Consider the following 48568-nt stretch of genomic DNA (forward strand, 5'->3'; position numbering starts at 1 on the left):
TGCAGTTGCTGAACGTGGCATCCATCGACCCAGGCAACACCCCCAAGGCGTCGAGCAACACGCCGATCACCACCGCCAATGCCGACGCGTTCCGTACCGCCGTGGTGCTTGTCGTGGACACCACCGTGTCGATGCAGCCCTACATCGACCAGGTGCGCGACGTGGTCCACGAACTGCAAACCCGCATCGCCGAGCGCGGCGAGTTGGATAGTGTCAGCTTCGGCATGGTGGGTTTCCGCAGCAGCATCAAGAAGACTCCAGGCCTGGAATACGTCGCCAAGACCTTGATCACCCTAGAGCAGGGGCGCGACCCGCAACGCTTCATGGAGCTGGCGCGTCAGGTCAAGGCATCGACGGTGTCGAGCCATTCGTTCAACGAAGATGCGTTTGCCGGGGTCATGGAAGCCGTCGAAGGCATGGACTGGTCCGGTTACGGCGGGCGTTTGATCCTGTTGGTCACCGACGCCGGGGCCCTGCGCAAGAACGATCCATTTGCCGCCACGCAAATGAACGAGGCCGAAGTGCGCCAGGCCGCACTGGGCAAGCAGATCAAGATCTACGCCTTGCACCTGCTCAGCGACGCCGGCAAGAAAACCCATGCCGGCGCCCAGAGCCAGTACCGCACCCTGACCGCCGACGCCAACCCGCAGATCGGTGACCTGTACATTCCGGTGCCGGGCGCCGACGTGCGCAAGTTCGGCGAGCGCGTCGACGAGATCGGTTCGGTGTTTGCCGACCTGGTGCATCAGGTGCGCAGCAACAAGGCGCAAAGCGTGCCGCTGTTGAGCGCCGCGCCGAGCCTGGCCGACAAGTCGGCCGCGGTCGGCTACGCGATGCACATGGACTTTTTGGGGCATAAATCCGCCAGCCAGGCGCCGCAACTGGTCAGCGCCTGGACCGCCGACCGCGACCTGACCAACCCGGCACTGCCGGCGTTCCAGGTCTGCGTGATGCTGACCAAGCTGCAACTCAACGACCTGCAGCAGTCGCTGAAGCTGATCGTCGACGCGGCCCGCAAGACCCAGAGTTCGCCCAAGGATTTCTTCCAGGAAATCGCCAGCGCCAGTGCCTACATGAGCCGCGACCCGTCGGCCCTGCGCAAGGGCGGCAACCTGGCCGACGGCGGGATTCTCGGCGAGTACCTCGAAGGGCTGCCGTACCGCAGCAAGTCGCTGAACATGACCCAGGATCTGTGGCTGTCCTTGAGCGTGGCCGAGCAGGAAGATTTCATCGACGAGCTGGATTCGAAAATCCGCCTCTACGAAACCTTCCACAACGACCTCGCCAACTGGGTGCGCTTCGGCGATGCCGAGCCGGGTGACGCCTTGTACCGCGTTCCATTGTCGACGCTGCCGTGATGCTGACCCTGAACGCAGTGCATAAAAGCCGGGGCGCCGGCAGCCAGCGCTACAGCCTGGTGATTCCACGGCTGCATTTGCGCGGCGGTGAACAACTGGCGGTGGTCGGCCCCAGCGGCTGCGGCAAGAGCACCTTGCTGGACTTGCTGGCGCTGGTGTTGGCGCCGGATCAGGCCGGCCAGTTCGACTTCACGCCGGCCGACAAGCCGCTGGACATCGCCAAATTGTGGCGTGCGTCGCAACAGGGCACCTTGGCTGAGCTGCGCAGTCGTTACCTGGGTTATGTTCTGCAAACCGGCGGCCTGTTGGGCTTCCTGGATGTGCGCGGCAACATCGCGTTGTCGCGAAAATTGCTGGGCTTGAAGGATGACGCAAGCGTGACGCGCCTGGCTGGGCAGTTGGACATTGCCGATCAACTGGACAAGAAACCGGCGGATTTGTCCGTCGGACAACGTCAGCGGGTCAGCTGTGCCCGGGCGTTGGCCCATGGGCCGCGCCTGCTGCTGGCCGATGAACCGACCGCCGCCCTCGACCCGCTGAACGCCGAGCGCGTCATGCAGTTGCTGGTGGCCCAGGCGCGCGAGCACGGCGTCTGCTGTGTGGTCGCGACCCACGATGAAGCGCTGGCCCGCGCCAGCGGTTTGCAGGTGCGGCGCATCAGTTGCCGTCGCGATGTCGACGGCGGTGTCACCGCCACCCTCGGGGAGGCTTGCTGATGCGTGGCGCGCTGGTGGCTTCCCTGGCCTGGCAGGATTACCGCAACGATGCCTGGCTATCGGCCTGCTCGGTGTTGGCTTTGGTGGCCGTGGTGGCGCCGTTGCTGGTGCTGTTCGGCCTGAAGTTCGGCCTGGTCAGCAGCCTCACCGAACGCTTGCAGAACGACCCGGCCACCCGGGAAATCATCCCCTTGGGCGGCGGTCGCTTCAGTGCCGAGTTCGTCGAACAATTGAGCCAGCGCAGCGACGTGGCCTTTGCTTTGCCGCGCACCCGGCAGATCGCCGCTACGGCGGATTTGAGCGGCGATGCGTCGGTCGTCACGGTCGAGATGATTCCGACCGCGGCCAGCGATCCCTTGTTCGATCATTTGCCGGTGCCGCAAGGCCTGGATCAAGTGGTGCTCAGCCAGACCGCCGCTGAAAAGCTCGGCGCCAAGGCCGGCGATTGGTTGCAGGCCAGTTTCGGCCGGCAGGTGGCCGGTCGCAGCGAGGCGCAGCGCACCCGCGTGCAGGTGCTGCACGTGCTGCCATTGGAAGCCTTCGCCCGCGACGGCTTGTTTGCGCCGCTGGCGTTGCTGGAGGCGGCGGAGGATTACCGTGACGGCCGTGCCGTGCCCGCGTTCGGCTGGCCGGGGGATGTCGCGGGCGTAGCCGGGCAACGGGTCTACCCGGCGTTTCGTTTGTATGCCCGCAGCCTCGGCGATGTCGAGCCGCTGCGGCAGTATTTCGCCGGGCAAAACCTGTTGGTATCGACCCAGGCCCAGACCATCGCACAAGTGCAATCGCTGAGCCGCAATCTGTCGATCGTGTTCTGGATCATCGCCGGGTTGGCCTTGGCCGGCGCGTTCGCGGCGATCTTTGCCGGTGCCCTGGCGGCGGTCGAGCGTAAGCGCCGGGAGCTGTCGGTGTTGCGCCTGCTGGGGGTTTCCACCGCGGCGCTGTTGCTGTTCGTGGTGTTGCAGGCGCTCTACAGCGCCACCTTTGCGGCCCTGTTGAGTGCCGGCCTGTATGGCCTCGCGCAGTCGGGCCTGAATTATTTATTTGCGCAGATGCCCGGTGAATACGCCAGTCATCTGTTGGTGCGTCACTACACCTTGGCCCTGGTGGCCGTGCTCGGCGTCAGTGCCGTCGCGGCGGCTTGTGGTGGCTGGCGGGTGGCGCGCATCCAGGCGTGTGAAGGAATTCGCGATGTATAAGTTATTGGGCGCCGCCGTGGCGCTGAGCCTCGCCGGTTTGGTCTGGGCAGATGAAGGCACGGACAAGCTGGACAACCCCAAGCCGTTGCCCGACGACGTCAGCCTGCCGCTGCCGTGCGAAGGCCAGATGGTGTTTCGCTACGTCTACATCCTCGCCCAGGGCACCCTGGACGACCGCGAGATCAGCCTCGGTTACCCGTTCAGCGAAGACGAGGCGGGCTATCAGCAGTCGTTCATTTCCGGCTACCGGCGCGACTTCATCAACGGTCAGTTCACACTCAAGGACCTGCCCAAGGACTGGAACAAGACCATCACGCCGTTGATGCCCAAGACCGACGCCAAGACGCCACTCAAACCGATGCTGTACTTCATCGGCAAGTATGAGGTCACGGCCCGGCAATACGCCCAGGTCATGGCCCAGGCGCAGTCACTGGCCAGCGGCGAAGCGGCGCCGGCCTGCGAAACCTTGCAAGCCGATTTGCCCCAAGGCGTGGCCGGGCGTTTGCCCAAGGTGAAACTGTCGAAGTTCGAGGCTGAGCGCTTCTCGGCGGTGTACAGCGCCTGGCTGATGAAATACCACAAGGATCTTCTGCCGGTGAGCGGTCGCGGTACTTCCGCCGAAGACGGCGGGCTGGGTTTTGTGCGCTTGCCGACGGAAGTCGAGTGGGAATTCGCCGCTCGTGGTGGGCAAGCCGTGAGCCGTCAGGACCTGGAAGGGCGCCTGTTCCCAAGGCGCCTGGAAGGCAGTGAAAGCGACGGGCCGTTGGCCGATTGGGCGGTGTTCAACCAGGTCGCTGGTGGTACCGGCCAGGCGGCGCGGCTGATGCCCATCGGCACCAAACTGCCGAACCCGATTGGCCTGTTCGACGTGGTCGGCAACGCCGCCGAGATGGTCCAGGAATCCTTCCAGTTGGTGCACGCCGGTCGCCGTCAGGGCGCCTATGGCGGCTTCGTGGTCAAGGGCGGCAACTACCTGGAAGGCGAGGGCACGCTGTTCACCGGCATGCGCCGCGAATACCCGTTGTTCGCCGCCGACGGCACCGAGCAAAGCAACGAAACCACCGGTTTTCGCGTGGCCGTCGGTGCGTTGTCGGCGCCGCGTTCGCGCTACAAGGAATTGTTTGCCCAATGGCAGAAAGAAGGGCGGCTGGCGTCGCTGACTGATGCCATCGACGATGCCGACGACCCGACCAAGCGCCTGGACAGCATCATCGCCGCCAGCGTCGACCCGCGTCTGCAAGCCGAATTGGGGCTGGTCAACGAAGAGCTAAAGCGCAACGTCTCGCTCATCGCCCAGCAGCGCGAGGAAGCGGCGGGCAACCTGATTCAGTCGTCGGCCTTGGTGGCCGAGACCGTCAACAACTACAACATTCGCCTGACCAATCTGCAGAACAGCCGGCAAGCCGCCCTGGATGCCAAGGACGAGGCCAGCGCCACGCTGTTCGCCACGGCCATCGACAACGGCCGCAGCGCGCTGGATGGCGCGGTGGCGATTTATATCGACAACCTGGCCACCGGCACGCGTTACACCGATGCCGTGATCCAGGCGCAGTTTCAGCGCATCAAGGAAGAATTGGAGCGCAAACCGGTACTGGGCAAGAGCCTGGTGGCGCGTGCAACGTTATTCGTTCGTCATGTCGGGGATTATCGTCAGCAAAAACGAGCCGACCCGGCGGCGATATTGAAGGAATTGCTCGCATCGAACGCTCAGCGGTCTTGAGTGTTCGTTGTCAGCGAGCTTGGAAGGGACTCAGGCGGCGATAGCGCCGCGCTGAGCTGGTCAACACTTAAACGAGAACACAACTATGCTTTTCTCCCGTAAACCATTTGCTTCGGTTTCCAAGCGTCACTTGCTGATGGTCGCTGTCGGCTTCAGCACTGTACTGACCGGCTGCGCCACGTCGCCGACTTCCAAAGTCGCCTCGAGCACCAAGGTCGAGTACTACCCGAACTGCTACGAGCCGGTGCAGCACTTGCGCTCCACCGAAGGCAACATGACCAAGTCCGTGGTCACCGGCGCTGCCGTCGGCGCGGTTGGTGGTGCACTGCTGGGTGCCCTGACCGCGGATAAGGAAGACCGTGGCCGCAACGCCGCCATCGGTGCCGCGGGCGGCGCCCTGGCCGGTGGTGCAGCTGGTTACTACACCGAGCGCCAGAAGCAGATCGCCGATGACAACCAGCGCATCGCGTCCTACGCCGCCGACGTCAACAAAAGCGTCTCCGACATCGACCGCAGCACCGCCTACGCCAAGACTTCGCAGCAGTGCTACCAGAACGCGTTCAGCAAACTGGTTGCCGACCGCAAGGCCAAGACCGTCAACGACACTGAAGGCCGCAAGCGCCTGGCAGAAATCGTCGCCGGCCTGAAAGAGTCGAACGACCTGATTGTCGCGGTCAACGGCAAGGCTTCCGAAGATCTGAACAACTACACCCAGGCTTACGAGAAAGACCTGCAGCAAGTGGGTGTGCAGCGTACTGACGTGGTGACCGTGGCTACCGCCGATACCACGCCGGTCGTGGCGCAGACCAGCACCAAGACCAAGAAGAAAGTGACGCCGGCGAAGAAGAAAGAACTGCCAGTCGTGCCGAAAGAAGCGGTGACCACCGAGAAAACCCTGCAGACCGCCAAGGCCAAGCAGGATGAAAGCAAGCAGGTCGCTAGCGCCGGTACCACTCAGGTCAACAGCATGTGCAAAAACCCGGACCTGGGCGACTGGGCACCGGTTCCTTGCCCGAATGTTTGATTGAGTGATGGCGGCTGCTCGCTGATCAGCAGCTAAAACCTGTGGGAGCGAGCTTGCTCGCGATGGCGTCGGTTCAGTTGGCATTAATGTCGACTGACCCGCCGCCATCGCGAGCAAGCTCGCTCCCACTGTTGTTTTTGGGGGCATATCCGTTGTTGCGGTAACGGCGGCTTAGGGTTCCGCCCTTACGGCGGGTCACTTTCGAAAAGCCCGGAAGCCGGCCCAGTCGAAAGTAACCAAAGCGCTTTATGCCCCACCACTTGGTGCCTCGCTTAGGCTCGGCATGCCTGAACGAAGGTATTGCTCCGTGGGCCCGCCGCGAAGGGCCATCCATGGCCCAGCGCGGCTATCCCGGCATCCATGCCGGGATGCCCACTGCGCAATGCCTGCGTTCGGCCATCGTGGTTAACGGGGCGCCGAGATCAACGTCCACCGCGAGGCGGCCTAACAGCCGACCTGGCTCTCCCGGTCGTACACCCGTCAGATCTGTTCCAGCAGGATCTGTGGGAGCAAAGCTTGCTCGCGAGGCGGCCTTATAGCCGACCTGGCTCTCCGGCCATACCCCCGATCCAACTGTGGGAGCGAGCTTGCTCGCGAAGGCGTCAGCTCAGTCGGTATCAATGTTGTCTGACACTCCGCTATCGCGAGCAAGCTCGCTCCCACAGTTGTTTTGAGTTGACTGTGGTATCCGCGACAACCCAACTCCCCCCTGTGGGAGCGAGCTTGCTCGCGATGGCGTCGGCCCAGTCTGCATCAATACGAACGCTACCCCTTGGCCCCAGGCGTCGCCATCTCCTTGGTTTCCAGATGATCCAACGCCCGCTCAACCAATAGCTGAACCCCATCGGCCATGCGGCTGATCGCCAGGGCCACGCAGCGGCGTGAGTCATCCACGTCGTCAGCCAGGTCGGCGGCGATGGTGCTGATGGAGAGCAGGTCTTCGGAGGCGTTGGCCAGCAGGGTTTCGGTGTCGATGTGGGGGGACACAATGAAGAGTTGGTTTTTGTCGGGTTCGGGCGGTGAGTCGGGCTTGGGGTTGAGGTAGTAGTCGAGGGCGCGGGTGGCGGCGTCATCTAGCTTTTTTTCTTCCTGCGCTTGGACGCGGGATTTGTGGCCGCTTTGCGGCGGATTTGGAGTGACCTTGAACATAAATGCATTACCCGATATGTAATTGAATGAAGGCTGCCACCTTTCGTTGCACCGAAAGAGGTGGCAGCTACGCGCGGGTGTGCAAGACCGGGCATATCGGACCCCGGCAGACCTCGAGAGTCTCCCGCGCGCAGCCGCCATAAACACACCAATACGGGCATGAGCCGTTTGGTGTAGCAGTTGCGCGCCGATATGTACCGGACTTGCACGTCCGTGTCACCGTTTTTTGCGATGACGAACAGAGGTTAGCGGCGCTCGTAAGCGCTGCCTAGTTCATGAACAGCCCGGCGTTTTGAAGGAAATGTCCGAGGAACAGGAGGGCAAAAAGATCAAAAGATCGCAGCCTTCGGCAGCTCCTACGGAAATCGATGTAGGAGCTGCCGAAGGCTGCGATCTTTTGATTTTTGGTTTCGTGACTTGGCAGTCATCTTTCGCGAAAACCAGCTTATCTTCCGCCAAAGCGATCCGATGATGGCGTTACGCCGAAGAATCGCTAAACTGCCAGCCATTCATCTTTCATCACGAGGCTGTGCCCATGAAATTTCGTTTTCTGCTGTGGATGCTGGGGTTGTTGATGGGCAAGGCCAGTCGGACCAATCCGGCGTTCCAGCAGCAGTTGGGCGACAAGGAATTGGTGTTTCAGCTGCAAACCCTGGACGGCAAGGTCGCCCGGCATTTCACCGTGAAAAACCAGCGCATCACCAGCCAGTCCGGCACCTACCCGGAGCCTGCGTTCGCCATCGCCTTCAAGGACGCCGCCTATGGCTTTGCCACGATGCAGGCCAAGAACAAGCAACTGGCGTTCATGACGGGGATTCAGGACAAGTCGATCCAGATCAAGGGCAACCCGGCGCTGGTGATCTGGTTCCAGGGGCTGACCAAATACCTGAAGCCGAAGAAGTCTAAGAAGACTTAAATCGAGCGGACCATGTTTGATCGTTCCCACGCTCCTGCGTGGGAATGTCGCCAGGGACGCTCCGCGTTCCGCTTCTGAGATGTGACGCAGAGCGTCACGGGATGCATTCCCACGCAGAGCGTGGGAAAGATCAAATGACCGGGCGAGCCTATTCAGCCGTGGCTGAACTGCGAGGCCAGTTCGCGCAGCAGCACTTCCGCCTCGAGCACTTTGCTGACTACGTCGTTGACCTTGTCCCGAGACAGGCCTACGCGCTCGAGCAATGCATCGGGAATTTCCTCGTCCGGGCCGGAGCCGATCCCTCGCGAGCGCAGCAGGCGTACGGCCAGGCATACCAGGTTCGGGTAGGCGGCGTATTCGCCGTCGTAGTGCGGGTCGTGCTGGAAGCGCAGGGCGGTGGCCAGTTCGTCGGGCATGTCCCAGTAGCGCATCAACCAGGCGCCGATCTGCTCGCGACTGATGCCCAGCAGGTGCTGTTCCACGTAGCTGTGGCACAGGTGCGGGTTGACCTCCAGGTGCCGGCAGATCAACGAGAAGTGCGGCGGGAATACGTGGGCCAGCAGCAGATAACCGAAGTTGTGCAGCAGGCCGGACAGGTATGTCAGGCCACCTTCGGGACGCTGGGCACGCGGCATGGCGCGGGTCAGGCCTTCGATGACGGCGGCGGTGTAGATCGACTGGTGCCAGTACGGCGTGGTGTGTTGCGGGTGGTCCTTGGGCAGGCTCAGGGTCTTGCCCAAGGCCAGGCCCAGCGCCAGGTTGATCACCAGGTCGAAGCCCAGTACCCGCACGATGGCATCTTCCACCGAACGAATCTTGCCGGGTGATGCGTAGTAGGGCGATGCCGCCCAGCTCACCACTTGCGCGGCCAGGGCCGGGTCGGTTTCCACCACGCCGGTGATGTCATCGATGGTCGCGTCCGGGTCGACCCGCAGCTTGATGATTTTCTGTGCGGTTTCAGCCAGCGGCGGAATCTCGATGGTTTCTTCCAGCCGTTGCTGGATACGCCGGGCGGTGAACGCCTGCACAGCCTGGGTGATTTCCGCGCGGTCGTCGTGCGGGCGGTCGAGGTTGGGGGTGATGTTGCTCACGGCTTCGCCGAACGTCGCGGCGCTGGCCTTGGTGAGCATGGTCTTGAACGCTTCGCTGGTGACTTCCAGCAACAGCCCCGGCTCACCGGAGTTGATCAGCAACTTCGGTTCGCGCAGCAGGCTTTCTTCGTACAGGCAGGGCGAGCTGGTGAGCGCCGGCAGGCCGGGCAGCAGGCTCAGGCTGTGCTTGCCGAGCATGCGCTCCAGACGTTCGGTCGGCACTGCCGTGAGTTTGCGACCAGTGAGTTCGGCCAGGCGGTTGAGGTCCAGCAGCTGGCTTTGCGGAAACAGCACCATGAGCGCGCCAACGGCATCGTGCAGCAACACCGCCTGCACTTTGCGGGCTGGGTTCAGGCCGGGGCGTTCGAGCACTTCGTCAAAGCCGACGCCCAATTTCTCGAGCAACAGCCGAATAACAGACGGAGCGTGCGGGGATTCGGGGACGAGGGCAGCTTCTGTCATGGTCTGTATCCGTTTTCCTACAAGTTGGTCAGTATAACCAGCTTGTCCGGTACGCGCGTCCGGAAAACTGAGCGCGTGCTCACACTTGGCCGTATTGCTGCCCGTGACGCAGCCAGCGATCCAGCAGCGGGCTGACGTGGTCGGGCCAGCGTTCCAGCAGCGCCTGGGCGGCATCGCGTACGGCGGGAAGCAGGTCGGCGTCGCGCATCAGGTCGGCCACCTTGAATTGAAGCAGACCGGTCTGGCGCGTGCCGAGCATTTCACCGGGGCCGCGCAATTCGAGGTCTTTTTCGGCAATAACGAAACCGTCGTTGGTTTCGCGCATGATCCCCAGACGCTGGCGCCCGATCTGCGACAGCGGCGGGTGGTACAGCAGGACGCAATGGCTGGCGGCACTGCCCCGGCCGACGCGGCCGCGCAGTTGGTGCAGCTGCGCCAGGCCCAGCCGTTCGGGGTTTTCGATGATCATCAGGCTGGCATTGGGCACGTCGACGCCCACCTCGATCACCGTGGTCGCGACCAATAGCTGCAGGGCGCCGGCCTTGAACTCAGCCATGACGGCGGCTTTTTCGGCGGGTTTCATGCGGCCGTGGATCAGCCCGACCTTCAACTCGCCGAGTGCGGCAGTGAGGTCTTCATAGGTGGTTTCGGCCGCCTGGCAGGTCAATTCTTCCGACTCCTCGATCAAGGTGCACACCCAATAAGCCTGCCGCCCTTCGGCGCAGGCGCTGCGCACGCGCTCGATCACTTCCACCCGTCGGGTGTCGGTGACCAGCACGGTATTGACCGGCGTACGGCCAGGGGGCAGTTCGTCGAGGATCGAGGTGTCGAGGTCGGCGTAGGCGCTCATCGCCAGGGTCCGCGGGATCGGCGTCGCGGTCATGATCAGTTGATGAGGGCACATCCGTCCGCCCACGCCTTTCTGCCGCAGGGCCAGGCGCTGTTGCACGCCGAAGCGGTGCTGTTCGTCGATGATCACCAGGGCCAGGTTCTTGAACTGCACTTCGTCCTGGAACAGCGCATGGGTGCCGACCACCATCGGCGCGCCTTCGGCGATCTGTGCCAGGGCGGTTGTGCGGTTCTTGCCCTTGAGCTTGCCGGCCAGCCAGGCGACTTCGATGCCCAACGGTTCGAGCCAGCGCTGGAAGGTGATGAAATGTTGTTCGGCCAGGATCTCGGTGGGCGCCATCAGCGCCACCTGATAACCGGCCTCCAAGGCCTGCAGCGCTGCCAGGGCTGCGACCACGGTCTTGCCAGCGCCGACATCGCCCTGGATCAGCCGCAGCATCGGCTCGGGCTGGCTCAGGTCGTAGGCGATTTCGTTGCCGACCCGTTGCTGGGCGCCCGTGGGGGTGAAACCGAGGTTGGCCAGGTAGCGGGCCGGCAGATCCCTGGCCTTGGGCATGGCCGGGGCGCGCAGGGAACGCAGGCTTTCGCGCAGGCGTTGCTGGGACAGTTGATGAGTCAGCAGTTCTTCGAACGCCAGGCGGTGCTGGGCCCAGTGATGGCCGAGGGCGAGTTCGTCGACGTCGGCATCGGCGGGCGGATGGTGCAGGTAGCGGATCGCATCGGCCAGGGGCGCCAGGTGGTAATCCCGGGCCAGTTCCGTGGGCAGCCAGTCGGGCAGGCTGCTGGGGCCGAGCAGGGTCAGGGTTTGCTGGCAGAGCTGGCGCAAGCGCTGTTGGGTCAGGCCTTCGGTGAGCGGATAGACCGGGGTCAGGGTTTCATCCACGGGCGGCGGTTCGCCGCCGGTGATGGCGCGGTATTCCGGGTGATAGATCTCCAACCCCGAAGCCCCGGGTCGCGCCTCGCCGTAGCAGCGCACGCGGGTGCCACGCTTGAGGCCTTCCTTTTGTGCATTGCTGAAATGGTAGAAGCGCAGGCTGAGCCCGCCGGTGCCGTCCTGCAAGCGCACCACCAGGCTGCGTCGACGGCCCATGACCACGTCGGCGCCGCTGACGGTGCCTTCGATCACCGCATCCTGCCCCGGGCGCAAATGGCCGATGGGCACCACGCGAGTGCGGTCCTGGTAACGCAGCGGCAGGTGGAACAGCACGTCCTGGAGGTTTTCCAGGCCTACCTTGGCCAGTTTCTCGGCCATGGCTTCACCGACACCCTTGAGTGTCGTGACCGGCACTTTCGACAGCTCAGTCATGGCCGTGGCTTACTTGCCAGCGGGCGGCTTGGCCACGGAGCACAGACGGATCGAGTCGGCGAGGATCTCGATGGCCTTGGGCCGCGGGAAACTGGCGCGCCAGGCGATGGCAACGGTGCGGAACGGCACGGGCGGCGTCAGTGGGCGGACTTCGATCACGCCGGGGGCGTAATGATGGCTGTCCACCGCCGACAGCGGCAGGATCGAAATGCCCAGGCCTGAGGCGACCATGTGGCGGATGGTTTCCAGGGAGCTGGACTCCACAGTGGTGTGCTTGGCCCCTTCGCTGCCCTTGGTCAGGGTCGGGCAGGCTTCGAGCACCTGGTCGCGGAAGCAGTGGCCTTCGCCAAGCAACAGCAGGCTCTTGTCGTTGAGCAGGGCGGCGTCGATGGTTTTTTTCTGGGTCCAGGGGTGCTGGGCCGGCATCAGGACGTAGAACGGTTCGTCGTAGAGCGGCAGGGTCAGGACGTCGGCTTCGTTGAACGGCAGGGCGATGATGATCGCGTCCAGCTCGCCGTTGCGCAGCTTGTCGCGCAGCACATGGGTGAAGTTTTCTTCGATGTACAACGGCATCTGCGGGGCGACCCGGTGCAGTTGCGGAATCAGGTGCGGGAACAGGTACGGGCCAACGGTGTAGATCGCGCCGACTTTCAGCGGGGCGGTCAGCTGGTTCTTGCCGGCCTGGGCCAGTTCGCGAATGCCCTGAGCCTGCTCCAGGACCTTTTGCGCCTGGGCCACGATGCCTTCGCCTACGGGAGTCAGGCGCACGGCGCTTTTGCTGCGCTCGAAAATCAGCACACCGAGTTCGTCTTCAAGCTTTTTCACGCCCACCGAGAGCGTCGGCTGGCTGACGTGGCAACGCTCGGCCGCATGGCCGAAATGCTGCTCTTGGGCGAGGGTCACGATGTAGCGTAATTCTGTGAGGGTCATGGCGAGCGTCCGTGAAGTTGCGAGCCAAGCATACCGGCTGCAATCGATAGACGCACGTTATCAGACTGGGGGTGCGGTGTGACACTGTCCAATGTTTCTGTGGCGAGGGGATAAATCCCATCACCACAGAAACAAGAAGCCCCTGTTACAGGGGCTTGCAAAGTTGGGATCAACGCCGGCGCTTGTCGATGGAGTACACAAACGGTGCCGTCAGTTCGATGGTGCCGTTGGTCAGCAGCTCCGCCGGCGGCTTGGGCAGCGGTTGGGCTTTGCGGATCATTTCCAGGGTGGCCCGGTCCAGGGAGTCCGTGCCGGAGCTGCCCACCAGTTCGAACGACAACACGTTACCTTCGGCATCTACCACGAAGCGCAGGCGGTTGGTGCCTTCCTTGTTCATCTGCCGGGCCCTGAGCGGGTACTCCTTGTACTTGCCCAGGTGCGCCAACAGCGTGCCCTGCCAATTGGCCTTGGCAGCCGATTGCGCAGGCGACGGGCCAGGCGCCGGTTGCGCGGACTTCTCGGCGACTGACTGGGTTGGCGGGGTGTCGCTGGGCTTCTGCTCCGACGGCTGTTCCTTCGGCGGCTCGGGCTTTTTCTCCACCGGTTTGGGCTTGGGCGGTTGCGGCTTTGGCTTGGGCTTGACCGGCTTGGGCACGGAAATCTCCGGCTTCGGCGCTTCGGCAAGCTTGGGCAGCGGCAGTTCTTCGACCGGCTCGGGAGGTTGCGGCGGTGTGACGACTTTGGGCGGTGCCGGTGGCGGTGGGGCGGGTACCGGCGCCAGCTCGACCATCATTGCCTGGGGAGGCAATTCGATGGGCGCGCGTGATGTCCAGTTCAGCGCCAGGGCGATGGCGAGCGCATGCACGCCCAGCACCACTGCCAGGCTACCGCTGTAACGCGTCAGCTTTTGGCGCGTCGTGATCATTTCTTGGGCGCCGTCTCGAGTCCGACCAGACCGACCTTCAGGTAGCCGGCGCCTCGCAGTGCGTCCATCACGCTCATCAGGTCGCCATAGTCCACGCCTTTGTCGGCCTGGAAGAAGATCGTCGTGTCTTTCTTGCCTTGGGTCTTGGCGTCGAGGGTCGCGCCGAGGGTTTCGGCCTTGACCTCGTCTTCACCCAGGAACAGGCGCTGGTCGGCCTTGACGCTGAGGAACACCGGTTTCTCCGGCCGTGGCGAGGGCTTGGCCGTCGACGCCGGCAGGTCAACCTTGATGTCCACGGTGGCGAGCGGGGCGGCCACCATGAAGATGATCAACAGCACCAGCATCACGTCGATGAACGGCGTGACGTTGATTTCGTGGTTCTCGGCCAGATCGTCGTCTGCGCCTTCTTTCAAATGCAGGCCCATGGCCGATTACCCCACTTTCACCATGTGCGGTTGCGAGCCACGCTCGGGCGGCAGGTGGTCGAGGTCGCGGCTGACCAGCAGCAGGACTTCGGCCGAAGCGTCGGAGACCTGGGCCTTGTAGCCGGCAATGGAACGGGCGAAGACGTTGTAGATCACCACGGCCGGGATTGCCGCGACCAGGCCCAAGGCCGTTGCCAGCAAGGCTTCGGCGATGCCGGGTGCGACGACGGCGAGGTTGGTGGTCTGGGTCTTGGCGATGCCGATGAAGCTGTTCATGATGCCCCACACTGTGCCGAACAGGCCGACGAACGGCGCGGTAGAGCCGATGGTGGCGAGCACGCCGGTGCCGCTGCTCATGTTGCGACCACAGGCGGCGACCAGGCGCTCGAGACGGAAGCTCACGCGTTCCTTGATGCCTTCTTTCTCGCGGCTGTTGGCCGACAGGCGCATCTCTTCGAGTGCGTCATGCACCAGCAGGTTGGCAAGAGTGCCTGCCTTCGCGGCGGTGGCGCTGGCTTCCTTGAGGGTGGTGGCTTTTTTCAGGGCGGCGATTTCACCGCGCAAGCGACGCTTGGCACCCAGCAGCTCGAAGCCTTTGGCAATCCAGATGGTCCAGGTGATGATCGAGGCGATGGCCAGGCCGATCATCACGATTTTCACGATGATGTCGGCGTTCTTGTACATGCCCCATGGCGACAGGTCGTGGGCCATGCCCAGGGAGTTGTCGGCTTCGAGCATTTGAGGTGCGTCGGCTTCGACGGCTTGGGCCGGGTCGGTGGCGACAGGCGTGGCAACGGGAGCGGCCGGGTCGGCCGGTGCCTGGGCAGCAGCTGGTACGGTGGCCGGGGTCGTGGCGGGCGTCTGTGCATCGGCGAATGCGGCGGCCGGTGCCAGCAGCAGGCTGAACAGCAGGGCGGCTACCGTGCTCCAGGCACGAGGTCGATTGGTTGGCGAAGCGGGGGATAGAGAGCGTTTCATGCTGGCCGGACCTGAGAGGAAAAAGAAGGTTGATGTTCTTCCAGGCCTCGTGGGCCGAGAACAAAAGTGGTGGGCATTATTGCAATTAATTCTTGTTAACAAAAGTAATACAGTTACTTTTTTTGTCGCATGGCTAGCCGCTCGTCCCCTGCGAAGGCTAGTCTGCGGCTTTGCCAGAGGAGTTCTTGATGTCCGCGCCTTCTGTTTTGATCGCCGGCTGCGGTGATATCGGCGGCCGCCTGGCCAGCCAGTTAGTGGCCGAGCATTGGCAAGTCCATGGCCTGCGGCGCACGGTTTCGAAGCTGCCAGCGGGCGTCATCGGGGTGGCGGGGGATTTGTTCAGCGAGCAATGCCCCGCCGACTGGCCCACCGGGTCACTGGATTACCTGGTGTACAGCGCCGCGGCCACCGACCATGACGAAGCGGGTTATCGCACGGCTTATGTCGAAGGGTTGCAGAATGTGTTGAGCTGGTTGAAGCAGCATGGGCAGCGGCCCAAGCGTCTGCTGTTTGTGTCCAGCAGCAGCGTTTATGGGCAACAGCAGGGCGAATGGGTGGATGAAACGTCGCCAACCGTGGCCGGCGGGTATTCCGGTCGGCTGATGCTCGAAGCCGAGCAAGTGGCCTTGGACAGTGGCATCCCGGCCAGCCGCGTGCGCCTGACCGGCATCTATGGGCCGGGTCGGGAATGGTTGTTGAGTCAGGTGCGCCAAGGCTATCGCGTCGTGATCGACCCACCGCTCTACGCCAATCGCATCCACGCCGACGATGCCGCCGGCTTGCTGGCGTTCCTGCTGGAGGCTGATCGCCAGGGCCAGGTGCTGGACGATTGCTACATCGGCGTCGACGACGCCCCTGCGCCGCTGGCCGAGGTGGTGGGCTGGTTGCGTGAATACATGGGCGTCACCCAGTGGTCCGAAGACGCCAGTGTGCGTCGCGCCGGCAGCAAGCGCTGCAGCAATGCCCGGGCGAAGGCCTTGGGCTGGGCGCCGCGTTATCCGAGTTTTCGCGAGGGGTATGCGGCGATTCTGGAAGGGCGCTGCTGACACGGGTCCGCTCGGCGTGTGCTCGATGATGTCGTTCGGCGCCAAGGGCTAGTCCTTGGGTTCTTACCTTCCAGGTCTTGACTTGGTTCATCGAGCTCGCCGAGCATTATCCGTTGCTTGCCGAAGCCAAGAGTTATCTGCAGGCCACCCGCAACCGTTTCAGCCATCTTTTGCGTCGTCGATGTGGGCCAACATCCCGTCGAATGACCTAACAGCGACAAGGACCGTCATCAATGCAAGCCAGTTTCAGCAAAGGCGTTATCTTTGCACTCTCCGCCGCCGCACTTAACGCCACGATAGGCGTGCTCAGCAAAGTGCTCATGAGCAATGGTTTCACCGCCAGCAGTGTCGCCGTCATAAAGACTGTCCTGGGTTGTCTGCTGCTCTCGGCCTTGCTGCTGTTTATCAAGCGTCCGGCGACGACGGCCAAATGGACCCAGGCGGCGATCTGCGCGTTTCTCGGTATCTTTGTGCTGTTCCACTTCGAAACGGCTGCCTATCGGCATTACGCTGCGGCGGGTGTGGTGGTGATGCTGATGGCCAGTGCTTCCATTTCCTCGATTGTGCTCGGACGCATCATCCTCAAGGATGCGATCACCGCGAACGCCACTGTGGGTGCCGCCTTGGCGATCGCCGGAATCGCGGTGATCTTTGGCGCCGATCTACAGCAAGGCTTCACGCTCCAAGGCGTTGCACTCGCGTCCATGGCGGGCTGCGGCTATGGGGCGTTTTCGGTGGCCATGAAACGGATGGGCGTGTCCGGTGGGCTGCACTTCACTCGTCAGTTGCTGTTCTTCGGCAGCCTGTACTTGCTGATGCCGGCTTCTGCCGACGGCTTCGTGATCGGTGAGCTGTCGCCCTGGGCGATTGCCGCACTGCTGGCGCTGGCCGCGCTGCCGACCATCCTCGGTTTTTTTTGCACCACCAAGGCAATCGAGTACCTCAAGCCATCCCAGGTGCAAGCCTTGGAGCTGACCGAGCCGCTGTTCGCCGCACTGCTGGCATTTGTTGTGCTCAATGAAGTGCCGCGCGAAAGCCTGTACCCGGGCGCACTACTGATCATCCTTGGGCTGTGTTTCTCCAATGAGCTGATCCGCCTGGGTAGAAAAAAGCCTGTCCCGTCTCGCGCGTGAACCTTTGCCGGGAGAGGGCGCTCGTATAGTTATTTCAAAGCGCCCTATCCTTTACTGCTTTTCCAGCAACCATCGCCGGGTGCCCGGCGTGAACGAAGGCATTTCATCGGCCAGCGCGGCGTTGACGGTCTGGAAGATCTCCAGCTTCTTGCCGTCGCGGGCAAAGATCCAGGTGTTGCCCTGGCCGTTCTGTTGCAGCCAGATGTTGTCGTTGCCACCGCTCATGGAGGCGCAATCGCCGGCCAGACACAAGGCGTAGCGATCGGCACCCGGCAGGCCGCTGACCTGGCCGTCGGGCTGGAACTGCACGGTGGCGCCCTGGCCGGGGCCGCTGGCGATGTTCCAGGTGCCGCCCAGGTAGGCGGCATACAGCGCACGCTCGAAACTGGCACCGATGGGCGCGCCTTCCGGTACCTGGACTTGTGCGCGATCGAACACCTGCTGCGGTTCGTTCTCGGTGGCGGCCTGGCTCAACTGGTCGCCATCGCGCTTGAGTTCGCTGGCGGAGCTGCCGTAGAAATCGACTTTCCAGGCGCCGTCTTCTTCGCCCAGCAATTTGCCTTCGACGTTTTCAAAACCGTTGGTGTAGCGCGCCTGACCGCCCCGGGTGTTGACGTCCCATTCCAGGTTCGGGCCATAGCCCTGCAGCGCTTCGCGAAGCGGGCCGCCCTTGGCGGCAGCGTCGATGGCTGCCTGGTTGATCCAGGTGCCGCTGATGTCACGGTCGGCAGGGTCGCTGGCGCAGCCGCCCAGAAGCAGGGCTGCCAGCGAGAGAGCAAGCGCTTTGCGCATGGTGGAATCCTTTCAAGACGAAAACGGCGCAGCGGGGGAGGCTGCGCCGGCCTTATTTACTCGATGACCAGGATGGCATCCATCTCAACCTGAGCGCCCTTGGGCAGGGCGGCCACGCCGATGGCGGCGCGGGCAGGGTAAGGCTGGTCGAAGTACTTGCCCATCACCTCGTTGACCTTGGCGAAATGGCTCAGGTCGGTGAGGAAGATGTTCAGCTTGACGATGTCCTTGAACGAACCACCGGCGGCCTCGGCCACGGCCTTGAGGTTTTCGAACACCTGCACGGTCTGGGCTTCGAAGCCTTCCACCAGTTCCATGGTTTTCGGGTCCAGTGGAATCTGGCCCGACATGTACACGGTGTTGCCGGCCTTGATCGCCTGGGAATAAGTACCGATGGCGGCGGGGGCCTTGTCGCTGGTGATAACGGTCTTGGTCATGAATGACTCCTGATAACGAATGGGCTACGCGCGCATCCGGGTGATGCGGATAACGCCGGTCAGGGCGCGCAGTTTCTTGATCACGCGGGCCAGGTGCACACGGTCGTGCACGCTGACCACCAATTGAACGACGCTGATGCGGCCATCGCGTTCGTCCATGCTGATTTTTTCGATATTGCCGTCGGCGGCATTGACGCTGCTGGCCAGCAGGGCGATCAGGCCGCGCTGGTGTTCCAGCTCGACCCGCAGCTCGACGTTGAATTCGCCGGTGACATCCTTGGCCCAGGAGAGCTGGATGCATTTTTCCGGGTTATGACGGATTTCGCTGATGTTGCGGCAGTTGTCCAGGTGCACGACCATCCCTTTGCCGGCGGACAAGTGGCCGACAATCGGGTCGCCCGGAATCGGCGTACAACACTTGGCATAACTGAGCACCAGGCCCTCGGTGCCGCGAATCGCCAGCGGGCCTTCGGGGCTTGGCAACTGTTCGCCTTCGCCGAGCAGGCGACGGGCAACGACGTAGGCCATGCGATTGCCCAGGCCGATGTCTTCGAGCAGGTCTTCGATCAATTCGAGACGGTATTCGTGGAGCATCAGTTGCACGCGCTCGACCGGGATCTTGTCGAGCGAGCTGTCGAAACCGTTCAGCACCTTGTTCAGCAGGCGTTCGCCGAGGCTGATGGATTCGGAGCGACGTTGCAGTTTGAGGGCGTGACGGATATGGGTGCGGGCCTTGCCGGTGACCACGAAATTGAGCCACGCCGGGTTGGGTCGTGCGCCGGGGGCGCTGACGATTTCCACCGTGGAACCGCTTTGCAGCGGTTCGGACAACGGCGCCAGGCGGCGGTTGATCCGGCACGCGATGCAACTGTTGCCGACGTCGGTGTGCACCGCATAGGCAAAGTCCACGGCCGTGGAGCCTTTGGGCAGCTCCATGATCCGGCCCTTGGGCGTGAAGACGTAGACCTCGTCCGGGAACAGGTCGATCTTCACGCTCTCGATGAATTCCAGGGAGTTGCCGGCGCGCTGCTGCATTTCCAGCACCCCCTTGACCCATTGCCGGGCGCGGGCGTGAGTGCTCTTGGGTTGTTCGTCACCGCTGGATTTGTACAGCCAATGGGCGGCGATGCCGTTGTTGGCCATTTCTTCCATTTCGCGGGTGCGGATCTGGATTTCGATGGGTACGCCGTGCATGCCGAACAGCGTGGTGTGCAGCGACTGATAGCCGTTGGCCTTGGGGATCGCGATGTAATCCTTGAAGCGCCCCGGCAACGGTTTGTACAAATTATGTACAGCGCCCAGCACGCGGTAGCAGGTATCGACCTTGTCGACGATGATCCGGAACGCGTAGACGTCCATGATCTCGTTGAAGGCCCGACGCTTGCCGCGCATTTTCTTGTAGATGCCGTAGAGGTGTTTCTGCCGCCCGCTGACTTCGCCTTCGATGCCGTCGATGGCCAGGCAGTGGCTCAGCGACTCTTCGATCTTGTTGACGATTTCCTTGCGGTTGCCCCGGGCGCGCTTGACGGCCTGGTTTATCCGCGCCGAACGCATCGGGTGCATGGCCTTGAAGCCGAGGTCTTCGAACTCGATGCGGATCGCGTGCATGCCCAGGCGATTGGCGATGGGGGCGTAGATTTCCAGGGTTTCCTTGGCGATGCGCCGGCGTTTTTCGCCGGACAGCACTTCCAGGGTGCGCATGTTGTGCAGGCGGTCGGCGAGCTTGACCAGGATCACGCGAATGTCGCGGGCCATGGCCATGGCCATTTTCTGGAAGTTTTCGGCCTGGGCCTCGGCCTTGGTCTCGAAGTTCATCTGGGTCAGCTTGCTGACCCCGTCGACCAGTTCGGCCACGGTTTCGCCGAACTGCGCCTGCAGCGCTTCCTTGGCAATGCCGGTGTCTTCGATCACGTCATGCAGCATCGCCGCCATCAGGCTCTGATGGTCCATGTGCATGTCGGCAAGAATATTCGCCACCGCAAGAGGATGCGTGACGTACGCCTCGCCGCTGCGGCGGCGCTGGCCGTCGTGGGCTTGTTCGGCGTAGAAATAGGCTCGGCGGACCAGATTGACCTGGTCCGTGCCGAGGTAGGCCGATAAGCGATCGGCGAGGGCGTCTATGCTCGGCATGATGATGACTCCTGCCGTTTGCTGTGACCCCGCGCCGTGCTACGTCGACCAGGCATAGGCTTAGACCGCCTCGTTGGACTCGTCCTCGAACGCTGCGAACAGCGGTTCGTCTTCGACGATTTCAGCGTTGGCGATGAACTCGTAGCTCATCAGGCCTTCGGCGATTTCACGCAGCGCTACTACGGTAGGCTTGTCGTTTTCCCACTGGACCAACGGCTCTTTGCCACCGGTGGCCAGTTGACGGGCACGCTTGGTAGAGAGCATGACCAGCTCAAAGCGGTTTTCCACGTGTTCTAGGCAGTCTTCAACGGTTACGCGGGCCATGGTATTCCTCGGAGCGAATGCAATATGCGCGCTGCCCGGTTGGGCGAGCGGACTCGACAGTTTAAAAAAACACCAGCGTTTAGGGAAGCGCTGATTTTTTAACCAAACCCCTCGGCGCGCTGCGACTACCAATGTAAAGCCGTCGCAGCGGTTTTGGGAAGGGCTGTTCAGCCCAACAATTCGGCTAATAATTTGCCGAAACGTTGCTGTTGGCGTTTCTGCTGCAGCTGGCTGGCGCGGAAAATCGCCTTCAGGTCGTCCAGCGCGTGGGCGAAATCGTCGTTGATGATCAGATAATCATAGTCGACGTAGTGACTCATCTCGCTGACCGCTTCGCGCATCCGGCCCTCGATGATGTCGTCGCTGTCCTGGCCACGGTTGGTCAGGCGCTGGCGCAAGGCTTGCTGGCTTGGCGGCAGGATGAAGATCGACCGGGCCTGGGGCATCAGCTTGCGCACCTGCTCGGCGCCTTGCCAGTCGATTTCCAGGATCAGGTCGTGACCTTCGTCCAGGGTCTGCTGCAAGTAGCTTTGCGAAGTGCCATAAAGGTTGCCGAAAACTTCGGCGCGCTCCAGGAAGTCGCCGTGCTCGGCCATCTTCACGAACTCTTCGCGGTCGACGAAGTGATAGTTCACACCATTCACTTCGCCCGGGCGCATGGCGCGGGTGGTGTGCGAGACCGAGACGCGGATCTGCGGTTCGGCGTCGATCAGTGCCTTGACCAGGCTGGTCTTGCCGGCGCCCGAGGGCGCGGAAATGATGTAGAGGGTGCCGGTGCTGTGGGTCATGTCGTTAGCCTTACTCAATGTTCTGCACTTGTTCGCGCATTTGTTCGATCAACACCTTGAGGTTGACCGCCGCCTGGGTGCTGCGCGGGTCGAAGGCTTTGGAGCCCAGTGTATTGGCTTCGCGGTTGAGCTCCTGCATCAGGAAGTCGAGGCGACGACCGGCCGCACCGCCGGACTTGAGCACCCGGCGAACTTCGATGATGTGGGTGCTCAGGCGATCCAGTTCTTCGGCCACGTCGCTCTTTTGCGCGAGCATGACCATTTCCTGTTCCAGGCGTTGCGGGTCCAGCTCGGCCTTCATGTCGGTGAAACGGTCGAGGACTTTCTGGCGCTGGGTGGCGAGCATCTGCGGGACCAGTTCGCGCAGGGTGCTGACGTCTTCTTCAATGGAGGTCAGGCGCTCGTTGATCAGCCGGGCCAGCTCCGCGCCTTCGCGCTCGCGGCCGGCCTTGAGTTCCTTGAGGCCTTCATTGAACAGTGCCATCGCCTCGGCGTTCAGCGCCTGTGGGTCGCTCGCATCGCCCACCAGCACGCCGGGCCAAGCCAGGACTTCCAGTGGATTCAGGGCAGCAGGGTTCTTGATCAGGCTGGCGACGGTTTCGGCGGCGGCGACCAGTTGCGCGGCGCGCTCGCGGTCCACTTGCAAGGCTTTGCCAGTGCTTTCTTCAGTGAAGCGCAGGGTGCATTCCAGCTTGCCCCGGGACAGGCCCTGGCGCAGTGCCTCGCGTACACCCCCTTCCAGGTCGCGGAAAGACTCGGGCAGGCGCAGGTGCGGCTCCAGGTAGCGGCTGTTGACCGAGCGCAGTTCCCAGCTCAGCGTGCCTTGGGCCCCGGCTTTTTCGACGCGGGCGAAGGCGGTCATGCTGTGCACCATGGAGGTTCCTCGCAATGCAGGCCGGCACGACGGTGGTCGTGGGCCTGGAGTCTGTAAATTAAAAGCCCAAGGGCAGCAAAGGCGCAGGATTGTAGCGCAGTGAGGCGTATGCCCCAACCGCGCTTGCGACAAAGCGTGGCAGCCCGTCGGGCGGACCTCTGCGCGGCTTCGCTCGCGCCGGCTTTTTAGAGCCGCGCGACGTTTAACTGCCCTATGACGATTCACGGCTCTATAATGCTCGGCAGTTTTCCGTCCTCCGTACAGGTATTCCCTATGAAACGTCCAAGTGGTCGCGCTGCCGATCAGCTTCGCTCGATCCGCATTACCCGCAACTACACCAAACACGCCGAGGGATCTGTACTGGTCGAATTCGGTGATACCAAGGTCATCTGCACCGTCAGTGTCGAAAACGGCGTGCCACGGTTCCTCAAGGGTCAGGGCCAGGGTTGGTTGACGGCCGAATACGGCATGCTGCCGCGCGCCACCGGTGAGCGGAACCAGCGCGAGGCCAGCCGTGGCAAGCAGGGCGGCCGTACCCTGGAAATCCAACGCTTGATCGGCCGTTCGCTGCGTGCTGCTCTGGACATGTCCAAGTTGGGCGACGTGACACTGTATGTCGATTGCGACGTGATCCAGGCCGACGGCGGCACGCGTACTGCCTCCATCACTGGGGCCATGGTCGCCCTGGTCGATGCCTTGAAAGTGATCAAGAAGCGCGGCGGCCTCAAGGGTGGCGACCCGCTCAAGCAAATGATCGCCGCTGTTTCCGTGGGCATGTACCAGGGCGAGCCGGTGCTGGATCTGGATTACCTGGAAGACTCCGCCGCCGAGACTGACCTGAACGTGGTCATGACCAGTGCCGGCGGTTTCATCGAAGTCCAGGGCACTGCCGAGGGCGCGCCGTTCCAGCCGGAAGAATTGAACGCTATGCTGGAGTTGGCGAAGAAAGGCATGAACGAGATCTTCGAACTGCAAAAGGCCGCCTTGGCTGACTGATCGATTCCCGCTTCAAGACAAGGAGAGCGTCATGAGTGATGAGCAAATCCTGCTGCCCCAGCCGAGCAAAGAGGCGCGTCAATGGGCAATGTTTTGTCACCTGTCCGCCTTGTTGGGGATCTGGATTCCGTTCGGCACGCTGATCGGGCCGCTGGTGCTCTGGCAGCTCAAGCGTGAGTCCGACCCGTTCATCGATGCCCAGGGCAAGGAAGCGCTGAACTTCCAGATCACCGTGGCGATTGCCTCGGCGATCAGCTTGCTGCTGATGGTCGTGGTGATCGGCTTCTTCCTCTTCGGCCTGGTGGCCATTGGTGCGTTGGTGTTGACCATCATTGGTGGCGTGAAGGCCAATGAAGGGCAGCCGTATCGGTATCCGTTTACCTGGCGGTTGGTCAAATAACGATCGATGAGTAACCCCCTGTGGGGGCGAGCCTGCTCGCGATAGCTGTGTGTCAGTCAACATCAATGTTGAATGTAACTGCGCCATCGCGAGCAGGCTCACTCCCACAGTGGAAATGGTTGTCCACAAAAAAACCGACACGGCTGTCGGTTTTTTTGTGGTTGCGAAACGACACTTAGATAGTCAGCGTCCAGTCGTAATCCACGATCAGCGGCGCATGCTGCGAGAACCGTGGCTGGCGCGGCAGGCGGGCGCTGCGTACGAAGCGGCGCAGCCCAGGCGTCAGCAGCTGGTAGTCGAAGCGCCAGCCAAGGTTGAGCATCTCGGCCTGTTCGTTGTCCGGCCACCAGCTGTACTGGTCGCCTTCACGGCTGACTTCACGCAGGGCGTCGACATAACCCATGTTGCCAATGATCTCGTCCATCCAGGCCCGTTCCGGCGCCAGGAAGCCAGGAGATTGTTGGCTGTCGCGCCAGTTCTTGATATCCAGCTTCTGTTGCGCCACGTACAGCGAGCCACAATAGATGTACTCGCGACGTTTGCGCCGCTGTTTATCCAGATAACGGGCGAAGTCGTCCATCAACTTGAATTTCTGATTCAAATCTTCATCGCCGTTCTGCCCCGAAGGGAGCAGTAAGGTCGCGATGCTGACCTTGTCGAAATCGGCTTGCAGGTAGCGCCCGTAGCGGTCCGCCGTCTCGAAACCGAGACCGTTGATGACAGCCTTCGGCTGCAGCCGCGAGTACAAAGCCACGCCACCCTGGGCGGGGACTTCGGCATCGCAGGCATAAAGGAAGTAACCATCCAGTTGGAAGGCTGCATCGTCCAGTTCAAAGGCGGAGGCGCGGGTGTCCTGCAGGCAGATGACGTCGGCATTCTGTGCTTGCAGCCAACTGAGCAAACCACGCTCGACTGCAGCCTGAATACCATTGACGTTCACACTGATGATCCGCATAAATGGCCCCAAAAATCACGTGCGTGTATGATACACGCCGTGTACCTATTTAGCTAAATCCGCGGTATTTGAGGCTTTTTTTCATGCAGGCGTATCAGCGCGATTTCATTCGCTTTGCCATCGATCGCGGCGTTTTGCGCTTCGGTGAGTTCACCCTCAAGTCCGGGCGCACCAGCCCGTACTTCTTCAATGCCGGCCTGTTCAACACCGGTTCCGCCCTGGCGCAACTGGGTCGTTTCTATGCGGCAGCCATCGTCGAGAGCGGTATCCCGTTCGATGTGCTGTTCGGCCCGGCCTACAAAGGCATCCCGCTGGCCGCCACCACTGCCGTCGCCCTGGCCGAACACCACGGGCGCGACTTGCCTTGGTGCTTCAACCGCAAGGAAGCCAAGGCCCACGGCGAAGGCGGCAGCCTGGTGGGTGCACCGCTGACCGGCGACGTGTTGATCATCGACGACGTCATCACTGCCGGCACTGCCATTCGTGAAGTGATGCAGATCATCGGTTCCCAGGAAGGCGCCAAGGCCGCTGGCGTGCTGATTGCCCTGAACCGCCAGGAGCGCGGCAACGGTGAGCTGTCGGCGATCCAGGAAGTGGAGCGCGACTTTGGCATTCCGGTGATCAGCATTGTGTCGCTGAACCAGGTGCTGGAGTTTTTGGCCGACGATCCGCAGCTCAAGCAGCATTTGCCGGCGGTTGAGGCTTATCGGGCGCAGTTCGGCGTTTAAAGATTTGCACATTCCCTTGTGGGAGTCGGTGGGTAAAAAAAAACCCGCTCAACCAGGTTGAGCGGGGTCTTTTTTTACCGGTATCGCTTAAGGACGCTTGCGATTGCTGATCAACGTACCTACGCCGGTGTCGGTGAAGATCTCCAGCAGGATCGCATTTGGTACCCGGCCGTCGATGATCAACGAGCTGCCGACGCCGCCTTGTACCGCTTCCAGTGCGCAACGGATCTTCGGCAGCATGCCGCCGTAGATGGTGCCATCGGCGATCAGGTCATCGACCTGTTGGGTCGACAGTCCGGTCAGGACCTTGCCCGACTTGTCCATCAGGCCGGCGATGTTGGTCAGCAGCATCAGCTTTTCAGCTTTCAGTGCCTCTGCAACCTTGCCCGCCACCAGGTCGGCGTTGATGTTGTACGACTCGCCGTTGGCGCCCACGCCGATGGGCGCGATCACCGGGATGAAGTCGCCCTTGACCAGCAGGTTCAGCAGGTCGGTGTTGATACCGACCACTTCGCCCACATGACCGATGTCGATGATTTCCGGCTGGGTCATCTCCGGTGTCTGGCGGGTGACGGTGAGTTTCTTCGCCCGGATCAGCTCGGCGTCCTTGCCTGTCAGGCCGATGGCGCTACCGCCATGACGGTTGATCAGGTTGACGATGTCCTTGTTGACCTGGCCGCCCAGGACCATTTCCACCACATCCATGGTCTGCGCGTCGGTCACGCGCATGCCATCGATGAAGTGGCTTTCGATCGACAGGCGCTTGAGCAAGTCACCGATCTGCGGGCCACCACCGTGTACGACCACCGGGTTGATGCCCACGGCCTTCATCAGCACGATGTCGCGGGCGAAGCCGGTCTTGAGCTCCTCGCTTTCCATCGCGTTGCCGCCGTATTTGATCACCAGGGTCTTGCCGACGTAGCGTCGGATATAAGGCAACGCTTCGGACAGGACCTTGGCGGTGTTGGCGGCGGCTTCGCGTTCGAGGGTCATTCAGGGCTCCGGTAGTGCTTCAAAAAATCAAAACGGTAGTTGGAGATCAGGTGCAACACGTTTGAGTTGGGTGTGGAACACATCCTTGATGCGCTGCAGTTCGGCTTCGTTGTCGGCCTCGAAACGCAGTACCAGCACCGGCGTGGTGTTGGATGCGCGAACCAGGCCCCAGCCGTGGGGATAGTCGACCCGCACACCATCGATGGTGGTCAGTTCGGCGCCTTCGCCCCATTGAGCGTCGTGCAGTGCATCAATGATGCTGAATTTGCTCTCTTCGGTCACATGGATATTGATTTCTGGCGTAGAAATATCGTTCGGGAAGGTTGCGAACAGCTCTTCGGCGGTGGATTTCTCTTTGCTGAGGATTTCCAGCAGGCGCGCGGCGCTGTAGATGCCGTCGTCAAAACCGAACCAGCGTTCCTTGAAGAAGATGTGGCCGCTCATTTCGCCGGCCAGCAGGGCGCCGCTCTGTTTCATTTTCTTCTTGATCAACGAGTGACCGGTTTTCCACATCAGTGGACGACCGCCATATTCCTTGATCAGCGGCACCAGGCGACGGGTGCATTTGACGTCGAAAATGATCTCGGCATCCGGGTTGCGCGCCACCACGTCCTTGGCGAACAGCATCAGCAGGCGGTCCGGGAACACCACGCTGCCGGTATTGGTCACTACGCCCACGCGGTCGCCGTCGCCGTCGAAGGCCAGGCCCAGGTCGGCGTTGGTTTCCTTGACCTTGGCGATCAGGTCTTCGAGGTTTTCCAGCTTGCCCGGATCCGGGTGGTGGTTAGGGAAGTTGCCGTCCACGTCGCAGAACAGCGGGATGACTTCGCAGTTCAGGGCTTCGATCAGTTGCGGGGCGATCACGCCAGCCGCGCCGTTGCCGCAATCGACCACCACCTTCAGGCGACGGGCGAGTTTCACGTCCTTGACGATCTCATCGTTGTAGCGTGGAAGGATATCGACCTTGGTCACGCTGCCCTGGCCGCTGCTCAGGTCATTGGTCTTGAGGCGGGTATGCAGGGCCTGGATCTGCTCGTTGGCGAGGGTGTCGCCAGCGATGACGATCTTGAAACCGTTGTAGTTCGACGGGTTGTGGCTGCCGGTGAGCATCACCCCGGACTTGCCGGCCAACACGTTGGCGGCGTAGTACAGCGCCGGGGTCGGCACCAGGCCCACGTCGCTGACGTGGCAGCCACTGTCGGCAACGCCTTTGATCAGTTGTTCGACCAGCTCGGGGCCCGACAAGCGGCCATCACGGCCGACGCACACGTTCGGTTCGCCCTGGGCCAGGCTTTGGGTGCCAATGGCGCGGCCGATCCAGTAGGCGGTTTCGGCTGTGAGGGTTTCCGGTACCACGCCACGGATGTCGTAGGCGCGGAAGATGCTGTCAGGGAAGATCGGGGCGATTGCGGCTGGGGTGTTCATGGGCGGGGCGCTCTATCAGGAAAGTGACTGGACAGGCCGACGGTTAGCATCGGCAGGCTCAAGCTGAAGGGTATGACGGCGTTTTTGACAGAGAGTTCGTGGTGGGAAAGTGCCATGAGACAGCGTTACCCCGGCCTCGCTCGCCTAATACATTGATTCCGGGTGGGAAACCTAGCAGAAAGCCATTGCGCATTTTTTGTCCTGAAACACAAGCTTCACAAACGGGCCGGGCAGGACGCCCGGCCTGTAACCACCGGTCAATGGCTGCCGGAATGCCCGAAACCACCCGCGCCGCGTTGGCTTTCGTCGAATTCTTCGACCAGTTCGAAGTGGGCCTGGACCACCGGCACCAGCACCAACTGCGCGATGCGTTCGCCCACGGCAATGTTGAAGGCCGTTTGGCCGCGGTTCCAGCATGACACCATCAGTTCGCCCTGGTAATCGGAGTCGATCAGGCCCACCAGGTTGCCCAGCACGATGCCGTGCTTATGGCCCAAGCCCGAGCGCGGCAGGATCAGCGCGGCCAGGCCCGGGTCGCCGATGTACACCGACAGACCGGTAGGAATCAACAGGGTCTGGCCCGGCTCCAGGATTGTGTCCTGCTTGAGCATCGCCCGCAGGTCGAGGCCGGCGGAGCCTGGTGTGGCGTATTGCGGCAGCGGGAATTCGTTGCCGATGCGTGGGTCGAGGATCTTGGCTTGTAGGGCGTGCATGACATTAAACCTGGTTCAGACGTTCGGCGATAAAAGTGATCAGCTGGCGGGCAATCTTGCTCTTGCTGGTCTGGGCGAAAAGTGTGGCGTGCAACTGGCGGTCGATCACGCTGCAGGCGTTTTCTTCGCTGTTGAAGCCGATGCTCGGGTTGGCCACGTCGTTGGCGACGATCAAGTCGAGGTTCTTGTCCTTGAGCTTGCGTGCGGCGTAATCGAGCAGGTGTTCGGTCTCGGCGGCAAAGCCGACACTGAACGGGCGGTCGGGGCGGGTGGCGATGCTGGCCAGGATGTCCGGGTTGCGCACCATTTGCAGTAGCAAGCCGTCGCCGCTTGTAGGGTCTTTCTTCAATTTTTGCGGGGCAACGACTTCGGGGCGGTAGTCCGCCACCGCCGCCGAGGCGATGAACAGGTCGCAGGGGATAGCTGCTTCGCAGGCCGCGAGCATGTCCCGGGCGCTGACCACATCGATTCGCGTGACCCGGTCCGGCGTCGGCAGGTGCACGGGACCGGTGATCAGCGTCACCCGGGCGCCGGCTTCCACGGCGGCTTCGGCCAGGGCGAAGCCCATTTTTCCGGAGCTGTGGTTGGTGATGTAGCGCACCGGGTCGATGTTTTCCTGGGTCGGTCCGGCGGTGATCAGCACGTGCTTGCCGGTCAGGGCCTGGTGCTGGAAGCAGTCGGCGGCGCACTGGGCCAGGTCGGTGGCTTCGAGCATGCGGCCCATGCCGACATCGCCGCAGGCCTGGCTCCCGGAGGCCGGACCGAAGACTTTCAGGGCGCGGCTTTCGAGCAATTGCAGGTTGGCCTGGGTGGCCGGGTCGCGCCACATGGCCTGGTTCATGGCCGGCGCCACGGCGACCACCGCGTCGGTGGCGAGCACCAGGGTGGTCAGGAGGTCGTCGGCGATACCTTGGGCCAAACGGGCGATCAGGTCGGCCGTGGCCGGGGCGATCAGTACCAGGTCGGCCCACTTGGCCAGTTCGATATGACCCATGGCGGCTTCGGCCGCCGGGTCGAGCAAATCCAGGTGGACCGGGTGCCCGGACAGGGCTTGCATGGTCAGCGGGGTAATGAACTCGCTGCCACCGCGGGTCATGACGACCCGTACTTCCGCGCCCTGGTCGATAAGCCTGCGAACCAGCTCGGCGCTCTTGTAGGCGGCAATGCCGCCGCCGACGCCCAGAACGATGCGTTTCCGATACAGCCGCTGCATAGGCCTGCCTTTCGATTTCAGTGGTCAGTGCAAGGCGAACCCCTTGGCAGCAGCTGCCAGGGTGCAAATCGCCTGCAAAAAAGATGGGCTACGATATCACAGCGACCGCTACGGAACAGCGGCGCCCACAATCAGGGAGATGCCATGAGTATTCGCGATTGGCCCGCGGCCGAGCGGCCACGGGAGCGGTTATTGGCGCTAGGGGCGGGGAGTCTTTCGGACGCCGAGCTGCTGGCGATTTTTTTACGCACCGGCGTGTCGGGCAAAAGCGCGGTGGATCTGGCGCGACAACTATTGATTCAATTTGGCAGCCTGCGCGCGCTGCTTGAAGCCGATCAGATCACATTCAGTAATCATATGGGGCTCGGGCCGGCGAAGTTTGCCCAGCTGCAAGCGGCTCAGGAAATGAGCCGTCGGCATTTGGCTGAACGGGCACGGGAAAAAACCTCGCTGGAAAGCCCGTTCGCGGTGCGTGAGTACCTGAAATCGATGCTGCGTCACGAACCCCACGAGGTGTTCGGTTGCCTGTTTCTCAATTCCAAGCACCAGGTGCTGACCTTCGAGGCGCTGTTTCGCGGCTCTATCGACAGCGCCAGTGTCCATCCCCGGCAGGTCGTCAAGCGCGCCCTGGCCCACAACGCCGCCGCGTTGATCCTGTGCCACAACCACCCCTCCGGCAACACCGAGCCCAGCCAGGCCGACCGGGTGCTCACTGAGCGGCTTCAGGAGGCGCTGGAGCTGATCGATGTGCGGGTGCTCGACCATTTCATCGTTGGCGATGGGGAGCCGTTGTCGATGGCGGAGCGTGGGTGGATGTAGGCCTGATCAGGCTTGAATAATCCCTTTGCTCCCACAGGCCCCCACAGAAGGGGGCTGTGGGGCTGGGGTTATTTGATGCTGACCTTGGAGTAATCCTGGCGCCCAAACGGGCTCACCGCATAACCCTGCACATCCTTGCGGGTCAGGGCGAACGCGGTTGGGTGCGCCAGGGGCAGCCACAGGGCCTGTTGCTGGATCTGGGCCTGGGCCTGTTCGTAGAGCTTGGCCCGCACGCCCTGTTCGCCGGTGGTCTTGCCGGCGCTGATCAGTTTGTCCAGGTCGGGATTGCAGTAGCGGGCGAAGTTGGTGCCGGACTTGACCGCCGCACAGGAAAACTGTGGCGTGAGGAAGTTGTCCGGGTCGCCGTTGTCGCCGGCCCAACCCATGAACAGCAAATCATGTTCGCCGGCCTTGGCGCGACGGATCAGTTCGCCCCATTCGATCACCCGGATCTCGGCCTGGATGCCAATCTGCGCCAGGTCGGACTGCAGCAGTTGTGCGCCAGCGCTGGGATTGGGGTTCAGCAAGCTGCCGGAAGGGCGGGTCCAGATAGTGGTCTGGAAGCCTTCCTTCAATCCGGCCTTGGCCATCAGGTCGCGGGCTTTGGCCAGGTCATGGGCGTAGCCGGGCAGGTTTTTGGCGTAGCTCCAGGTGTTGGGCGGGTAGGGGCCATTGGCGGCTTCGGCGGTGCCTTCGAAGACGGTCTTCAGGTAGCTGGCCTTGTCGAAGGCCAGGTTGATGGCTTGGCGCACCTCAGGCTTGTCCAGCGGTGGATGCTGGCTGTTGATTGCCACGAACGCGGTCATGAAAGCGTCGGTCTGCTCGACCTTCAGCGTAGGTTCTTGCTTGGCGGCTTGTACGTCCAGCGGCTTGGGCGACAGGGCGATCTGGCATTCGTTGCGGCGCAGTTTCTGCAGGCGCACATTGGCGTCCGGCGTGATGGCGAAGACCAGCGGGTCCACTTGAGGCTTGCCGCCAAAATAGGCGTCGTTGGCCTTGTAGCGAATCGAGGCGTCCTTCTGGAACCGGCTGAAAATGAACGGGCCGGTGCCGATCGGCAGGCTGTTGAGCTTTTCCGGCGTACCGGCCTTCATCAACTGGTCGGCGTATTCGGCCGAATAAATGGAGGCAAAACCCATGCTCAGCGTCGCCAGGAAGGTCGAGTCGGCGTGATCGAGGGTGAAGCGCGCGGTCAGCGGGTCCAGTGCGTCGACTTTCTTGATCAGCGCTGGCAGTTGCATGGACTGGGCGTGGGGGAAGCCGCTTTGCGCCACCTTGTGCCAGGGGTTCGCCGGGTCGAGCATGCGCTCGAAGCTGAACTTCACGTCCTCGGCGGTCAGGTCACGGCGCGGCGTGAAGTAGTCGGTGTGGTGGAACTTGACCTGTGGCCGCAGCTTGAACACATAGGCCAGGCCATCGGTGGAGACTTCCCAGCGCTCGGCCAGGCTCGGGACCACTTTGCCGCTGGCGGTGTCGAAGTCCACCAGGCGGTTCATCAGCACGTCGGCGGAGGCGTTGGTGGTCGTCAGGGAGTTGTACTGGACGACATCGAACCCTTCCGGGCTGGCTTCGGTGCAGACGCTCAGGGCGGCGGCCAAGGCCTGCGGGGTGATCAGCAGAGGGGCGAGCAACAATGGTAGGGCAGCGAGGCGCATGGTCGGTTTCCTGTGCAAGTCGAAGGCCCATCTGCGAGTGCAGTCTGGAAAAGGCCTACCCTAGTGGGCTCGCCGCTAAATGACTATCCCCTTTTTGCATTTTCCGGCACTCTGCGCCGGCGCCTTGATGGACTAAAAAACGCCGCCGGTGAAAAAAACCTGCATGCAGCGACGAGCGGTAAGGGGCTGTGCCAGCCTCTGCCCCCGCCGCCCGGGGCGGTTGGTCGATGATTCGCCATGAAGACAAATCACATCGGCTGTTGTTGCGCTGTGGTCTTTCTGGTATAAAGCAGCGCTCTTTTCTAGGGGCCCGGTTCCTTCACTGTAGGTGTAGCCGGTAAGACCCTTAAAGAAACGCGGCGCCTGGCGCCAAATGACTGAGAGATTAAGCGGCCAACCCATGCCGGGTTGGGCATGTGGTTTTAGAGGGCTGAGGCATGTCGAGAGTCTGTCAAGTTACCGGTAAGGGTCCGGTGACTGGGAATAACATTTCCCACGCAAACAACAAAACCCGTCGTCGTTTCCTGCCGAACCTGCAGCATCACCGCTTCTGGGTTGAAGAAGAGAAACGTTTTGTGCGTCTGCGCGTATCTGCCAAGGGCATGCGTATCATCGACAAGCGTGGCATCAGTGTCGTGCTGGCCGAACTTCGTCGCGATGGCAAGGTTTAAGGGAGCTAATCATGCGTGAATTGATTCGTTTGATCTCGAGCGCCGGTACTGGTCACTTCTACACTACCGACAAGAACAAGCGTACTACCCCGGACAAAATCGAGATCAAGAAATATGATCCGGTTGTTCGCAAGCACGTGATCTACAAGGAAGGCAAAATCAAGTAATTGATTTTTTCCTTCTTACGAAAAAGGCCCGTATCGCGAGATACGGGCCTTTTTTGTTGCCCGTGAGGCCGGCCCAGGCCACACAAGTCCTCAAGCCTTCTGTTCGAACACCACATAAATCTTGCGGCACGGTTCCAACACTTCCCAAGTACCCTTGAACCCCGCTGGAATCACGAAACGGTCACCGGCCCGCAGGGTCTTGGCATTGCCATCGTCGTCCCGAAGCACGGAAACGCCCTGGACGATCTCGCAATACTCATGCTCGGTGTAATTGACCGTCCACTGGCCGACGGCGCCTTCCCATACGCCCGCGTTCATTTGCCCGCAGGGGCTGCTGTAGTGGTTGAACACGGTTTGCTCGGGATCGCCCTTGAACACCTTGGCCGGGTCCGGGCGATAACGTTCGGCGGTGGTATTGGCCTGGCTGAAATCAACGATGTCCTGAATGCTCATGCGGGTGATCCCCAGTGATCGCTTGGAAGGCCTCGAGTCTATGTTTATTAAAACGAACATCGCAAGGTCGTTTGCCAGCGTTGTGTCAAATATATTGAAACATGACCAGCCGCTGGTTTAGGGTGGCGGGTGCCCTATGCCGAAAACGGCGCCGAAACCAGGCTGGTTGGGCAGAATTCTTTTGAGCGCTGCGCACCGCGCGGCGTTCGTACTCAATAAGAGGAGGACACACGCATGACCACCCTGACTCGTGCCGACTGGGAACAACGCGCCCGCGACCTGAAGATCGAAGGCCGCGCCTTCATCAACGGCGAGTACACCGATGCGGTGTCCGGCGAAACCTTCGATTGCCTCAGCCCGGTCGATGGCCGCCTGCTGGGCAAGATCGCCAGCTGTGACGTTGCCGACGCCCAGCGTGCGGTCGAAAACGCCCGTGCCACGTTCAATTCCGGCGTCTGGTCGCGCCTGGCACCGAGCAAGCGCAAAACCACCATGATTCGTTTTGCCGGCCTGCTCAAGCAGCATGCCGAAGAACTGGCGCTGCTCGAAACCCTGGACATGGGCAAGCCGATCAGTGACTCCCTGAACATCGACGTTCCCGGCGCGGCCCAAGCCTTGAGCTGGAGCGGCGAAGCCATCGACAAGCTCTACGACGAAGTGGCGGCCACGCCGCACGACCAGTTGGGCCTGGTAACCCGTGAGCCGGTGGGTGTCGTGGGCGCTATCGTGCCCTGGAACTTCCCGTTGATGATGGCCTGCTGGAAGCTCGGCCCGGCGCTGTCCACCGGTAACTCGGTGGTGCTCAAACCGTCGGAAAAATCCCCGTTGACCGCCATCCGCATCGCCGCACTGGCGATCGAGGCCGGCATTCCGAAAGGCGTGCTGAACGTGCTGCCAGGCTATGGCCACACTGTCGGCAAGGCCCTGGCCCTGCATATGGACGTCGATACGTTGGTGTTCACCGGTTCTACCAAGATCGCCAAGCAACTGATGATCTACTCCGGCGAATCCAACATGAAGCGTATCTGGCTGGAAGCCGGCGGCAAGAGCCCGAACATCGTGTTCGCCGATGCCCCGGACCTGCAAGCCGCCGCCGAATCCGCCGCCAGCGCCATCGCCTTCAATCAGGGCGAAGTCTGCACCGCCGGCTCGCGGCTGTTGGTGGAGCGTTCCATCAAGGATACGTTCCTGCCACTGGTGATCGAAGCCCTCAAGGGCTGGAAGCCAGGTAACCCGCTGGACCCGGCCACCAATGTGGGCGCCCTGGTCGATACCCAGCAGATGAACACCGTGCTGTCCTACATCGAGGCCGGGCACAGCGACGGCGCCAAACTGGTGGCTGGCGGCAAGCGCATCCTTGAGGAAACGGGCGGTACGTACGTCGAGCCGACGATTTTCGATGGCGTGAGCAACGCGATGAAAATCGCCCAGGAGGAGATTTTCGGCCCGGTGTTGTCGGTGATTGCTTTCGACACCGCCGAGCAGGCCATCGAGATCGCCAACGACACGCCGTACGGCCTGGCCGCGGCGGTATGGACCAAGGACATCTCCAAGGCCCACCTGACCGCCAAGGCCCTGCGTGCCGGCAGCGTATGGGTCAACCAGTACGACGGCGGCGACATGACCGCGCCGTTCGGTGGTTTCAAGCAATCGGGCAACGGTCGCGACAAGTCGCTGCATGCGTTCGACAAGTACACCGAGCTGAAGTCGACCTGGATCAAGCTCTGACAATGGGGGCCCCGGATCCTGTCCGGGGTCTCATGCAGCGCTGATCCCCCCTGTGGGAGCGAGCTTGCTCGCGATAGCGGTATGACAGTCGACGACTTTGTTGAATGTTGCGCCGTCATCGCGAGCAAGCTCGCTCCCACAGTGTTTTGGGGGATGGTTGAGATTGATAACCCTCCACAGGAGCGTGGAAATGCGTTGGGCGACCTATTTCGCGGTGTTGGCGTCTGTCCTGAGTGTCGGCCTGGCCTTGGGTGTGAGCATGCCGCTGGTGTCGCTGCGCCTGGAGGGCTGGGGCTATGGCTCGTTCGCCATTGGCGTGATGGCCGCCATGCCGGCCGTGGGGGTGCTGCTCGGGGCCAAGATGTCCAGCCGGCTGGCGGCGCGGTTTGGCACGGCGGTGTTGATGCGCCTGTGCCTGTGGGGCGGCGCGGTCTCCATCGGGTTGCTGGCGCTGTTGCCCAGCTATCCGGTCTGGTTGCTGCTGCGCCTGGTGATTGGCGTGGTCCTGACCCTGGTGTTCATTCTCGGTGAAAGCTGGATCAATCAACTGGTCATTGAGAAATGGCGTGGGCGACTGGTGGCGCTGTACGGCAGCAGCTACGCCCTGAGCCAGTTGTCCGGCCCGCTGCTGCTGGGTGCGCTGGGGACCGATCATGACTATGGGTTCTGGGTGGGTGTCGGTTTGCTGCTGAGCGCACCCTTGCTGTTGCTGGGCCGTAGCGGTGCACCGAGCAGCGAGGCCGGCGGCGTGACGTTTGGCGACTTGTGGACGTTTTGCCGAGGCTTGCCGGCGATTGCCTGGGCGGTCTCGTTGTTCGCCGCGTTCGAGGCCATGATCCTCACGTTGCTGCCGGTGTATTGCCTGCGCCAGGGCTTCACCGCCGACATAGCGCTGGCGATGGTCAGCACCGTGGTGGTCGGTGATGCCCTGTTGCAGTTGCCCATCGGCGCGCTGGCCGATCGCGTGTCTCGCCGGGCGCTGTTGACGGGCTGTGCGGTGGTGCTGATGTTGTCGAGCCTGGCGGTTCCGCTTTTGATCGATACTTTGTTGATCTGGCCGCTGTGGGTGCTGTTCGGCGCCAGTGCTGGCGGTTTGTTCACGTTGTCGCTGATCCTGATCGGCGAGCGTTACCGCGACGATGCGCTGGTGCGGGCCAACGCTCACGTCGCGCAACTGTGGGGCCTTGGTTGCCTGATCGGCCCACTGGCGGCAGGAGCGGGCAGCCAGTGGATCAGCGGGCATGCGCTGCCTCTGTTCATGGCGGCAGGGGCGTTTGGCCTGGTGATCCTGCTGTTGCGCCAAGGAGCATTCGGGACCACCCAAACCGCTTGAACACCCCGCTGGATTACAACATCCGCTCCAACCCGACCGTCGTGCTGAACCAGGCATTGAACCGGCGCCACCAACTGCCCGGTTCGCGGTCCAGGTCGTGCGTCTGGCCGTTGTCTTCGGTGGTCCATACAAGCCTTCCATCCTCCAGCCTGGCCTGATAACTCAGGGCCGGCGCCATGCCCTGCAAGGCCAGGTCGCGCACTTGGCCGGCGAGTTCAGGGCTGTCCACCAGCACGCCGACTTCGGTGTTCCACAGCACCGAGCGCGGGTCGAAATTGAACGAGCCGATGAACGATTTCTGCTGGTCGAAGATGATCGCTTTGCTGTGCAGGCTGGAGTCCGATTGGCCGTAGGACTTGCTGTAGAACAGGTGAGGGCTGCTGCCTTTGTCGCCCGGTTGTCGGCGAAGCTCGAACAGGCGTACACCATGTTGCAGCAGGGCCTTGCGGTACGGCGCATAGCCGCCGTGCACGGCGGGCACGTCGGTGGCTTCCAGGGAGTTGGTCAGCAGGCTCACCGACACGCCGGCATCGGCGCGACTGGTCAGATAGACCAAACCTGGCTGACCGGGGACGAAGTAGGCGGAAATCATGATCAGTTCTTTGCTGACTCCGGTCAGTTCCGGCGCCAATTGCGTGGTCAGCAATAGCTGCGGATCCGGCTCGTCCTTGGCCAGCACCTTGCTGGGCGCGTCCCACAGCGCCTTGTTCCAGGCCCAGATCAACTGGTCGCGCCAGGTGTCCAGGCGCGGTTGGGTCTTGTAGGCGGTCAATTGCTGGTAGAGCGCGTGATTTTCCTTTTGGGTCTGCTCCATGGATTCTTGCAGGCGCAGGCGGCTGTTGGCCAGGTCCTTGGGCGTGGGGCGATGAGACAGGAACTGTTCGATGGGTTTGCTCAGGGCGCTGTTCCAGTACTGGTCGAAGCTGTGCCCCAATTGTTCGGCCACTGGCCCGACACTGAGCAGGTCGATGTCGGTGAAGTTCAGGTTGGGTTCGGCGTCGAAATACTCATCGCCCAGGTTGCGGCCGCCGACGATGGCCATGCTGTTGTCCGCCAGCCACAGTTTGTTGTGCATCCGGCGGTGTTGCTGCGACAGGTTGAGCAGGCGCCCGAGGCTGCGGGTCACGCCGGTGGCGCGTCCCAGGTGCAGCGGGTTGAACAGGCGGATCTGGATCTGCGGATGAGCGGCGAGGGTCGCGATGATCTGATCCTGGCCATCGCTGGTGGTGTCGTCCAGCAGGATCCGTACGCGCACGCCCCGGTCGGCGGCCTTGAGCAATTCATCCACGAGCATCCGCGTGCTGATGCCGTCATGGACAATGTAGTACTGCAAATCCAGGCTGCCTTGGGCGTGGCGAATCAACTCGGCCCGGGCGATGAACGCGTCGGTGCTGTCCGACAGTAGCCGAAAGCCCGAGCGACCTTCATGGGCGGCAGCCTGGGCCTGGACCGAGCGGCCGAACGAAGATTCGGCGGCCGGTAAGACCTGGGAGGGCTCGCGGGTGACATCAAGACTGGCGCAGCCGCTCAGCAGCGAGGCGACTAGCAGCAGCGCAGGCAGGATCGGTCTGGATCTCACGTAGGATCGTTCCGCTTGTTCACGTTGATCGGCTGTTGGGTGCTGCTTCCCTGGGTAAAGTTCAGACGACGTCGCGCTGGGTTTCGTTCAACAGCGCGATAGCGGCGGTTCCGACCTTGCGCACGGCTTCTTCGATCTGGGCCGTTGGCTTGGCAGCGTAGTTCATCCGCAGGCAGTTGCGGTACTTGCCCGATGCCGAAAAGATGCTGCCGACAGCGACCTGCACGCCTTGGTCGAGCAGGACCCGATTGAGCTTCAGCGTGTCGAAACCGTCCGGCAACTCGACCCACAACATGAAGCTGCCCCGCGGGCGACTGGCCCGGGTGCCCGGCGGAAAGTAGCGGCTGACCCAATCGATCATCACGTCGCGATTGCGCTGGTATTGCGTACGCATCCGGCGCAAATGGGGTTCGAAATGCCCACCCTTGAGAAATTCGGCAATGGCGATCTGCGGTTGTGGCGCGGTGGAGCCGGTGCTGATGTATTTCATGTGCAGCGCCCGCTCCAGGTACCGGCCTGGCGCGACCCAGCCAATACGCAGCCCTGGCGCCAGGGTCTTGGAAAAAGAACTGCAGAGCAGGACGCGGCCGTCTTCATCGAAGGACTTGATGGTGCGCGGGCGAGGGTAGGTGTAGGCCAACTCGCCATACACATCATCTTCGATGATCGCCACGTCGAAGCGCTGTGCCAGGGTCAGCAGCGCGCGTTTATTGGCGTCGGGCATGATGTAGCCCAGCGGGTTATTGCAGCTGGGGGTCAACTGTATGGCCTTGATCGGCCATTGCTCCAGCGCCAGTTCCAGTGCATCCAGGCTGATGCCGGTGAGCGGGTCGGTGGGGATTTCCAAAGCCTTCATGCCCAGGCCCTTGAGGGTTTGCATGGCCCCGTGAAAACTGGGTGAGTCCACCGCGACGATATCGCCCTGTTCGCAGGTGGCGCGGATGCTGACCGACAGGGCCTCATGGCAGCCAGTGGTGACGATAAAATCGTTGGGCCCCAGCTGGCAGCCGGAGTCCAGCGACAGCCGGGCGATCTGCTCACGTAGCGCGAGGTTGCCGTAGATGTTGTCGTAATACAGGCCGGGCATGTCTTGTCGGCGGCTGATCTGCGCCAGGCTGCGCAACAGCGGTTTCATGGTCGGCGAATTGATATCCGGCATGCCGCGTCCCAGTTGCACCACGTCCGGACGCGGTACGGCGCGGATCAGCTCCAGCACCTGGTCCCACTGGGAAATATCCACTGGGCGCTGGGCCGGACGGCCTACCACCGGCAGGTCCGGCAGTTCGCGGCCCACGGGTACGAAATAGCCGGACTTGGGTCTCGGCATCGCCAGCCCACTGTCTTCCAGCACGCGGTAGGCCTGCTGCACGGTACTCAAGCTGACCCCATGTTCCGTGCTCAATGCCCGCACTGATGGCAGCCGGTCGCCGGGGCGGTAGAAGCCCTGTTCGATGCGGGTACCGAGCAATTCGGCGAGGTTCACGTAGAGGGTCATGGTGCGCTCCCGATGAGATGGATCACTGCAACCGATACAGTTGGGGTGGAAAATGACAATTCAGTGCCGGAAATACCGAGTCTGTATGCTTATAAAAAAAATTAGTTGAATCTGTATTGCTTTTGACCGTCCGCGCATCATGAAACCTCTGGCTACCCAAGTAAACAGGAGCGATCAAAATGAACGGCTTGAGCGATGTGCGGCTGACGTTACACAGTCAGGAACTGGCGATAGGGCAGGAGAAGGGGCTGCGTAGTGCGATGTTGCGCAATCCGCTGTCCGGCCTGAGCCGTTGGGCCCTGTTCTGGCATCGTCTGCATACACGCCAAGCCTTGTTGGAACTTACACCCGAACAGTTGCGTGATATCGGGCTGACTCGGCAGCAGGCGTTGGAGGAGGGGCTCAGGCCGTTCTGGCGGCTTTGAAGTGGTGCCGGCCCTGAGACGGCTATCGCGGGCAAGCCTTGCTCCCACAGATTGAAATGGCCTGTGGGAGCAAGGCTTGCCCGCGATAGCGTTGTCAGTCGTGGTGAATTCTTTTAAACCAACTCTTTCAACCGATGCCACAACATCCCCAGCGCCAACAGCGGCGAGCGCAGGTGCTTGCCGCCAGGGAAGGTCATGTGCGGGACCTGGGCGAACAGATCGAAGCCGCTGCTGTGCTGCCCGCTGATGGCTTCGGCCAACAATTTGCCAGCCAGGTGCGTGGCATTCACCCCATGGCCGGAATAGGCCTGGGCGTAATACACATTAGGCTGATCCTTGAGCCGGCCGATCTGCGGTAAACGGTTGGCGCCGATGCCAATCATCCCGCCCCATTGATAATCGATTGTCACATCTGCCAGTTGTGGGAAGACCTTGAGCATCTTCGGCCGCATGTACGCGCCGATATCCTGTGGGTCGCGGCCGGAATAGTGACAGGCCCCACCAAACAGCAAGCGTCGATCCGCCGAAAGCCGGTAGTAATCCAGCGCCACACGTTGATCGCAGACCGCCATGTTCTGTGGCAACAACGCCTGCGCCTGGGCCTGGCTCAAGGGTTCGGTGGCGATGATGTAGCTGCCGGCCGGCAGCACTTTGCCGCCCAGTTGCGGATTGAGTCCATTGAGGTAAGCGTTGCAGCCGAGCACCAGCGTCTTGGCGCGGACTGAGCCCTGTTGGGTGTGCACCTTCACTTCAGGGCCGTAGTCGATACGTGTGACCGCTGATTGCTCGAACAGCCTGACCCCCAGCTGTTGCGCGGCGGCGGCTTCACCCAGGGCCAGGTTCAGCGGATGCAGATGCCCCGAGCCCATGTCGATCAACCCACCGACGTAGCGATCCGAACCCACGACGCTGTGCATTTCGTTGGCTTGCAGCAGTCGGGTCGGATGGCGATAACCCAGGCTGCGCAGTTCTTCGGCGTCTTCGGCGAAGTCCTCCAGGTCGCTGGGCTTGTTGGCGAGGTCGCAGTAACCCCAGGTGAGGTCGCACGGGATCTGGAAACGCTCGACGCGCTGTCGGACGATTTCCACGGCCTCAAGGCCCATGAGCTTCATCTGGCGCACGCCGTCGGCGCCGATGATCGGCGCAAACTGATCGAGGCCATGGCCGACGCCACGAATCAATTGGCCGCCGTTGCGCCCGCTGGCGCCCCAGCCGATCCGGTGCGCTTCCAGCAGCACCACGCTCATGCCGCGCTCGGCCAGTTCGATCGCCGTGTTCAACCCGGAGAACCCGCCGCCGACCACGCAGACATCCGCCAGCAATTCACCCTGCAGCAGCGGATGGTCCGGTTGCGGCAGGCTGCTGGCGGCGTAATAAGAGGCGGCGTGCGCGTGGCTCGGGACAGGTTGCTGAACACGGGCGTTCATGTGCGTAATCCTGATTTTTGTGTTTGAGAAATTTTACGGAGCATAAGCTGGCGATTCCTTACTGGGCAACACCGGTCGGCTGGCGCTGTCTGGTGCGCGGCTTTTAAGGCAGAATCCTGGACCGTCTCCTTCGGTAACCGCCTCGATGAGCTGCAACAGTCAAAAAATTCGCACGCTACGCCAGCAGATTCCCTCATTCGAGTGCGTACCCGGCTGCCATGACTGCTGTGGTCCGGTGACCACTTCGCCGGAGGAAATGGCCCGCTTGCCCCGCAAGACCCGGGCCGAACAGGACGCGGCCATGGACGCACTCGACTGCGTGCACCTGGGGCCCGACGGTTGCACCGTCTACGACGAGCGCCCGCTGATCTGCCGGTTGTTCGGCACCACCGCGACCTTGCCGTGTCCCAATGGCCGGCGGCCGGTGGAATTGATCCATCCGCGGGTCGAGAAGCAGATTCATGAGTACATGGCCAGCACTCGCCAGGTGTTGGTCTAGCAGGCAGGGATACCGAGTCGCGGTCTTCGCGAGCAAGCTCGCTCCCACAATGGATCTCCGTTGCTCACAAGAGTGTATCCACCTCTGACCGGTGTGGGAGCGAGCTTGCTCGCGAAAGCGTCCGTCCAGACAACCATTGCCTTGAGCCAGGCTCAATCCGGAATTGGCAGGTTCAAGCTCTCCTTCACCTCTTCCATCACGATGTAGCTCTTGGATTCGCGCACATGGGGCAGCTTGAGCAGGATGTCGCCCAGCAGCTTGCGGTACGAAGCCATCTCGGAAATCCGTGCTTTCACCAGATAGTCGAAGTCCCCTGACACCAGGTGACATTCCAGCACGTGAGGCAGTTTCAGCACGGCGCGTCGGAACTCTTCGAACGTGTCGCCGGATTTGTAGTCGAGACTGATCTCGACAAACACCAGCAGGCTACCCTTCAAGTGCTGCGGATTGAGCCGGGCGTTGTAGCCCATGATGATGCCCTCGCGCTCCAGGCGCCGTACCCGCTCGGTGCAGGGCGTGGTGGAGAGGCCGACCTTTTCCCCCAGCTCGGTGAAGGAGATGCGTCCGTCCGCCTGGAGAATGCGCAGGATATTGCGGTCGATCTTGTCCAGCTCACGTTTGGTCTGGGTGTTGGTACGCACAGGTGATGCGCCTCCGTGAAAAGGGTTTTTGCCGAGAATTCTCGCCAAATATAGGCGTTTATATAGTGAAAAGCACTGGCTGATCTTTTTTACACTGCGACCATCAAAGCTATGTACAACAAACGTCAGCGGTTATCCGCGATGAGGGCATCAACATGCGCGTTCTGGTCTTGGGTAGCGGCGTCATCGGCACCGTCAGTGCTTATTATCTGGCCCGTGCCGGGTTTGAAGTGGTGGTGGTCGACCGTCAGCCAGCGCCTGCCATGGAAACCAGTTTCGCCAACGCCGGCCAAGTGTCGCCGGGTTATGCCTCGCCGTGGGCCGCACCGGGTGTACCGCTCAAGGCCATCAAGTGGCTGCTGCAGCGCCACGCGCCGCTGGCGATCAAGGCCACTGCCGACATTGACCAATACCTGTGGATGGCACAGATGCTGCGCAACTGCACCGCCAGCCGCTATGCGATCAACAAGGAACGCATGGTGCGCCTGTCCGAGTACAGCCGTGACTGCCTCGACGAGCTGCGCGCCGAAACCGGCATTGCCTACGAAGGCCGTAGCCTGGGGACCACCCAGCTGTTCCGCACCCAGGCCCAGCTCGATGGCGCGGCAAAAGACATCGCCGTGCTGAAAGAGTCGGGTGTGCCGTTCGAAGTACTCGACCGCGAGGGCATTGCCCGGGTTGAGCCGGCCCTGGCAAATGTCACCGACATCCTGGCCGGCGCCCTGCGCCTGCCCAACGACCAGACCGGCGACTGCCAGATGTTTACCACGCGCCTGGCGGAAATGGCCGAGAAGCTCGGTGTGCAATTCCGCTTCGGCCAGGATATCCAGCGCCTGGACTTCGCCGGTGATCGCATCAACGGTGTCTGGATCGACGGCAAGCTGGAAACCGCCGACCGCTACGTCCTCGCCCTGGGCAGCTATTCACCGCAACTGCTCAAGCCTCTCGGGATCCGTGCACCGGTGTATCCGCTCAAGGGCTACTCCCTGACCGTGCCGATCACCAATCCGGCGATGGCGCCGACTTCGACCATTCTCGACGAAACCTACAAGGTCGCGATCACCCGCTTCGACAACCGTATTCGGGTGGGTGGCATGGCGGAAATCGCCGGTTTTGACCTGTCCCTCAACCCGCGCCGGCGCGAAACCCTGGAGATGATCGTCAACGACCTTTATCCTCAGGGCGGCGACCTGGCCCAGGCCAGTTTTTGGACCGGCTTGCGCCCGACTACCCCGGATGGCACACCAATCGTGGGGGCCACGCCCTTCAAGAATCTGTTCCTGAACACCGGCCATGGCACCCTCGGATGGACCATGGCCTGCGGTTCCGGTCGCCTGTTGGCCGACCTGATGGCGAAGAAAAAGCCGCAGATCAGCGCCGAAGGCCTCGATATTTCCCGTTATGGCAGCAAACACCAGGAGTCTGCAAAACATGTCAATCCAGCGCCAGCTCACCAATGACCGCATGAGCCAGGTTGTCGTGCACAACGGCACCGTTTACCTGGCCGGACAGGTCGGCGACGACATGAACGCCGGTATTGAACAGCAGACCCGCGAAAGCCTGGCCAATATCGAGCGCTTGCTGGACCTGGCCGGAACCGACAAGAATCGTTTGTTATCGGTGACGATCTACTTGAAGGACATCGAGGCCCACTTCGAAGGCATGAACGCCGTCTGGGACAAATGGTTGCCCAAGGGTGTCGCCCCGGCCCGTGCCACGGTGGAAGCCAAGCTGTGCGAACCGGAGATCCTGGTGGAGCTGTCCGTCGTGGCCGCGTTGCCTTAAATACCGGCCCAAACGATCCCTCTCCCGGTGCTGTTGGTGGTTCATGCTGTCAGCCAGCACCGGTTTTTTATTCATGACCGCCTAGAAGCCTGCCGCCATGCGTCCTGCCCGTGCCCTGATCGATCTCCAAGCCCTGCGTCACAACTACCAATTGGCCCGCGAAATCACGGGGGCCAAGGCCCTTGCGGTGATCAAGGCCGATGCCTACGGGCACGGCGCGGTGCGTTGCGCCGAGGCGCTGCAGGACACGGCGGACGGGTTCGCCGTGGCCTGCATCGAAGAAGCCCTGGAACTGCGGGCTGGTGGGATCCGAGGGCCGATCCTGCTGCTGGAGGGTTTTTTCGAGGCCAGTGAGTTGCCGTTGATCGTCGAGCACGATTTCTGGTGCGTGGTGCATTCGTTGTGGCAGCTCGAAGCGATTGAAAAAGCCGCATTGAGCCAGCCGATCACGGTCTGGCTCAAGCTCGATTCCGGTATGCACCGGGTCGGCCTGCATCCGGCGGATTACCAGGCGGCCTACCGTCGCCTGCTCGCCAGCGGCAAGGTGGCGAAGATTGTCTTGATGAGCCACTTCGCCCGTGCCGATGAACTGCACGATCCCAGCAGCACTGAGCAACTGGCGATATTCGACAAGGCCCGCCAGGGCCTGGTGGCGCAGATCAGCCTGCGCAACTCACCGGCCGTGCTGGGTTGGCCGCAGATACCCAGCGACTGGGTGCGCCCGGGCATCATGCTCTACGGGGCCACGCCCTTTGATGAGCCCAACGCCGTCGCCTCGCGCCTGCAACCGGTGATGACCCTGGAGTCGAAGATCATCTGCGTGCGTGAATTGCCCGCTGGCGAACCGGTGGGCTACGGTGCCCGTTTTGTGACCACGCAACCGACCCGGGTCGGCGTGGTCGCCATGGGGTATGCCGACGGCTACCCACGCCAGGCGCCCACCGGTACACCGGTGCTGGTGGATGGGCAGCGCAGCCAACTGGTCGGACGGGTGTCGATGGACATGCTGTGTGTCGACTTGACCAATGTCCCCCAGGCCGGGCTCGGCTCGACCGTGGAGTTGTGGGGCAAGAACATCCTTGCCAGCGACGTTGCCAAGGCCGCCGACACGATCCCTTATCAGATTTTCTGCAACCTGCGGCGGGTGCCACGGCTCTATTCCGGGCATTGACGCGCGGTGTCAGCTACCGAAAGTCGCTTCACCGAACAGGATTCGGGTCAAAGTGTTGTAAATACTGAACGCTGTCGCCATGATAACGCTCACTTTCCTCACAACCTGATTCCCTGGAGGCTCCAGCATTGGACGTCGGTGAACGACTGCAATCCATTCGTAAACTCAAAGGCCTTTCCCAGCGTGAGCTCGCCAAGCGCGCGGGCGTCACCAACAGCACTATTTCGATGATCGAGAAGAACAGCGTCAGCCCCTCGATCAGCTCGCTGCGTAAGGTCCTTGGCGGGATTCCCATGTCCATGGTCGAGTTTTTCTCCGAAGAAATCCTTCAGGAGAAACCGACTCAGATCGTCTATAAAGCCAACGAACTGATCGACATCTCCGACGGCGCCGTGACCATGAAGCTGGTGGGCAGGGCGCACCCGAGCCGGGCGATTGCCTTCCTCAACGAAATCTATCCGCCTGGCGCCGACACCGGTGAAGAGATGCTCACCCATGAGGGCGAGGAAACCGGGATCCTGGTGGAAGGGCGGCTGGAACTGGTGGTCGGTGTCGAAACCTTCGTGCTCGAAGCCGGCGACAGCTACTATTTCGAAAGCACCAAGCCCCACCGTTTCCGTAATCCGTTCGACGTGCCGGCGCGACTGATCAGCGCAGCCACACCGGCCAATTTCTAGAAAAAGCGGCGCCGGCCCGTACGGCAAAGGCGCCCAGGAAAGGAACCGTCATTGCAAACAAGACCCTTGCGACTTTGGGGTTGTTTCAGTGTGACGGGCTTACCGCTATACTTGCGCCCGCCTGCAAACCGTGGCCGCAGGCGTGACTAGCCACCATTGAGGGTGTACGCGTGAACCTAATTATGAAAATGCTGGCTGCACCAGCAACCGTATTGGCCCTATGGGCAGTCAGTGCCCAAGCGGCGACCACCGACGAAATCGCCAAGCGCCTCGAACCCGTTGGCCAGGTCTGCGTCCAGGGGAAAGAATGCAAAGGCATGGAAGTTGCCACTGCCGCTGGCGGCGCGGGTGGTGCCAAGAAGCCGGCTGACGTGATTGCAAAGCATTGCAACGCTTGCCACGGTACAGGCCTGCTGGGTGCGCCGAAAATCGGTGACAAGGCGGCTTGGAAAGAGCGCGCCGATCACCAGGGCGGCCTCGACGGCATCCTGGCCAAGGCTATTACCGGCATCAATTCCATGCCGCCTAAAGGCACTTGTGCCGATTGCTCGGATGACGACCTCAAGGGCGCCATCAAAGAGATGTCCGGCCTGTAATACGCCGATATCTTGCGCAAAAAAGCCGCTTACGAGCGGCTTTTTTGTGCCTGGGGTTTTTCCAGGGCTGTTCATCGCAACCAAGACGCGGCAAGCTCGGTCCAACCCACATTCATGGAATGTCCAGGAGGGTCCGATGGTGCAGTTGTGTTCAATCGAACAGGCGGTGGATGACGTGCTCGAGCGCCTGCCCGCGCATATTCACCTTGGCATGCCCCTGGGGCTGGGCAAACCCAACCTGTTCGCCAACGCGCTGTACCGGCGCATTGCACAATTGCCCGAGCGACAGCTGACCATCTACACGGCCCTGAGCCTGGGCCGACCTAAACTGGGCGATGGTCTGCAGAAGCGCTTCCTCGAGCCCTTTGTCGAACGGGTCTTCGGCGACTATCCCGAACTGGATTACCTGGCCGACCTGCACCAGGACAGCCTGCCGCCCAACATTCGGGTCGAGCAGTTCTTCATGCAGCCCGGCAGCCTGCTGCACAGTGCCTCGGCCCAGCAGAACTATGTCAGCAGCAACTACAGCCATGCCGCCCGGGACATCAACGCCGCCGGCTTGAATCTGGTGGCGCAACTGGTGGCGAGCGATCCTGAGCATCCGGATCGCCTGAGCCTGAGCTGCAACCCGGACATCACCCTCGACCTGCTGCCGATGATCGCCAAGCGGCGGGCGGCCGGGGAGACCATCCTCCTGGTCGGCCAGGTGCACAACGATTTGCCCTACATGCCCGGCGACGCGGAAGTCGGCATCGACGCTTTCGACCTGTTGATCGACGAGAAGGACAGCCACACGTTGTTTTCCACGCCGAACATGCCGGTGGGGTTCCAGGATCATCTGATCGGCCTGCACGCCAGTACCCTGGTGCGCGACGGCGGGACGCTGCAGATCGGCATCGGCGCCATGGGCGATGCGCTGACGGCGGCGCTGCTCGCACGCCAGGCCGATAACGCCGGTTACCAGGCGTTGCTGGCGGACCTGAACCTTAGCCAGTGGGCGCAACTGATCGAGCGTGAAGGTGGGGTCGAGCCGTTTGCCAAAGGGCTGTACGGTTGCAGTGAGATGTTCGTCAACGGTTTGCTGGTGCTGGCCGAGGCCGGAATCATCCGGCGTAAGGTCTACCCCGACGTTCCGACCCAGGAGCGGGCCAACGCCGGCACCCTCGACGAGGCGGCGCAACCCGACGGCATCTGCATACACGGCGGATTCTTCCTCGGGCCGCGCAGTTTTTATGAGCGCCTGCGCGAGTTGCCGCAAAGCCGCCTTCTCGAATTCAACATGACGCGCATCAGTTACATCAACGAGCTGTACGGCCAGGAACAGCTCAAGCGCCTGCAGCGCCTCGACGCCCGCTTCATCAACACGGTCTTCACCATGACCCTGATGGGGGCCGGGGTGGCCGATCAACTGGAAGACGGGCGGGTGCTCAGCGGCGTGGGCGGGCAGTACAACTT

Annotated in this window: 47 protein-coding genes and 1 pseudogene (1 of these 48 running past the window's edge); 24 read left to right on the plus strand and 24 right to left on the minus strand. The window is 62.0% G+C overall.

Going from position 1 to position 48568, the window contains the following annotated elements:
• The 5 genes from KGA89_RS08895 to tagQ all read left to right on the plus strand — a co-directional run.
• Positions 1–1358, plus strand: the 3' end of a protein-coding gene (locus KGA89_RS08895; RefSeq protein ID WP_317846390.1) for a serine/threonine-protein kinase. 1741 nt of this gene lie to the left of the window's left edge; 1358 of the gene's 3099 nt are visible here — the last part of the coding sequence; its start codon lies off the left edge, out of view; its stop codon occupies positions 1356–1358.
• The gene (locus KGA89_RS08900; RefSeq protein ID WP_003206906.1) at positions 1358–2074 is read left to right on the plus strand and encodes an ABC transporter ATP-binding protein; all 717 of its coding nucleotides are present in this window, start codon (positions 1358–1360) and stop codon (positions 2072–2074) included. The genes KGA89_RS08895 and KGA89_RS08900 overlap by 1 nt, the downstream gene beginning before the upstream one ends.
• Entirely contained in the window at positions 2074–3270 is a 1197-nt protein-coding gene (locus KGA89_RS08905) for an ABC transporter permease (RefSeq protein ID WP_003206905.1), read from the plus strand. Before KGA89_RS08900 ends, KGA89_RS08905 begins: the two co-directional genes overlap by 1 nt.
• The gene (locus tag KGA89_RS08910; RefSeq protein WP_003206903.1) at positions 3263–4990 is read left to right on the plus strand and encodes a formylglycine-generating enzyme family protein; all 1728 of its coding nucleotides are present in this window, start codon (positions 3263–3265) and stop codon (positions 4988–4990) included. Before KGA89_RS08905 ends, KGA89_RS08910 begins: the two co-directional genes overlap by 8 nt.
• Before the next feature lie 85 nt (positions 4991–5075).
• Positions 5076–6014 (plus strand): type VI secretion system-associated lipoprotein TagQ, encoded by a 939-nt coding sequence (tagQ, locus tag KGA89_RS08915; protein ID WP_003206902.1) that lies wholly within the window; start codon positions 5076–5078, stop codon positions 6012–6014.
• 765 nt (positions 6015–6779) lie between these two features.
• On the opposite strand, the gene KGA89_RS08925 is transcribed toward tagQ, so the two are convergent.
• Positions 6780–7163 carry a DUF6124 family protein gene (locus KGA89_RS08925; protein ID WP_003206899.1) on the minus strand — a complete coding sequence of 128 codons (384 nt, stop codon included), beginning with the start codon at positions 7161–7163 and terminating at the stop codon, positions 6780–6782.
• Between the two features lie 535 nt (positions 7164–7698).
• Here KGA89_RS08925 and KGA89_RS08930 point away from each other — a divergent pair.
• Positions 7699–8079 (plus strand): hypothetical protein, encoded by a 381-nt coding sequence (locus KGA89_RS08930; protein WP_003206897.1) that lies wholly within the window; start codon positions 7699–7701, stop codon positions 8077–8079.
• 152 nt (positions 8080–8231) lie between these two features.
• On the opposite strand, the gene KGA89_RS08935 is transcribed toward KGA89_RS08930, so the two are convergent.
• The 6 genes from KGA89_RS08935 to exbB form a co-directional block, all read right to left on the minus strand.
• Positions 8232–9632: an aminoacyl-tRNA deacylase and HDOD domain-containing protein gene (locus KGA89_RS08935; RefSeq protein ID WP_223471319.1), complete on the minus strand. Its 1401-nt coding sequence runs from the start codon at positions 9630–9632 to the stop codon at positions 8232–8234.
• 79 nt (positions 9633–9711) lie between these two features.
• On the minus strand, positions 9712–11787 hold the full coding sequence (gene recG / locus KGA89_RS08940) for an ATP-dependent DNA helicase RecG (RefSeq protein WP_223471321.1): 2076 nt from the start codon (positions 11785–11787) through the stop codon (positions 9712–9714).
• A gap of 9 nt (positions 11788–11796) precedes the next feature.
• Complete coding sequence (locus tag KGA89_RS08945) at positions 11797–12717, minus strand: hydrogen peroxide-inducible genes activator (protein WP_003206891.1); 921 nt, start codon at positions 12715–12717, stop codon at positions 11797–11799.
• Between the two features lie 169 nt (positions 12718–12886).
• Positions 12887–13642, minus strand: a complete 756-nt coding sequence (locus KGA89_RS08950) for an energy transducer TonB (RefSeq protein WP_003206889.1) — start codon at positions 13640–13642, stop codon at positions 12887–12889.
• Complete coding sequence (exbD, locus tag KGA89_RS08955; protein WP_003206888.1) at positions 13639–14067, minus strand: TonB system transport protein ExbD; 429 nt, start codon at positions 14065–14067, stop codon at positions 13639–13641. Before exbD ends, KGA89_RS08950 begins: the two co-directional genes overlap by 4 nt.
• Positions 14068–14073: 6 nt before the next feature.
• Positions 14074–15045, minus strand: coding sequence for a tonB-system energizer ExbB (gene exbB, locus KGA89_RS08960; protein WP_013694561.1), 972 nt, complete (start codon positions 15043–15045; stop codon positions 14074–14076).
• 188 nt (positions 15046–15233) lie between these two features.
• Here exbB and KGA89_RS08965 point away from each other — a divergent pair, with 188 nt between their 5' ends.
• Positions 15234–16091 carry an SDR family oxidoreductase gene (locus tag KGA89_RS08965; protein ID WP_003206884.1) on the plus strand — a complete coding sequence of 286 codons (858 nt, stop codon included), beginning with the start codon at positions 15234–15236 and terminating at the stop codon, positions 16089–16091.
• 233 nt (positions 16092–16324) lie between these two features.
• Positions 16325–17224, plus strand: a complete 900-nt coding sequence (locus tag KGA89_RS08970) for a DMT family transporter (RefSeq protein WP_003206882.1) — start codon at positions 16325–16327, stop codon at positions 17222–17224.
• A 51-nt stretch (positions 17225–17275) separates the two neighbouring features.
• On the opposite strand, the gene KGA89_RS08975 is transcribed toward KGA89_RS08970, so the two are convergent.
• The 6 genes from KGA89_RS08975 to KGA89_RS09000 all read right to left on the minus strand — a co-directional run bounded on the left by KGA89_RS08975 (position 17276) and on the right by KGA89_RS09000 (position 22569).
• Positions 17276–18016 carry a hypothetical protein gene (locus KGA89_RS08975; RefSeq protein WP_223471323.1) on the minus strand — a complete coding sequence of 247 codons (741 nt, stop codon included), beginning with the start codon at positions 18014–18016 and terminating at the stop codon, positions 17276–17278.
• 56 nt (positions 18017–18072) lie between these two features.
• Positions 18073–18453 (minus strand): RidA family protein, encoded by a 381-nt coding sequence (locus KGA89_RS08980; RefSeq protein ID WP_003206880.1) that lies wholly within the window; start codon positions 18451–18453, stop codon positions 18073–18075.
• A 24-nt stretch (positions 18454–18477) separates the two neighbouring features.
• Positions 18478–20583, minus strand: a complete 2106-nt coding sequence (spoT, locus tag KGA89_RS08985) for a bifunctional GTP diphosphokinase/guanosine-3',5'-bis pyrophosphate 3'-pyrophosphohydrolase (protein ID WP_003206879.1) — start codon at positions 20581–20583, stop codon at positions 18478–18480.
• A 60-nt stretch (positions 20584–20643) separates the two neighbouring features.
• Positions 20644–20907: a DNA-directed RNA polymerase subunit omega gene (gene rpoZ, locus KGA89_RS08990; RefSeq protein WP_003177259.1), complete on the minus strand. Its 264-nt coding sequence runs from the start codon at positions 20905–20907 to the stop codon at positions 20644–20646.
• 167 nt (positions 20908–21074) lie between these two features.
• Positions 21075–21695, minus strand: coding sequence for a guanylate kinase (gmk, locus tag KGA89_RS08995; RefSeq protein WP_003206877.1), 621 nt, complete (start codon positions 21693–21695; stop codon positions 21075–21077).
• Positions 21696–21705: 10 nt separating this feature from the next.
• A complete protein-coding gene (locus tag KGA89_RS09000) occupies positions 21706–22569 on the minus strand; it encodes a YicC/YloC family endoribonuclease (RefSeq protein WP_003206875.1) in 864 nt (287 codons plus the stop codon).
• Positions 22570–22842: 273 nt separating this feature from the next.
• Here KGA89_RS09000 and rph point away from each other — a divergent pair, with 273 nt between their 5' ends.
• Positions 22843–23565, plus strand: a complete 723-nt coding sequence (gene rph, locus KGA89_RS09005) for a ribonuclease PH (protein WP_003177262.1) — start codon at positions 22843–22845, stop codon at positions 23563–23565.
• Positions 23566–23596: 31 nt separating this feature from the next.
• Positions 23597–23965 carry a DUF4870 domain-containing protein gene (locus KGA89_RS09010; protein ID WP_013694558.1) on the plus strand — a complete coding sequence of 123 codons (369 nt, stop codon included), beginning with the start codon at positions 23597–23599 and terminating at the stop codon, positions 23963–23965.
• A gap of 175 nt (positions 23966–24140) precedes the next feature.
• Here KGA89_RS09010 and KGA89_RS09015 read toward each other — a convergent pair whose 3' ends face one another.
• Entirely contained in the window at positions 24141–24920 is a 780-nt protein-coding gene (locus tag KGA89_RS09015; protein WP_013694557.1) for an exodeoxyribonuclease III, read from the minus strand.
• 83 nt (positions 24921–25003) lie between these two features.
• Here KGA89_RS09015 and pyrE point away from each other — a divergent pair, with 83 nt between their 5' ends.
• A complete protein-coding gene (gene pyrE, locus KGA89_RS09020) occupies positions 25004–25648 on the plus strand; it encodes an orotate phosphoribosyltransferase (protein WP_003206873.1) in 645 nt (214 codons plus the stop codon).
• An 87-nt stretch (positions 25649–25735) separates the two neighbouring features.
• On the opposite strand, the gene argB is transcribed toward pyrE, so the two are convergent.
• The 4 genes and pseudogenes from argB to coaBC all read right to left on the minus strand — a co-directional run bounded on the left by argB (position 25736) and on the right by coaBC (position 29992).
• Positions 25736–26641, minus strand: coding sequence for an acetylglutamate kinase (gene argB, locus KGA89_RS09025; protein ID WP_003206871.1), 906 nt, complete (start codon positions 26639–26641; stop codon positions 25736–25738).
• 27 nt (positions 26642–26668) lie between these two features.
• Positions 26669–28072, minus strand: a pseudogene (locus KGA89_RS09030) (phosphomannomutase/phosphoglucomutase); the annotation flags it as partial.
• 251 nt (positions 28073–28323) lie between these two features.
• Positions 28324–28779, minus strand: coding sequence for a dUTP diphosphatase (dut, locus tag KGA89_RS09035; RefSeq protein WP_003206867.1), 456 nt, complete (start codon positions 28777–28779; stop codon positions 28324–28326).
• 4 nt (positions 28780–28783) lie between these two features.
• Positions 28784–29992 (minus strand): bifunctional phosphopantothenoylcysteine decarboxylase/phosphopantothenate--cysteine ligase CoaBC, encoded by a 1209-nt coding sequence (gene coaBC, locus KGA89_RS09040; protein WP_223471325.1) that lies wholly within the window; start codon positions 29990–29992, stop codon positions 28784–28786.
• A gap of 144 nt (positions 29993–30136) precedes the next feature.
• On the opposite strand from coaBC, the gene radC reads away from it, so the two are divergent.
• Positions 30137–30811, plus strand: a complete 675-nt coding sequence (gene radC / locus KGA89_RS09045; RefSeq protein WP_214510116.1) for a RadC family protein — start codon at positions 30137–30139, stop codon at positions 30809–30811.
• Positions 30812–30879: 68 nt separating this feature from the next.
• Here the strand turns inward: radC and KGA89_RS09050 are convergent, their stop codons facing one another.
• Positions 30880–32466, minus strand: coding sequence for an ABC transporter substrate-binding protein (locus KGA89_RS09050; protein ID WP_223471328.1), 1587 nt, complete (start codon positions 32464–32466; stop codon positions 30880–30882).
• Positions 32467–32903: 437 nt separating this feature from the next.
• Between KGA89_RS09050 and rpmB the strand changes: the two genes are divergently transcribed.
• Both rpmB and rpmG read left to right on the plus strand, forming a co-directional pair.
• Complete coding sequence (gene rpmB, locus KGA89_RS09055) at positions 32904–33137, plus strand: 50S ribosomal protein L28 (RefSeq protein ID WP_003177273.1); 234 nt, start codon at positions 32904–32906, stop codon at positions 33135–33137.
• Between the two features lie 11 nt (positions 33138–33148).
• Positions 33149–33304: a 50S ribosomal protein L33 gene (gene rpmG / locus KGA89_RS09060; protein ID WP_003177274.1), complete on the plus strand. Its 156-nt coding sequence runs from the start codon at positions 33149–33151 to the stop codon at positions 33302–33304.
• A gap of 90 nt (positions 33305–33394) precedes the next feature.
• On the opposite strand, the gene KGA89_RS09065 is transcribed toward rpmG, so the two are convergent.
• On the minus strand, positions 33395–33757 hold the full coding sequence (locus KGA89_RS09065) for a cupin domain-containing protein (protein ID WP_003206861.1): 363 nt from the start codon (positions 33755–33757) through the stop codon (positions 33395–33397).
• 234 nt (positions 33758–33991) lie between these two features.
• On the opposite strand from KGA89_RS09065, the gene KGA89_RS09070 reads away from it, so the two are divergent.
• Both KGA89_RS09070 and KGA89_RS09075 read left to right on the plus strand, forming a co-directional pair.
• Entirely contained in the window at positions 33992–35485 is a 1494-nt protein-coding gene (locus KGA89_RS09070; RefSeq protein WP_003206859.1) for an aldehyde dehydrogenase, read from the plus strand.
• A 190-nt stretch (positions 35486–35675) separates the two neighbouring features.
• Positions 35676–36818 (plus strand): MFS transporter, encoded by a 1143-nt coding sequence (locus tag KGA89_RS09075; RefSeq protein WP_053163620.1) that lies wholly within the window; start codon positions 35676–35678, stop codon positions 36816–36818.
• Positions 36819–36831: 13 nt separating this feature from the next.
• Here KGA89_RS09075 and KGA89_RS09080 read toward each other — a convergent pair whose 3' ends face one another.
• Together KGA89_RS09080 and KGA89_RS09085 are read right to left on the minus strand one after the other, a co-directional pair.
• Positions 36832–38397 (minus strand): phospholipase D family protein, encoded by a 1566-nt coding sequence (locus KGA89_RS09080; RefSeq protein ID WP_223471330.1) that lies wholly within the window; start codon positions 38395–38397, stop codon positions 36832–36834.
• 61 nt (positions 38398–38458) lie between these two features.
• The gene (locus KGA89_RS09085; RefSeq protein WP_053163615.1) at positions 38459–39892 is read right to left on the minus strand and encodes a PLP-dependent aminotransferase family protein; all 1434 of its coding nucleotides are present in this window, start codon (positions 39890–39892) and stop codon (positions 38459–38461) included.
• Between the two features lie 179 nt (positions 39893–40071).
• On the opposite strand from KGA89_RS09085, the gene KGA89_RS09090 reads away from it, so the two are divergent.
• A complete protein-coding gene (locus tag KGA89_RS09090; protein WP_223471332.1) occupies positions 40072–40317 on the plus strand; it encodes a DUF1127 domain-containing protein in 246 nt (81 codons plus the stop codon).
• A 113-nt stretch (positions 40318–40430) separates the two neighbouring features.
• On the opposite strand, the gene KGA89_RS09095 is transcribed toward KGA89_RS09090, so the two are convergent.
• Complete coding sequence (locus tag KGA89_RS09095; protein ID WP_223471334.1) at positions 40431–41744, minus strand: NAD(P)/FAD-dependent oxidoreductase; 1314 nt, start codon at positions 41742–41744, stop codon at positions 40431–40433.
• Between the two features lie 145 nt (positions 41745–41889).
• Here KGA89_RS09095 and KGA89_RS09100 point away from each other — a divergent pair, with 145 nt between their 5' ends.
• On the plus strand, positions 41890–42243 hold the full coding sequence (locus KGA89_RS09100) for a YkgJ family cysteine cluster protein (RefSeq protein ID WP_092442997.1): 354 nt from the start codon (positions 41890–41892) through the stop codon (positions 42241–42243).
• A 152-nt stretch (positions 42244–42395) separates the two neighbouring features.
• Here KGA89_RS09100 and KGA89_RS09105 read toward each other — a convergent pair whose 3' ends face one another.
• Positions 42396–42884, minus strand: a complete 489-nt coding sequence (locus KGA89_RS09105; RefSeq protein WP_003206849.1) for an Lrp/AsnC ligand binding domain-containing protein — start codon at positions 42882–42884, stop codon at positions 42396–42398.
• 155 nt (positions 42885–43039) lie between these two features.
• Between KGA89_RS09105 and dadA the strand changes: the two genes are divergently transcribed.
• The 6 genes from dadA to KGA89_RS09135 form a co-directional block, all read left to right on the plus strand.
• Positions 43040–44344, plus strand: a complete 1305-nt coding sequence (gene dadA, locus KGA89_RS09110) for a D-amino acid dehydrogenase (RefSeq protein ID WP_024618128.1) — start codon at positions 43040–43042, stop codon at positions 44342–44344.
• Complete coding sequence (locus KGA89_RS09115) at positions 44316–44669, plus strand: RidA family protein (protein WP_003206844.1); 354 nt, start codon at positions 44316–44318, stop codon at positions 44667–44669. Before dadA ends, KGA89_RS09115 begins: the two co-directional genes overlap by 29 nt.
• Positions 44670–44766: 97 nt before the next feature.
• Positions 44767–45840: an alanine racemase gene (gene alr / locus KGA89_RS09120; RefSeq protein WP_003206843.1), complete on the plus strand. Its 1074-nt coding sequence runs from the start codon at positions 44767–44769 to the stop codon at positions 45838–45840.
• Positions 45841–45968: 128 nt separating this feature from the next.
• Entirely contained in the window at positions 45969–46517 is a 549-nt protein-coding gene (locus KGA89_RS09125; protein WP_003206841.1) for a cupin domain-containing protein, read from the plus strand.
• A gap of 182 nt (positions 46518–46699) precedes the next feature.
• Positions 46700–47113 carry a c-type cytochrome gene (locus KGA89_RS09130; RefSeq protein ID WP_003206840.1) on the plus strand — a complete coding sequence of 138 codons (414 nt, stop codon included), beginning with the start codon at positions 46700–46702 and terminating at the stop codon, positions 47111–47113.
• A gap of 136 nt (positions 47114–47249) precedes the next feature.
• The coding region (locus tag KGA89_RS09135; RefSeq protein ID WP_223471336.1) for an acetyl-CoA hydrolase/transferase C-terminal domain-containing protein at positions 47250–48568 on the plus strand (1319 nt) is incomplete at its 3' end.

The organism is Pseudomonas sp. A-RE-22, from assembly GCF_019956035.1.
Lineage (GTDB): Bacteria > Pseudomonadota > Gammaproteobacteria > Pseudomonadales > Pseudomonadaceae > Aquipseudomonas > Aquipseudomonas brassicacearum.

Excerpts from the sequence above, each read along its gene's own strand:
- KGA89_RS08900 (WP_003206906.1), top strand. The coding sequence starts at position 1,358 with ATGCTGACCCTGAACGCAGTGCATAAAAGCCGGGGCGCCGGCAGCCAG.
- KGA89_RS08905 (WP_003206905.1), top strand. The coding sequence starts at position 2,074 with ATGCGTGGCGCGCTGGTGGCTTCCCTGGCCTGGCAGGATTACCGCAAC.
- KGA89_RS08910 (WP_003206903.1), top strand. The coding sequence starts at position 3,263 with ATGTATAAGTTATTGGGCGCCGCCGTGGCGCTGAGCCTCGCCGGTTTG.
- tagQ (WP_003206902.1), top strand. The coding sequence starts at position 5,076 with ATGCTTTTCTCCCGTAAACCATTTGCTTCGGTTTCCAAGCGTCACTTG.
- KGA89_RS08925 (WP_003206899.1), bottom strand. The coding sequence starts at position 7,163 with ATGTTCAAGGTCACTCCAAATCCGCCGCAAAGCGGCCACAAATCCCGC.
- KGA89_RS08930 (WP_003206897.1), top strand. The coding sequence starts at position 7,699 with ATGAAATTTCGTTTTCTGCTGTGGATGCTGGGGTTGTTGATGGGCAAG.
- KGA89_RS08935 (WP_223471319.1), bottom strand. The coding sequence starts at position 9,632 with ATGACAGAAGCTGCCCTCGTCCCCGAATCCCCGCACGCTCCGTCTGTT.
- recG (WP_223471321.1), bottom strand. The coding sequence starts at position 11,787 with ATGACTGAGCTGTCGAAAGTGCCGGTCACGACACTCAAGGGTGTCGGT.
- KGA89_RS08945 (WP_003206891.1), bottom strand. The coding sequence starts at position 12,717 with ATGACCCTCACAGAATTACGCTACATCGTGACCCTCGCCCAAGAGCAG.
- KGA89_RS08950 (WP_003206889.1), bottom strand. The coding sequence starts at position 13,642 with ATGATCACGACGCGCCAAAAGCTGACGCGTTACAGCGGTAGCCTGGCA.
- exbD (WP_003206888.1), bottom strand. The coding sequence starts at position 14,067 with ATGGGCCTGCATTTGAAAGAAGGCGCAGACGACGATCTGGCCGAGAAC.
- exbB (WP_013694561.1), bottom strand. The coding sequence starts at position 15,045 with ATGAAACGCTCTCTATCCCCCGCTTCGCCAACCAATCGACCTCGTGCC.
- KGA89_RS08965 (WP_003206884.1), top strand. The coding sequence starts at position 15,234 with ATGTCCGCGCCTTCTGTTTTGATCGCCGGCTGCGGTGATATCGGCGGC.
- KGA89_RS08970 (WP_003206882.1), top strand. The coding sequence starts at position 16,325 with ATGCAAGCCAGTTTCAGCAAAGGCGTTATCTTTGCACTCTCCGCCGCC.
- KGA89_RS08975 (WP_223471323.1), bottom strand. The coding sequence starts at position 18,016 with ATGCGCAAAGCGCTTGCTCTCTCGCTGGCAGCCCTGCTTCTGGGCGGC.
- KGA89_RS08980 (WP_003206880.1), bottom strand. The coding sequence starts at position 18,453 with ATGACCAAGACCGTTATCACCAGCGACAAGGCCCCCGCCGCCATCGGT.
- spoT (WP_003206879.1), bottom strand. The coding sequence starts at position 20,583 with ATGCCGAGCATAGACGCCCTCGCCGATCGCTTATCGGCCTACCTCGGC.
- rpoZ (WP_003177259.1), bottom strand. The coding sequence starts at position 20,907 with ATGGCCCGCGTAACCGTTGAAGACTGCCTAGAACACGTGGAAAACCGC.
- gmk (WP_003206877.1), bottom strand. The coding sequence starts at position 21,695 with ATGACCCACAGCACCGGCACCCTCTACATCATTTCCGCGCCCTCGGGC.
- KGA89_RS09000 (WP_003206875.1), bottom strand. The coding sequence starts at position 22,569 with ATGGTGCACAGCATGACCGCCTTCGCCCGCGTCGAAAAAGCCGGGGCC.
- rph (WP_003177262.1), top strand. The coding sequence starts at position 22,843 with ATGAAACGTCCAAGTGGTCGCGCTGCCGATCAGCTTCGCTCGATCCGC.
- KGA89_RS09010 (WP_013694558.1), top strand. The coding sequence starts at position 23,597 with ATGAGTGATGAGCAAATCCTGCTGCCCCAGCCGAGCAAAGAGGCGCGT.
- KGA89_RS09015 (WP_013694557.1), bottom strand. The coding sequence starts at position 24,920 with ATGCGGATCATCAGTGTGAACGTCAATGGTATTCAGGCTGCAGTCGAG.
- pyrE (WP_003206873.1), top strand. The coding sequence starts at position 25,004 with ATGCAGGCGTATCAGCGCGATTTCATTCGCTTTGCCATCGATCGCGGC.
- argB (WP_003206871.1), bottom strand. The coding sequence starts at position 26,641 with ATGACCCTCGAACGCGAAGCCGCCGCCAACACCGCCAAGGTCCTGTCC.
- dut (WP_003206867.1), bottom strand. The coding sequence starts at position 28,779 with ATGCACGCCCTACAAGCCAAGATCCTCGACCCACGCATCGGCAACGAA.
- coaBC (WP_223471325.1), bottom strand. The coding sequence starts at position 29,992 with ATGCAGCGGCTGTATCGGAAACGCATCGTTCTGGGCGTCGGCGGCGGC.
- radC (WP_214510116.1), top strand. The coding sequence starts at position 30,137 with ATGAGTATTCGCGATTGGCCCGCGGCCGAGCGGCCACGGGAGCGGTTA.
- KGA89_RS09050 (WP_223471328.1), bottom strand. The coding sequence starts at position 32,466 with ATGCGCCTCGCTGCCCTACCATTGTTGCTCGCCCCTCTGCTGATCACC.
- rpmB (WP_003177273.1), top strand. The coding sequence starts at position 32,904 with ATGTCGAGAGTCTGTCAAGTTACCGGTAAGGGTCCGGTGACTGGGAAT.
- rpmG (WP_003177274.1), top strand. The coding sequence starts at position 33,149 with ATGCGTGAATTGATTCGTTTGATCTCGAGCGCCGGTACTGGTCACTTC.
- KGA89_RS09065 (WP_003206861.1), bottom strand. The coding sequence starts at position 33,757 with ATGAGCATTCAGGACATCGTTGATTTCAGCCAGGCCAATACCACCGCC.
- KGA89_RS09070 (WP_003206859.1), top strand. The coding sequence starts at position 33,992 with ATGACCACCCTGACTCGTGCCGACTGGGAACAACGCGCCCGCGACCTG.
- KGA89_RS09075 (WP_053163620.1), top strand. The coding sequence starts at position 35,676 with ATGCGTTGGGCGACCTATTTCGCGGTGTTGGCGTCTGTCCTGAGTGTC.
- KGA89_RS09085 (WP_053163615.1), bottom strand. The coding sequence starts at position 39,892 with ATGACCCTCTACGTGAACCTCGCCGAATTGCTCGGTACCCGCATCGAA.
- KGA89_RS09090 (WP_223471332.1), top strand. The coding sequence starts at position 40,072 with ATGAACGGCTTGAGCGATGTGCGGCTGACGTTACACAGTCAGGAACTG.
- KGA89_RS09095 (WP_223471334.1), bottom strand. The coding sequence starts at position 41,744 with ATGAACGCCCGTGTTCAGCAACCTGTCCCGAGCCACGCGCACGCCGCC.
- KGA89_RS09100 (WP_092442997.1), top strand. The coding sequence starts at position 41,890 with ATGAGCTGCAACAGTCAAAAAATTCGCACGCTACGCCAGCAGATTCCC.
- dadA (WP_024618128.1), top strand. The coding sequence starts at position 43,040 with ATGCGCGTTCTGGTCTTGGGTAGCGGCGTCATCGGCACCGTCAGTGCT.
- KGA89_RS09115 (WP_003206844.1), top strand. The coding sequence starts at position 44,316 with ATGTCAATCCAGCGCCAGCTCACCAATGACCGCATGAGCCAGGTTGTC.
- alr (WP_003206843.1), top strand. The coding sequence starts at position 44,767 with ATGCGTCCTGCCCGTGCCCTGATCGATCTCCAAGCCCTGCGTCACAAC.
- KGA89_RS09130 (WP_003206840.1), top strand. The coding sequence starts at position 46,700 with ATGAAAATGCTGGCTGCACCAGCAACCGTATTGGCCCTATGGGCAGTC.